Origin of the sequence: Cupriavidus sp. CuC1 (genome assembly GCF_044627735.1) — a bacterium.
Classification (GTDB): Bacteria; Pseudomonadota; Gammaproteobacteria; order Burkholderiales; family Burkholderiaceae; genus Cupriavidus; species Cupriavidus ulmosensis.
Genome location: NZ_JBIUHC010000078.1, coordinates 1 through 48,633, shown reverse-complemented (window position 1 = coordinate 48,633; position 48,633 = coordinate 1). Strand labels below are relative to the sequence as shown.

Genomic DNA, 48,633 nt, shown 5'->3' with positions numbered 1-48,633 from the left:
TTCTTTGCCGCGCAAAGAAGAGTGACCGGCAGCCCCCGCAGGGGGATGTCGTATGGCCCTTGGGTGCAAAAACCAACACCGCCCAAAGAAGCAGCAAAAGACCCGCGCATGGAGGCACGTGGGCCCAAAAACCAACACCGCAAACATCACATTCCAATCCCACGTCAAGAGCCAATTGTTTGCCGCCCCCAGCACCCCACCCCCTAACCGCGTAAAATCTCCAATTAGCCGTGCGCCCGCAGCCATACCTAAAAATCCCCCGGACCCCGCAAGGCCCACCGGATGCCAACATGGCTGCAAAAAAATTAGCACGACCGTTCACAAAATTCCGTTTCGCGGATACTATAGCCTTCGACGGGCTGGAAACATCATGAAGGTGCTCGACCTGCGCTGCGCGCAAGACCATCGTTTCGAGGGCTGGTTTGCTTCGGAGGACGACGCGCAATCGCAGATTTCGCAAAATCTCGTCCAATGTCCGGTCTGCGAAGACCATGCCATCACCCGGTTGCCCAGCGCGCCGCGCCTGAATCTCTCGGGAGCGGCCGCCGCGCCGGCGGGCAAGCCGGCCGGGGCGAAGGCCCCTGCGGCGCCGGCAACACTGCAGTCGCTTTACCTGAAGGCGGTAAAGCAGGTGCTGGCGCAGACCGAGGACGTGGGCGAACGCTTTGCCGAAGAGGCCAGGCGCATGCATTACGACGAAGCGCCGGAACGCGGGATCCGCGGAACGGCTTCGCCGGATGAAGTGCAGGCGCTTGCCGACGAAGGCATCGATACTTTCCAGCTCGTGGTGCCGGATGCGCTCAAGCAGACGGCTCACTGAATAGCGTCCTGTGCCCAAGGCAGTGTTCTTGCCGGCGCATGACGCGCTAGCTAGAACAATTTGCCGGTCTCACACCGGCATCACTGGAGACGGGCATGGATCTCAACTATTCGGCGTCCGACGATGCCTTCCGCGCCGAAGTGCGCGGCTGGCTGGAGGCCAACCTGCCGGCGGAAATCAGCAGCAAGATTCTGAACCACCGCCGCCCCAACCGCGACGACCTGGTGCGCTGGCACAAGCTGCTGGCGGGCCGCGGCTGGTCCGCGCCGCACTGGCCGGTGCAGTACGGCGGCACGGGCTGGAACGCCACGCAGCGCCATATCTGGGACGAGGAAAATGCCCGCGTCGGCGCGCCCGGCGTGCTGCCCTTCGGCGTGGCCATGGTCGCGCCCGTGATCATGAAGTACGGCAGCGAAGCGCAGAAGGACTACTACCTGCCGCGCATCCTGGATTGCACCGACTGGTGGTGCCAGGGTTACTCCGAGCCGGGCTCGGGTTCCGACCTGGCGTCGCTGAAGACCCGCGCTGAACTCACCTCCGACGGCAAGCACTACATTGTCAACGGCCAGAAGACCTGGACCACGCTCGGCCAGCACGCCGACATGATCTTCTGCCTGGTCCGCACCGATCCCGAAGCCAAGAAGCAGGAGGGCATCTCCTTCCTGCTGATCGACATGAAGACCCCGGGCATCACCGTGCGCCCCATCATCATGCTCGATGAAGAGCACGAAGTGAATGAAGTGTTCTTCGACAACGTCGAGGTGCCGGTGGAGAACCGCGTGGGCGAGGAAAACCGCGGCTGGACCTACGCCAAGTACCTGCTTGGCCATGAGCGCACCGGCATTGCCCGCGTGGGCAACTCCAAGCGCGAACTGGGCTTCCTCAAGCGCGTTGCCAAGCAACAGCAAAAGAACGGCCGCCCGCTGCTGGAAGATCCGCTGTTCGGCGCCAAGGTTGCTGCGCTGGAAATCGAGTTGATGGCACTGGAACTGACCGTGCTGCGCGTGGTGTCGAGCGAGAGCGCCGGCAAGGGCCCCGGCCCCGAGGCTTCGATGCTCAAGATCAAGGGCACCGAGATCCAGCAGATGCTGACCGAGCTGATGGTGGAGGCTGTCGGCCCCTACGCGCAGCCGTTCGACACCGCCTACCTGGAGTGCGAACACGAGCACGCGGTGACCGGCTACGACGATGCCGCGCCGCTGGCCGCTTACTACTTCAACTATCGCAAGACCTCCATCTACGGCGGGTCCAACGAAATTCAGAAGAACATCATCAGCCAGATGATCCTGGGGCTGTGAGGAGACACGCGATATGAACTTCAATCTCAGCGACGAACAGAAGCAACTGGCTGACGCCGTCCACCGCTTCATCGATAAAGACTACGATTTCGAAACCCGCAAGAAGGGCATCAAGGCCGAAGCCGGCCATAGCGATGCCGCCTGGGGCGCGCTGGTCGAGCTCGGCCTGACCGCGCTGCCGGTGCCGGAAGCGCAGGGCGGTTTCTCGGGCACGCCCGTCGACATGATGGTGGTGATGCAGGAACTGGGCCGCGGCCTGGTGGTCGAGCCGTACTTCGCCACCGTGATAGCCGCCTACGCGCTCAAGCTGGCCGGCGGCCAGGACGCGCTGCTGGAGCAGGTTGCTGGTGGCGAGCTGATGCTGGCCACCGCCTTCAACGAGCCGCATGCCCGCTATGCGCTCAACGACGTGCGCGTGACCGCCAAGGGCGGCAAGCTCAACGGCCGCAAGGTCGTGACCATCCACGGCGCGCAAGCCGGCAAGCTGGTTGTGTCGGCCCGCACCAGCGGCGCAGATGCCGATACCAATGGCATTTCGCTGTTCCTGGTGGACCCGAAGGCGGCCGGCGTCGGCATCACCGACTACCGCACCATCGATAACCTGCGCGCTGCCGATATCACCTTCAAGGATGCACAGGGCGAGTTGCTGGGCACCGAGGGCGCGGCGTTTGCGCTGATCGAGCAGGTGGCTGACTACGCCGCCGTGCTGCTGTGCGCTGAAGCCGTTGGCGTGATGGACACGCTCAACGCCGCCACGCTGGAGTACGCCAAGACCCGCCAGCAGTTCGGCGTGCCGATCGCGCGCTTCCAGGCGCTGCAGCACCGCATGGTGGAGATGTTCATCCACGCCGAGCAGTCGCGTTCCATCACGCTGCTGGCCGCCGCCAAGTTCGACGAGGCCAGCCCGGAAGAACGCCGTCGCTTTGCCTCCGCGGCCAAGGCACGCGTGGGCCAGGCGGCTCGCTCGGTCGGCCAGGAAGCCGTGCAGATCCACGGTGGCATGGGCGTCACCGATGAACTGCCGGCGGCGCACATGTTCAAGCGCCTGACGCTGATCAACACCACCTTCGGGGATGTCGATCATCACCTGTCGCGCTTTGCGGCGCAACCTGGCTTCCTGGAAACGGTCTGATCCAGGTGGCATCAAAGAACCGCGCCGGTTGTTCCAGGCGCGGTTTTTTGTTATGTATGGATCTCGTGTTTTGCAGTGCGTTTCGCGTGTCCCGTATTCACTGATTCCCCGTTGACGGAGCGATTCATGTCCACCCTGTATTTCGAAGACTTCGCCGTCGGCAGCAAGCGCGACCTCGGGTCCCACCTGGTGACGGAGGAGGAGATCCTGGCCTTCGCCCGCCAGTACGATCCCCAGCCTTTCCACGTCGACAAGGAAGCCGCGCAAAAAAGCATCTACAAGAATCTCATCTCCAGCGGCTGGATGACCTGCTCGATCATGATGCGCCTGCTGGTGGATAACATGACCTCCAAGGCGGCCAGCATGGGCTCGCCCGGCGTGGACGAAATCCGTTGGCTCAAGCCGGTTTATGCGGGCGATACGCTGAGCGTGTCGCTGGTGGTGCTGGATGCGCGCGCATCCTCGTCCAAGCCGGACCGCGGCGTGGTGCACACCCAGTGGGAGGCCACCAACCAGCGCGGCGAACTGGTCTGCACCGTCAAGGGCATGGGCATGTACGGACGGCGGCCTGCCTGATGCGCCAAAGCCGCTTGATATAACGGTGGTGTTTACTCCCTCCCCCAGCCCCTCCCGCACGCGGGAGAGGGGAGCAAGGCATCACCCCCGACTGAACCCCGGCCATCCCGGCCAGCACAACAACAAGGAGACACCATGCGTACCATCGCTTCGCTCGAAGAACTGGAAAGCCTGCAGGGCCAGGAAGTGGCCATCAGCGACTGGATCGAGATCACCCAGCAGCAGGTCAACCAGTTCGCCGAAGCCACCGGCGATCATCAATGGATCCACGTCGACGTGGAGCGCGCCCGCCGCGAATCGCCGTTCGGCGGGCCGGTGGCGCATGGCTTCCTGACCTTGTCGCTGCTGCCGGCGTTCATGCACAACGCGATCGACATGCCCGGCGTGAAGATGGGCGTCAACTATGGCCTGAACCGCGTGCGCTTTACCGCGCCGGTGCCGGTCGGCAGCCGCTTGCGTGCGCGCGTGAAGCTGCTATCGGTGGAGCGCCTGGAGCCGCTGCCGAACGCGCCCGCGCTGGTCGGCGCCCAGTCCAACTGGGAAGTCACGGTGGAGCGCGAGGGCAGCGAGCGCCCGGTATGCGTGGCGGAATCCATCAGCCGCCGCTACTCGTAATGCAGGCGGGCCGCCGCCACACCAGGGTGCGCGGCGGCCCGCGCCGTTTCTTTATCGGCGCTGGTCATGCGGGCGCCATTTCAAGGTGACCTACATGCCCGGCAGCGCAACCGATCTCGGCGATCTCGGCAAGTCCATGCTCAAGGCGGGCTCGCTCTATCTCTGGGAGATCGTGCGCTGCTGCATTGCCGGGCTGGTCCTCAGCCTGATCGCATTCACGCTGGTGGCCAAGGGCAGCGCAGGCATGGGCTGGCCGCTCGCGGCGGCTGCGGCGGTGTTATTGATCGGTTTTCCCATAGCTTATTTCGTGGTTGGCCAGCAGCGCGCGCTCGACCGTGTGCTCGGTACGCTGGCGAACGCGCATGGCGAGCGCTTCTACGACGCCACGCTGGGGCGCTTCGTCGACTCGCTGCAAGCGCAGCAACCCGGCGCCCTGGCCAGCCTGCTTGCCAAGCCGCAAGCATTGACGGCCCGCTTGCGCGATTTTCTCGAGGACAGCGAGCGCATGCCCCGGCTGGCGCGCCGCGTGGCGCTGCATCTCTCGGACAAGGTGATCGCGGCGGTGCCGTTTGCCGGGCTGGCCGCGCAGGACGCGCCGGCGGCTATGCGCACGGCTGCCGTCAACGCGCTGCAGGACCAGTTCGACGCGTCGTGGCAGCCGTTCCTGATCGTTGCTGCGGGCCAGGCCGCCGCAGCCGGCGCGGCCTGGTGGTGGCTGTCCCGCTAGGCGCAGCTCAGGCCGGCGAGCGCGCGGCCGCCATGTCTTGTGGCGAGGCCGCCAGCGCCTTTGCGGAACGCTCGGGATTGAGCCAGCACAGGCCAATCACACCGCTGGCCAGCAGTAGCAAAGCGTTGATCGTGAAGCCCACTTCGAAGCCCCCGTTCATGCCATGGCGCTGCACCAGTTGCCCCACCACCGCCGGTGCCAGGATGCCGGCCAGCGTGGTCAGCGCCGTGTGGATGGACAACACGCTGCCGCGCTGGCCCTCCGGCACGATCTGCGCGAGCATGGCTGGCGTCAGTGCGAACGCCACGGGTGGCAGGCATGCCGCCACGGCAATCAGCAAGGTCTTGGGCACCGGCGCCAGCGTGATCGACGCGATCGCCAGGTACACGCCGCCGCCTGCCAGCGCGGCCACCGAGATGACCGCGCCACGCGCGAGCCGCGACGATGCGCCCGCGCGCAGCATGCGCTGCGACAACCAGCTAAGGATCAGCGTGACGGGCATGGCCGAGGCCACGATGGCCGCATACCAGCGCCCGGTGGTGACCGGGTCGAAGCCCAGGCCCTTTTCCAGGTAGGCGGGCAGCCAGGTCAGCCCCAGCGCCAGCGCCCAGTACGCGCAGAAGCCAACGGCCAGGCAGGCCAGCACGGTCGGGTCGCGGAAGATGCGGCGATAGGGCAGGCGCACGGGCGTGGCCGCGGTGCCGGCGCGTGGCGCGCTTGCCTGCGCCAGCGGTCCCTCGCGCCCCACGCAGAGCCACATCGCGCTCCACGCCATGCCAATGCCGGCCAGGATCATGAAATTGGCGCGCCAGCCCCATCGTATCGTCACCAGCGGGATCAGCAGTCCCGCCAGCAGCAGGCCCACGGTGGCCCCCTGGTTGATCATCGCCACCGGCAGGTTGCGCTTGTGGTCCGGAAACCATTTGAATAGCGCATGCACGGAGATCGGGAAGGCCGGCCCCTCGGCCGCGCCAAGCAGCATGCGGCACAGCAGGATGGTCGTGGCCGATCCCGCCAGCGCCAGCGGGACCTGCAGCACGGCCCACGACAGGCCCATCGCCAGCAGCAGCCAGCGCGTGGCCACGCGATTGGACAGAAAGCCGACCAGCACGGTGGATAGCGAGAACAGCCAGAAGAAGCTGCTGGCGATCAGGCCGAACTCGGCCGGCGCAAGCTTCAGGTCCGCCATCAGCGGCACCGCGACCATGCCAAGCACGATCTTGTCGAGGAAGTTGATCAGCGAAAGCCAGGTCAGCATCGAGGCCATGGCCCAGGCGCTGCGTGGCTGGTAGGTCGGAAGTGTATTCATCGGTCAGCCTCAGGATCGGTCAACGTGTCTGCTTGGTGTGCGCTTGTCCTTGTGATCGCTCAGTCCAGGTGCTGCTCGATCAGTGCGAGCAGGCGCTCGGGTTGCTCCAGCATCACCAGGTGCCCGCTGTCGATCTCCGCGTAGCTGGCGTCGCCAAGCGCCTCGGCAAGCGCGCGGCAATGCGCCGGCGGCACCATCTGGTCGTGGCGCATGCCGATCACCAGCGTGGCGGCGCGGATGCGCGCCAGCAGCGGTGTGATGTCGATGGTGGCGTCGAGCGCGGCCTGGCGGTCGCTGCCGGGCGCCAGGCCTGCGCCGAAACGCCGCAGGATGCCCTCGACGGTGGCGTCGTCCATGCACGCGATGAAGCGCTCCGATACGCCGTTGAGCAGGATCATGCGCGCCAGTTGCTTGCGGTCCGACTGCGCCAGCGACTGCCACAGCGCAAACAGCAGGCGCATGCGGCTATCGGTGCGCGCCCAGGCGCCGAACACCACCAGGCGCCGCACGCGCTCCGGCATCAGCGCAGCCGCGGCGGCGGCCACCACCCCGCCAAGCGAATAGCCGACCAGGTCCACGGGCGCATCGCCCGCAAGCGCCATGCAGGCGCGCACCTGTCCCACCAGCGCATCGAGCGTCAGCGGCCCGCCGTCGTCGCGGGTTTCGCCGGAGCCGGCAAGGTCCAGCGCCAGGCAGCGCCTGCGCTGCGCGAGCCCGGGCAGCAGCGCGGCCCAGTTGGTTTCCGCGCTGGAACTGGTGCCGTGCACAAGCAGGGTGGGGCGGCCGGTGCCGGCCTCGATCAGGCTGGTCTGGATGGGTTCCGACGCGATGGCCAGACGTTGCATGGCGAACTCCATAGGCTTCTCCTGGCGGGCTGGTTTGGCGAAATGACGCGGCAGGCTTACTGGGCAGTGATGCCGCCATCGACGGTGAACTGCGAGCCCGTGATGTAGCGGCCCTCGTCGCTGGCGGGGCAACGCTACGACGGCTTGCCGGCGTGGCGCAGCACAAAGTGCCCCCAGTCCGGCTTGCGCGTCTTCCACCAATAGGCGGTGGCATGGCTCGACCAGTTGTTGATGACCCTGCCGCTCGCCGACTTGTACCAACTGCTGCACGAGCCGGCCCACGCGGTCTGGCCGATGGCCGCCTGCAATGCCCGGTTGAAGCGCGTCACCACCTCCGGGCGCACTTCCATGGAGGCGAAGCGTGCTGAGCGGCAGGCCTGGATGCACTGCAGGACATAGCGCGCCTGGCACTCGAGCATGAAGATGATGGAGTTGTGGCCCAGGTTGGTATTGGGGCCGTACAGCACGAACAGGTTGGGAAATCCCGGCGCCGTCATGCCCAGATAGGCCTCGGGATCCTCGCGCCACTGATCGGCCAGGGTGCGTCCATGGCGGCCGTGGATGCGGATCGGCGCGAGGAAGGAGCGGGCGTCGAAGCCGGTGGCGAAGATGATGGCGTCGGCCGGATGCCTGGCGCCGTCGGCGGTGACCACGGCGTCGGCGTCGACGCGGGCGATGCGGGTGGTCTCGACCTGGACGTTAGGCCGCTTGAGCGCTTGGTAGAAATCGTCGGAGATCAGGATGCGCTTGCAGCCGATCGGGTAGTCCGGCGTGAGCTTGGCGCGCAGCGCGGGGTCGGCAATCATGTGCGCCAGGTAGCGGCGCGCCAGCGTTTCCAGTTCCCGGTTGCGCCCGCTGTCCCGTTGCATGCGCCCGAAGCGCAGCTCACACTGCAGGTAGAGGTGCCAGCGATGCAGCCGCGCCGTCCACGGGTGACGCCCGAAGCGCGCCTGTTGCTCGGCGGTATAGGCCTCGCCGTTGCGCGGCAGCACCCAGTTGGCGCTGCGCTGGAACACCGTCAGCTTGCCTGCTTCCGGCGCGATGCGTGGAATGAACTGCAGCGCGCTGGCACCGTTGCCGATCACCGCGACCTGCTTGCAGCGCAGGTCGGCGTCATGCCGCCAGCGCGCGCAATGGAAGGCCGCGCCGGCAAAGCTGTCCAGCCCCGGGATGTCCGGCGCCAGCGGACGGTTGAGCTGCCCGGTGCCGCTGACAAGGATGCGCGCGGCGATGGTGTCGCCGTTACCTGTGCTCACCTGCCACAGGCAGGCGCCTTCGTCGTAGCGTGCCTCGGTGACCTCGATGCCGAAGCGGATATGCCCGAGCAGCCCGAAGCGCTCGGCGCAATGCTGCAGGTAGCGGTGTATCTCCGGCTGGGGCGAGTACGCGCTGGACCAGTCCGGCTTGGGCGCGAACGAAAAGCTGTAGAGATGGGAGGGGATGTCGCAGCCGCAGCCCGGGTAGGTGTTGTCCCGCCAGGTGCCGCCTACCGTGCCGGCCTTCTCCAGGATGACAAAGTCATCGATGCCGGCCTGCTTGAGCCGGATGCCCATGCACATGCCGGCCACGCCGGCGCCGATGATGACGATCTGGTCCGCGCCGGGCGTCGTTGACGCTTTCAATGGGCTGTCTCCGTCGTGCTTTTACTTGGTAGTTGCGGCTCATCCGGCAACGCCGTGGCGCGCAATCGAGAGGCCACCATAGAGCCGATTCCGGATTCGGGCAAGTCACGGCGCAACATACGCATCGCCATGTGCCCCAATCTGAGTCAGCCGGCGGCGGCGCACAGGCTTGGTGCGTGACGCTTGCGCACTATCGTGGTGCGATGTGCGGCATTGCGACCGCTGAAGGCTCGCCAGGCCGTGTGCACAGCCATGTATACAAGCTTGTATGCCATGGCATGCTAGTTGCAGAAGGTGTACCCGGGGTGCGTTGTTCCTTTATCCAACACGACAATCTGGGAGCTGCAATGAAAAGACGTGACATGCTGAAGCTGTCGGCGGTAGCCGCCGCGGCCTTGTTTGCAACGGCAGGCGTGAGCCCGCTGGTAATGGCGCAGTCCAAGGAACCGATCAAGATCGGTATCCTGCATTCGCTGTCCGGCACCATGGCCATTTCCGAGACTTCGCTCAAGGACGTGGCGCTGATGACCATCGACGAGATCAACAAGAGCGGCGGCGTGCTTGGCCGCAAGCTTGAGCCGGTCGTGGTCGATCCCGCTTCCAACTGGCCGCTGTTTGCCGAGAAGGCGCGCCAGCTGATCACCAAGGACAAGGTCGCCGTCACGTTCGGCTGCTGGACCTCGGTTTCCCGCAAGTCGGTGCTGCCCGTTTATGAAGAGCTGAACTCGCTGCTGTTCTATCCGGTGCAGTACGAGGGCGAGGAGATGTCCAAGAACGTCTTCTACACCGGCGCGGCGCCCAACCAGCAGGCCATTCCCGCGGTGGAATACCTGATGAGCAAGGAAGGCGGCGGCGCCAAGCGTTTCTTCCTGCTCGGCACCGACTACGTCTACCCGCGCACCACCAACAAGATCCTGCGTGCCTTCCTGAAGAGCAAGGGCGTGGCGGACAAGGATATCGAAGAGGTCTACACGCCGTTCGGCCACAGCGACTACCAGACCATCGTCGCCAACATCAAGAAGTTCTCGCAGGGTGGCAAGACCGCGGTGATCTCCACCATCAACGGCGACTCCAACGTGCCCTTCTACAAGGAGCTGGGTAACGCCGGCCTGAAGGCCAAGGACGTGCCGGTGGTGGCGTTCTCGGTGGGCGAGGAAGAACTGCGCGGCATCGACACCAAGCCGCTGGTGGGCCACCTGGCCGCATGGAACTACTTCATGTCAGTCAAGAACCCGGAAAACGAAGCCTTCAAGAAGCAATGGGCGGCGTGGGTCAAGGCCAACAACCTGCCGGGCGGCGACAAGCGCGTGACCAACGACCCGATGGAAGCCACCTACGTGGGCATCCATATGTGGGCGCAAGCCGTGAAGAAGGCCGGCACCACCGACACCGACAAGGTCCGCGCCGCCATGTACGGCCAGACCTTCAAGGCCCCGGACGGCTTCACCCTGACCATGGGCGAGAACCATCACCTGTACAAGCCGGTGATGATCGGCGAGGTCAAGGGCGATGGCCAGTTCACGGTGGTGTGGAAGACCCCGAAGGCCGTGCGTGCGCAGCCGTGGAGCCCGTTCATCGCCGGTAACGAAGGCAAGCCGGACAAGGTGATGTAAGCAAGGGCTCTCGCTCAGCGCTCTCTTCCTCTCTCTTGCCTCGTGGCTGGTGCGGGAGGGGAGGGAGCCTGGCAGTGTCTTTGCCGCTTCCCATGCTGTCCGCCGCTTCGGCGCGGTGGGCGGAAAATCATCACGCCGATCAAGGTGACGCGCGTGCTTCGTCGCGCACGACTCTGCAAACCTTATGCACCGACCCTTATCGATCTCTCTCGCTTCACGGTTGCGCGCCATGCTGGCCGCGCTGCTCCTGCTGGCCGCGTGCCCGCTGTGGGCCGCGGCGCTGACGCAGGCCGACCTGAAGCCGTTGGCCGAAGACGACTTCGATGCCAAGACCGCCGCGATCACCGCGCTGACCAAGGCACCGGTGGCGCAGGCCGGCCCCATTCTCAAGGCGTTGCAGGACGATACGCTGCAATACGCGCCCGGCGTCGGCATGGTGCGCCAGGACGCAGACAAGCTGGTGGATGCGATCAGCGGCAAGCCGGTCACGGTCAAGCCCGACGTGCTCGAAGCGCTCACCCTGAACAACAGCCTGCGCGCGATGGTGGACAGTGCCGCCAGCAGCACGCTGCTGCAATCGCCCGACGCGGCGGTGCGCACGCAGGCCGTCAATACGCTGCTGGACCAGCCGGGCAGCGCTTCGCGCCCGGTGGTCGAAGCCGCGCGCAAGGCCGAGGCCGATGCCGGGCTGCGCGCGAAGCTCGATGTGATCTGGGCCAATATCGTGCTGGCCGATGGCAACCGCGACGATCGCCTCGAAGCCATCCGCATCCTCGGGCGCGACAGCAATCCGCAGAGCCGCCAGAAACTGCAGCCGTTGCTGGAAAAAGATGCCGCCGGCAACTATCGCGAGCCTGACGCCGAACTGCGCGGCGCCGCGCAGCAGGCGCTCGATGCCCTGCGCGGCGACCAGCGCCGCGCCGAGCTGATCGGCAACCTCTTCGCCGGCCTGAGCCTGGGCAGCGTGCTGCTGCTCGCCGCGCTGGGGCTGGCTATCACTTACGGCCTGATCGGCGTCATCAACATGGCGCACGGCGAATTCCTGATGATCGGCGCGTACGCCACGTACATGGTGCAGGGCGTGTTCCGCGCGCACTTCGCCAGCGCGTTCGACTGGTACCTGCTGTTCGCGTTGCCGGCATCGTTCCTCGCCTCCGCCGTGGTCGGCTTCGTGCTGGAGCGGCTGGTGCTGCGCCATCTCTACGGCCGTCCGCTGGAGACGCTGCTGGCCACCTTCGGCGTGAGCCTGCTGCTGATGCAGACGGTGCGCACCCTGTTTGGCGCGCAGAACGTGGAAGTGGCCAATCCGTCCTGGATGAGCGGCGGCATCGAATGGCTGCCTGGCATGGTGCTGCCGTACAACCGCATGGTCATCATCGTGTTTGCGCTGGCGGTGGTAGCAGTGGCCTGGGCTGTGCTCAACCGCACCCGCCTTGGCCTGTTCGTGCGCGCCACCACGCAGAACCGCACCATGGCGGCCTGCGTCGGCGTGCGCACCTGGAAGGTGGACAGCTACGCCTTTGCCTTCGGCGCGGGCATTGCCGGCCTGGGCGGCTGCGCGCTGTCGCAGATCGGCAATGTCGGCCCCGACCTCGGGCAGGCCTACATCATCGACTCCTTCATGGTGGTGGTGCTGGGCGGCGTGGGGCAGCTCGCAGGCACCATCATCGGCGCCTTTGGGCTGGGCCTGATCAACAAGTTCATCGAGCCGTTCTATGGCGCGGTGCTGGCCAAGATCTTTGTCCTGGTGCTGATCGTGCTCTTCATCCAGAAGCGCCCGCAGGGACTGTTCGCGCTCAAAGGGCGCAGCGCGGAGGCATGATGAAGACTTCACCCTCGAACCATTACGCGGCGGGTTTCCGGCTGGCCGTGCCTGAGCGCCAGCCGCTGTTCTCCGGACGCAGCTGGATGGCGTTGGCTCTGATCGCGCTGGTGGTAGGCATCGGCGTGCCGGTGTGCGCGCTGCTGGTGCCCGAAGGCCATCCCATGCATCTGTCGGCCTACGCGCTGACGCTGATCGGCAAGATCATGTGCTTCGCGCTGGCGGCGATCGCGCTGGACCTGGTATGGGGCTACTGCGGCATTCTCAGCCTCGGCCACGGCTTGTTCTTCGCGCTCGGAGGCTATGCCATGGGCATGTACCTGATGCGTAGCATTGGCCGCGAAGGCGTCTACAAGAGCGACCTGCCCGACTTCATGGTGTTCCTCGACTGGAAGGAGATGCCGTGGTTCTGGCACGGCACCGAGCATCTTGGCTACGCAATGCTGCTGGTGGTGCTGGTGCCGGGCGTGCTGGCATGGCTGTTCGGCTTCTTCGCCTTTCGCTCGCGCATCAAGGGCGTGTACCTGTCCATCATCACGCAGGCCATGACGTACGCGGCCATGCTGCTGTTCTTCCGTAACGAGACCGGCTTTGGCGGCAACAACGGCTTCACCGATTTCAAGCGCATCGCCGGCTTTGCCGTGGCCGCGCCGCAGACCCGCACCGCGCTGTTCGTGCTGACGTTCTTCGCCTTGCTGGCCGGCTTCATCGCCTGCCGCTATATCGTGACGTCCAAGCTCGGCCGCGTCGTGACCGCGATCCGCGATGCCGAGATGCGCGTGATGTTTTCGGGCTATAACCCGCTTGGCTACAAGCTGTTCGTGTGGACGTTCTCGGCCGTGCTGTGCGGCATCGCCGGCGCGCTCTACGTGCCGCAGGTGGGCATCATCAACCCGGGCGAGATGTCGCCGGCCAACTCCATCGAGATGGCGGTATGGGTGGCGGTGGGCGGACGGGGCACGCTGATCGGCCCGATCATCGGCGCTTTCATCGTCAATGGCGCCAAGACCATGTTCACGGCGTACTTCGCGGAGTACTGGCTGTTCCTGCTGGGCGCGATGTTCGTGCTGGTGACGCTGTATATGCCGGACGGCGTGATCGGACTGCTCAAGCGCCTGCGCGGCCTGCGCGCAAGCCCGCAGGCCGCGCAGGGCAACGGCGCGAATGCGCCGGCGGCCGCCACCCGCAGCGGAGGTGAAGCATGAACGCAGCACTGGGAGCACAACAGGCGGAAAGCGGTGGCACCACCGGCCTGGGCCGCATCATGGAGCCGGGCGTCATCGACGTCTCGCACGGCCCCATCCTTTACCTGGAAGACGTGACCGTGCAGTTCGATGGCTTTCGCGCGCTGAACAAGCTCACGCTGTCGATCGACCACGGCGAACTGCGCTGCGTGATCGGGCCCAATGGCGCGGGCAAGACCACCATGATGGATGTGATCACCGGCAAGACCGGGCCGCGCAACGCCAATGTGAGCGGGCGCGTGTTCCTGGGCCAGACCATCGACCTGATGCGCATGACCGAGCCCAGGATCGCGCAGACCGGCATCGGCCGCAAGTTCCAGAAGCCCACCGTGTTCGAGCAGCACGAAGTGTGGGAGAACCTCGAGCTGGCGATGAAAGGCGACAAGCGCTGGTTCACTTCATTGCGCGCGCGCCTGGGCGCCGAAGGGCATCGCCGCATCGAGCAAACGCTGGCGCTGACGGGGTTGGAGGATGAGGCCTATCGCCCGGCCGGCTTGCTGTCGCACGGCCAGAAGCAGCGGCTGGAAATCGGCATGCTGCTGATGCAGCAGCCGCAATTGCTGCTGCTCGACGAGCCGGTGGCGGGCATGACCGATGAAGAAACCATGCAGCTGGCCAAGCTGCTCAACAGCCTGCGCGGCACCTGCTCGATGATGGTGGTGGAGCACGACATGGAGTTCGTCGCGGCGCTGGCCGGCGATGCGGGCAAGGTGACCGTGCTGGCCGAGGGCAGCGTGCTGGCCGAAGGCACGCTCGACGCCGTCAAGCGCGAGGAGCGCGTGATCGAATCCTATCTCGGCCGCTAGGCGCTGCGCACCGGATAGAAAAAAAGGGAACGAGACTATGTTGCAGGTCAATGCACTCAACCAGTTCTACGGCGGCAGCCACATCCTGCGCAACGTCACCTTCGAGGTGCCGCAAGGCAAGCTGACGACCTTGCTCGGCCGCAACGGCGTGGGCAAGAGCACCTTGCTCAAATGCCTGATGGGCGTGGTGCCGACCAAGAGCGGCAGCATCAGCTGGGCGGGGCAGGCACTGGAGAAAAAGCCGCCGTACGAGCGCGTGGCCTCGGGCCTGGCCTACGTGCCGCAGGGCCGCGAGATCTTCCCGCGCCTGACGGTGGAGGAGAACCTGCTGATCGGCGCCGCCAGCCTCAAGAGCCCGCCGGGCGTGCCGGACCGCATCTACCAGTTGTTCCCGGTGTTGCGCAGCATGCGCCAGCGCCGCGGCGGCGATCTCTCCGGCGGCCAGCAGCAGCAACTGGCGATCGGCCGCGCGCTGATGAGCGAGCCCGAACTGCTGATCCTGGACGAGCCGACCGAAGGCATCCAGCCTTCGATCATCCAGGACATCGGGCGGGCGCTGCGCCTGCTGGTGGATGAGTTTGGCATGACGGTGCTGCTGGTGGAACAGTATTACGAATTCGCCCGGCACCTGGCGGATCACTACGTGGTGATGAGCCGCGGCGAAGTGGTGGCGAGAGGCGAGGGCGCGAAGATGGAAGAGGAGGGCGTGCGGGAGCTCATCGCGGTGTGACGTGACACGCGGTGCCGCATGATCGTAGTGCTGGTGTGTTCCCCCTCTCCCGCGGCGCGGGAGAGGGGGAACACCTGGCGGGCGCCGATTGCGTGTCGTCCCGAAGCCCGCCTCGAATACCACTTCCAGTGCCTCCGGCTGCGCGCTATGATGCCCGCATCCAGCGCACGATGCATTGCCGGCCGCCTCCGCCATTCCAACATTCATGCGTCATCCAGACTTTCCTTCGACCCTCGCCGTGCCGCCCGCATGGGAGGCCAGCCTGCGCCTGCGGTTTGCCGCGCGCGGGGAGCGCAGCGCGTTGGTCGAGCGTCGCCACCAAGGGCCGTTGCTGGTGCAAAAGCCACTCTATCCGGAGGGGTCTATCTGCCATGTGGTGATCCTGCATCCGCCCGCGGGCGTGGCCGGCGGCGACAGCCTGGACATCGACGTGACGGTGGGCGCGCTCGCCCATGCGGTGCTGACGACGCCCGGCGCCACCAAGTGGTACAAGTCGCTCGGCCGCGAGGCCGCGCAGCGCGTCACGCTGACGCTGGAAGCCGGCGCGCGGGTGGACTGGCTGCCGCAGGAGAACATCGTCTTTGACGACGCGCACGCGCGCCTTGCCACCACCGTGACGGTGGCTCCCGGGGCCAGCGCGATCGGCTGGGATGCCATCGTGCTGGGCCGGCAGGCCAGCGGCGAGACCTGGAGCCGCGGCACGCTGGGCATGGAGACCCGGGTGCAGGGCGGCGGCAAGCGCGCGCTGTGGATCGAGCGCGCGCAACTTGACGCGGCTTGTGCGCTGCGCCATGCGGTGGCCGGGCTGGACGGGCTCAATGTCATGGGCACGCTGTGGGCGGTGGGCGATGGCGCGACGCAGGCACTCGCGGAAATGCTGGCCGGGCAGCTGCCTTATCGGGCCGACCTGCGCGCTGGCGTGACGCGGCTCGAGCAAGACGGCCAGTCGATGTTGCTGCTGCGCGTGCTGGGCGCGCAGATGGAAGCGGTCAGGCAGTTGATGGTGATGGCGTGGAGCGCGCTGCGCGAACCGATCCACGGTGTGCCTGCAAGGCCCCTGAGGCTGTGGGCGACGTAGGCGCGGACTTTGGGATTTGCCACCGCGCATCGCACGGACAAAACAAGAAACAACGGGAATACCAGGATGGAACTCACTCCGCGAGAAAAGGACAAGCTGTTGATCTTCACCGCCGCGCTGCTGGCCGAGCGCCGCCGCGCGCGCGGGCTCAAGCTCAACTATCCCGAGGCGGTGGCCTTGATCACCGCCGCCATCATGGAAGGCGCGCGCGATGGCCGCTCCGTGGCGGAGTTGATGCATGAGGGCACCACCGTGCTCGCGCGCGAGGACGTGATGGATGGGGTGGCCGAGATGATCCCCGATATCCAGGTGGAAGCCACGTTCCCCGATGGCACCAAGCTGGTCACGGTGCACCATCCGATCATCTGACGCCAAGGCGCATGGCACGCCGGACGTGAAGCACGCCGGTTGCATCGAAATCCCAGAACCAGGACACGAGGTCAAGACATGAACCACTCCAACCGCTCGCGCGCCGTGAGGCTCGCCACCGTGGGCGCCTCGCTGGCGCTTGCCAGCGCCGCTGCCGTCGCGCATCCGGGTCATGATGCCGCCACTGCCGGCGCCAGCCTGTGGGCCGGCTTGCTGCATCCCTTTACCGGCATGGATCACTTGCTCGCCATGGTGGGCGTGGGCGTATGGAGCGCGCTGGGTGCGCGCTCGCCGCGCGAAGCCTTGCGCATGCCCTTTGTCTTCGTGGCTTTGATGCTGGCTGGCGCGGTGCTCGGCCTTACCGGCATGAGCCTGCCGCTGGTGGAGCCGATGATTGCCGCGTCGCTGCTGGTGATCGGCCTGCTGGTTGCGCTGCGCGCCAGGCTGCCGGCATGGGCGGGGATGGCCATTGTGGGCGGCTTCGCCGTCTTCCACGGCTATGCCCACGGATCCGAGTTGCCGGCCACGGCCGGCGCATTGCCCGCGGTGGCGGCCTATGTGGGCGGCTTTTGCGTGGCCACGATGGTGCTGCACGCGGCCGGCATCGGCCTGGGCGGCGCGCTGCGCCGCCACGCCGGCTGGCTGGCACGGCTGGCGGGCGCGGGCGTGGCGCTGTATGGCGTCGGCCTGATGGTCGCTTGAGCGCACCGAGCGCACCGAGCGCACCGACCGCAACAAGGAACCCATCATGATCCCCGGTGAACTGATGCCCGCAGAGGGCGAGATCGAACTGAACGCCGGCCGCCCCACGGTCAGCGTGGCGGTGGCCAACACGGGCGACCGCCCGGTCCAGGTCGGCTCGCACTTTCATTTCTACGAGACCAACCCCGCGCTGGATTTCGACCGCGAGGCCACGCGCGGCTTCCGCCTGAACATCGCCGCCGGCACCGCCGTGCGCTTCGAGCCGGGCCAAAGCCGCACGGTGGAACTGGTGGCGCTGTCCGGCGCGCGCATCGTCTACGGCTTCAACGGCAAGATCATGGGAGCGCTGTGATGAGCGTGAAAATCTCCAGGCAGGCTTATGCCGAGATGTTCGGCCCCACCACCGGCGACCGCCTGCGGCTCGCCGACACCGGGCTCGTCATCGAGGTGGAGAAGGACTTCACCGTCTACGGCGAGGAAGTGAAATTCGGCGGCGGCAAGGTCATCCGCGACGGCATGGGGCAGAGCCAGCGCATGGCCAAGGACTGTGTCGACACCGTCATCACCAATGCGCTGATCGTCGACCACTGGGGCATCGTCAAGGCCGACATCGGCCTCAAGGACGGCCGCATTGCCGCCATCGGCAAGGCCGGCAATCCGGACATCCAGCCCGGCGTGACCATCGTCGTCGGGCCGGGCACCGAGGTGATCGCGGGCGAGGGCATGATCGTCACCGCCGGCGGCATCGACAGCCACATCCACTTCATCTGCCCGCAGCAGATCGAAGAGGCGCTGATGAGCGGCGTCACCACCATGATCGGCGGCGGCACCGGGCCGGCCACCGGCACCTTCGCCACCACCGTCACGCCCGGCCCCTGGTTCATGGAACGCATGCTGCAGGCGGTGGAAGCCTACCCGATGAACATCGGCCTGCTCGGCAAGGGCAACGCCAGCCTCCCGGGGCCGCTGATGGAGCAGGTCGAGGCCGGCGCCATCGGGCTCAAGCTGCACGAAGACTGGGGCACCACGCCCGCGGCCATCGACAACTGCCTGAGCGTGGCGGATGCCACCGACACGCAGGTGGCAATCCACACCGATACGCTCAACGAGGCCGGCTTCGTCGAAGCCACCGTGGCTGCGTTCAAGGGCCGCACCATCCATACGTATCACACCGAAGGCGCGGGCGGCGGCCATGCGCCCGACATCATCAAGGTCTGCGGCGAGCCCAACGTGCTGCCGTCGTCGACCAACCCGACGCGGCCATACACCGTCAACACGCTCGACGAACACCTCGACATGCTGATGGTCTGCCACCACCTGGACCCGTCGATCGCCGAGGACATCGCCTTCGCCGAGAGCCGCATCCGGCGCGAGACCATCGCCGCCGAAGACATCCTGCACGACCTCGGCGCGTTCTCGATGATCTCCAGCGATTCGCAGGCCATGGGCCGCGTGGGCGAGGTCATCATCCGCACCTGGCAGACCGCGCACAAGATGGCCGCGCAGCGCGGCAAGCTGCCCGGCGACCCCAACGACGCGCGCGGCGGGCATGACAATTTCCGCGTCAAGCGCTATATCGCCAAGTACACGATCAACCCCGCGCTCACGCATGGCATCGCGCACGAGGTGGGCTCGATCGCGGTCGGAAAATGGGCCGACCTGGTGCTGTGGAAGCCGGCCTTCTTCGGCGTCAAGCCGAGCCTGATCCTCAAGGGCGGGATGATTGCCGCTGCTGCCATGGGCGACCCCAACGCATCGATCCCCACGCCGCAGCCGGTGCACTACCGGCCGATGTTCGCCGCCGCCGGACGGGCATTGGACAAGTCGTCGCTGACCTTTGTCTCGCAAGCTGCGCTGGCCGCCGATGTGGGCGGGCGCTATGGCCTGAACAAGGTGCTGTCGGCGGTACAAGGCACGCGCACCGTGGGCAAGCGCGACATGGTGCACAATGACTGGCAGCCGAACGTCACTGTGGATCCCGAGACCTACCAGGTGGTGGCCGACGGCCAGTTGCTGATCTGCGAACCGGCGACCGTACTGCCGATGGCGCAGCGCTATTTCCTGTTTTGATGTCCATGATGTCCGTGATGTCCATAAGGCCCGCTTTGCAGAAGATCGACAAACACCTCGCCGCCCCGCACGGCATCGCCGCCGTGCTGGTGCGCCGCGCGCCCAAGCTGGTGCTGCCTTTCGCCGAGCGCAGCAAGAGCCGCCTGCGCGCCACGCTCGACAATGGCGAAGAAGTGGCGGTGTTCCTTGCGCGCGGCACCGTGCTGCGCGGCGGCGACCTGCTGGTCACCGAGGGCGGCCTCTTTGTCGAAGTGCAGGCGGCGCCGGAGTCCGTGCTGCAAGTCGGCGCCAGCGATCCGCAGGCACTGATGCGCGCGGCCTACCACCTCGGCAATCGCCACACGCCGGTGGAAGTGGGCCGCGACTACCTGCGCCTGGAATTCGACCCGGTGCTCGCGGACATGCTGGCCCGCCTCGGCGTGCAGGCCGAACGCGCGGAACTGCCGTTCGAGCCGGAAGCCGGCGCCTACGGCGGCGGGCACAAGCATGGGCACGATGCGACGTTTGCGGAGGACTATGCCGCGGCGCAGGCGGTGTTCCATGAGCATCATGGGCACGATCACGATCACGATCATGGCCATGCGCACGACCACGACCATGCGCCACACGACCATGCGCCACATGTGCATGACGAGAACTGCGGGCACAAGCACTGAGGCTTGGCCCCCTATGCATGAGCAAGCCACCGCACGCCCAACCTCCGATGACCGAACTCCCCTCTCCCGCGCGGCGGGAGGGGAGGGGGGAGAGGGCGAGCGCGTGCCGAAGCCTCAGTTCGCCAAATCGCTCCGTGCCAGCCAGACAGACGCCGAGCAGCGGGCTCTGGTATCGCCTGCGCGCCCATCGCTTCATGGGCCTTAAGTTCAAACGCCAGAAACAGATTGGCCCTTTCATTGCCGACTTCGTGTGCATGGAATTGAAATTGGTGATCGAGGCTGACGGCGGGCAGCATGCCGATGCGGCCGATGTCGCGCGCGACGCGTGGTTCAAGCGCAGTGGCTATACGCTCTTGCGCTTCTGGAATCACGAAGTGCTAGCGCAAACCGATGCCGTGCTGGAACGAGTGCGAGAGGTCGTTTTGATGCTGGGGCGCTCGCCGAAGCCTGCGGCCTCTGAGCCCCCGGGCGATGAAAAGCAGAGCCACATCCGGAAGCGCCCATGACCCAGCTCTCCCAACTCATCTCCCTGCTGCACCTGGCATCGCCGGCGCTGCCGATCGGTGGCTTCAGCTATTCGCAAGGGCTGGAGGCTGCCATCGAGTGCGGCATGGTGCACGATGCCGGCAGTGCGGAGCAGTGGGTGCGCAGCAATCTGCTGGACGTGCAGGCGCAGTGCGAAGCGCCAGTCTGGCTGCTGCTGTTTCGCCATTGGCGCACGCTGGATGCCGCGCGCCTGGCCGAATGGAACGACTGGTTCCATGCCACGCGCGAGAGTGCCGAGCTGCGCCTGGAGACGGAGCAGATGGGCTGGTCGCTGGCGCGGCTGGTGGCGCAGATGGAGTGGGGCGATGCCGCGCTGCGCGCGCAGCTCGAGGCGTTGTCGCCGGTGTGCCTGCCTACCGCTTTTGCCGCGGCTTGCGTGGCGCTGGATGTGACTGAGCGTGACGGGCTGGCGGCCTATTGCTTCGGCTGGGCGGAGAACCAGGTGGCCGCGGCGCTCAAGGCGGTGCCGCTGGGGCAGGTGGCCGGGCAGCACATCCTGCGCCGGCTGCATCCCGCGGTGCTGAAGACCGTCGATGAGGCAGTGCGCCGCGCCGATGCCGAGCCGCCGCTGCTGTCTACTTTTTCCCCGATGCTGGGGCTGCTGTGCGCGCGCCATGAGACGCAGTACTCGCGGCTGTTCCGTTCCTGACGCGTGCGCCGGCGGCATTCAAACGATTCCCCAAGACAAGATGTCCATCATGACCCAGGCTCGTACCAAGAAGAACCCCCCGTTGCGCGTCGGCGTGGGCGGCCCCGTCGGTTCCGGCAAGACCACCTTGCTGGAGATGCTGTGCAAGGCCATGCGCGAGCGCTATGACCTGGTCGCCATCACCAACGATATCTATACCAAGGAAGACCAGCGCCTGCTGACCATCTCCGGCGCGTTGCCTGCCGAACGCATCATGGGCGTGGAAACCGGCGGCTGCCCGCACACTGCGATCCGCGAGGATGCCTCCATCAACCTGGAAGCGGTCGACCGCATGCTGGGCAAGTTTCCCGATGCCGACATCGTCTTCATCGAGTCCGGCGGCGACAACCTGGCGGCCACCTTCAGCCCGGAGCTGTCGGACCTGACCATCTACGTGATCGATGTGGCCGGCGGCGAGAAAATCCCGCGCAAGGGCGGGCCGGGCATCACCAAGTCGGACCTGCTGGTGATCAACAAGACCGACCTGGCCCCTTATGTGGGGGCCAACCTGGAGGTGATGGAAAGCGATGCACGCAAGATGCGCGGCACGCGTCCGTTCGTGATGGGCAGCGTGAAGTCGGGGCAGGGGCTGGATGAGGTGATCGCGTTCATCGAGCGGCAGGGCATGCTGGGCGTGTAAGCGATGGCGCCCCTCGCCATCAGCGGCGGCGTGCGCGCACGCACAGGAAGCAGGGCGCGCGCGACAGCCAGGCGTGCAGTTCATGCAAAGGGATTGACTGCGGCCGATCCCCTCGCATTCTACGCATGCCGCCACAACGCCGCGGCTTGTGGCATACTTGGCGATCCATGACGTTCCATTCGCTCGCCCCTTCTTCGCTGTGCCGCACCACCGATACCGGTGGCGCCGCTGCATGCGCGGGTGCCGGGCTGCCGGTGGGCCTTGCCTCCACGTCCGGCCTGTCGTCGCGTACCGTCTCGATTTCCTTCTCGTTCTCCATTATTCGAATTATCCGGGGTCGCTGAGCTGCGGCTTTGGCTGGTGCTCGGTGGCCCGTGGTCCCTCCTTGCCGTGCACGGCCATAGGGGCCTGCACGCGACCCACCGATTCGATGGAGAACACCCGATGTCCGATCTTTCCGACCTGCGTGCGCATGCACGCTATCCCTTGCTGCCCGAAATCCGGGACACCGCGCGGCGCCTGCAAGGCAAGGTGCTGGAGACGCCCGTGTGGCGCTGGCAGACCGGTGCGGCCCAGCAACTCGATGCCGGCACGGAAGTCTGGCTCAAGCTGGAGCTGTTCCAGATCACCGGCACCTTCAAGGTGCGTGGCGCGCTCAACAGCATCGAGCGCATGGATGCATCCGCGCGGGCGCGCGGCGTGGTAGCGGCCAGCGCCGGCAACCATGCCATGGCGGTGGCCTACGCGGCCAAGGTGGCCGGCGTCGGCGCCAAGCTGGCCATGCCGGCCACCGCCAGCCCGGCACGCGTGGCGGCCTGCCGTGAGGCGGGTGCCGAGGTGCTGTTGCTGCCGGATGTCCATGCTGCTTTTGACCACGCGCTGCAACTGGTGGCCGACGAGGGCCGCACCATGGTGCACCCGTACGACGGCCCGCTGATCGCGCAGGGCACGGCAACGGTCGGGCTTGAGCTGATGCGCCAGGTGGCCGGGCTGGATGCGGTGGTGGTGCCGGTGGGCGGTGGCGGCCTGTGCGGCGGCATCGCCGCGGCGGTCAAGCAGATCAATCCGGCTTGCCGGGTCTATGGGGTCGAGCCGGAGGGCGCCGACGCCATGAACCGCAGCTTCGAGGCCGGGCGGCCGCAAACGCTGGAGCGCGTCACGACAGTTGCCGACAGCCTGGGCGCGCCTTATGCGCTGGACTACAGCTACGGCGTGTGCCGCCAGTTTGTCGACGGCATGGTGCGCGTATCCGACGAGGCGATCCGCGCAGCCATGCGCATCCTCTATCGCGATATGAAGCTGGCCACGGAGCCGGCCACCGCGGTGTCCACCGCGGCGCTGCTGGGGCCCCTGCGCCAGACGCTGGCGGGCAAGAAGGTCGCGCTGATCGTGTGCGGGTCCAACCTAGACTCCGCGCGCTTTGCCGAACTGCTGGCCGTGGACGAGCCCGCCAGCGCCAGCTGAATCCGGCGCCGCCCGGCGCGGCTGATCGGCCCGGCGCCGTCAGGCCTGTATGGCCCTGACGGCGATCGTGCGCGCCACCGATGCGATCACGTCCTGCTCTGTATCGGTCATCAAGGCCATATGGCGCACGGTGACGCGCTGTGCCGGGGTGATGTTGAACTCGGCGCAGCGTTGCTCCAGCACGAGCGCGCCGCCGCCGCTGTCGGCCTCGCTGAAGTTGAGCATCTCGCTGGCGTCCACGCCAAGCGTGCCGGCCAGCGCGCAGATATTGATCAAGGAAACATTGCGCACGCCGCGCTCGATACCGCTGAGGTAGGAGCGCGCCATGCCGCTTTCGAGAGCGAGCTTTTCCTGCGACCAGCCACGCTGTTTGCGCAGCTCGGCAAGGTGCAGCCCGAAGAGCTTGAGAGGATCGGCGACCATGGCGCTATACGTGATTGAGAACGGATCGAGGCTAAGGGTTTGACCTCTTTGTAGCGACGCCTTATAGTAGCACGTACTATAGGTGGCAGTTTTTGTATGTATGACATATATGGCATACGTGATGTTTATGGCAAAAATGTTTATGGCAAAAATCGGCAGTAGGGCGGTGCCCACAACCTGCTGATGATGCCCGCCGGCGAAGGGCTAGAACTTGTCCAAATGATACGAATGGGGTCCGCGGCCACAAGCCAGAGGCGAGCCGCCTCGGCATCCTGTTAAGGCGGCAAGGCACCAGGCCAAAAGGACCACGACCTCGGCATAGAGGCACTCCAATCCCCCGGGAAGCGCGGCGCTGTTTTTTCCATTACGCGGAGAGTGGGGTGCTATGCGTATTTTTTCGTTGTTCGACGCGCAGATGCGCGGCGAGATCCTGGCCGGTGGTACCGCGTCGCAGTTGCGCGTGGGCCTGCAGGTGAGGGTGGTGCCAGAGGCCGCCGGCCTGGGCAGCAGTGGTGACTACATCTTTTTGCCGCAAGGCGCGATGCAGTCCGGCATTGTCACGACGCGTGCCGAGTGGTGGGCTTGCCTGTGCGGCACGATCAAGCTGACGCCGTTGGGCGGCGAGCCGGTGCTGGTGTCCGCGGGTGGCGTGTATGCGCTGCGCCAGGCCGAGCGCCTGCATCTGGCGGTGCTGCAGGATACGGTATTGATCCGTGCGATCCTGGATCCGAATGCCGTCGGGCTGGTGGGTGCGGGCGCGACCAATAGCTACGATGCCTTTGCCGTGGGCCAGGCGGATCTCTGGCAGGCCGATGGCCCGGAACGCGGCGCGCATGGCGTGCCGCGCGCCAACGCGGCCTTTGTCTCGCTGGCCGAGGGCGAGCCGGAATGGGCGCTGCGCTTGCGCGCGGGCGGGCTGAACTGGGCGGCTTGCCATGCGGGCACGCTATGCCTGCAGTGGCATTCGCCCTGGCCGCACGTCGAGCGGCAGGTGGCGTACCTGCAGCCCGGCATGGTCTTCGCACCGGATCCCGATGAAGCGTACCGGATCGATGCGCTGTATCCCGTGGCGAGCCTGCTGTGCTGCCTGCAGGCGCCGGCGCGCGTGGCCGGCGCGGGCGAGTGGCAGGCGATTTCCCTGCATTGATCGCCGGGCGCCGTGGGCACCCTGGCCGGCTGCTCAGCGGCGCTGGTATTGCGTGGCGCCGAACAGGATTTCCCGTTCCTTGTCGCCGCTCAGCGGCTTGCGTTCCTGCGCCAGCACGGCGACGCCGCGCTTCACGGCGGGCCGCTCGGCGATCTCAAGGAACCAGCGCTTCAAGTGCGGATAGTCGTCCAGCTCCACGCCCTGGTTCTGCCAGCTACGCAGCCACGGGAAGGTCGCGATGTCGGCCACGGAGTATTCGCTGCCGGCCAGCCAGGCATGTTCCGACAATTGCTTGTCGATGACGCCGTACAAGCGCTTGGCCTCGTTGGTGTAGCGGTTGATGGCGTACTCGATCTGCTCTGGCGCATACATGCGGAAATGGTGCGCCTGGCCGAGCATCGGACCCACGCCGCCCATCTGGAACATCAGCCATTGCAGCGCGTCGTACTTGCCGCGCACATCCTCGGGCAGGAACTTGCCGGTCTTGCCGGCGAGGTACAGCAGGATGGCGCCGGACTCGAACAGCGAGATGGGCTCGCCGTCCGGGCCGTCGGGGTCGACGATGGCCGGGATCTTGTTGTTCGGGCTGATCTTGAGGAATGCTTCGCCGAACTGGTCGCCGGCGCCGATATTGATGGGGTGGACCTTGTACGCTAGGCCGCACTCCTCGAGCATGATGTGGATTTTGTGGCCGTTGGGCGTGGGCCAGCTGTAGACGTCGATCATCGGGAAAGGCTCCTGGCTGCGATCGTGCAAACGGTGAACCGCCACATCAACCACTGACGTGGCGAACCGCGCGATTTAAGCACAGAAGAAAAAAACGCGCAGGCAGGCTGCGCGTTTTCCATGTAGCCTGCAGGGCCGGCGGTGGGACTGAATGCGGCTTAGAAGCCGCGTGCCACCGGCATGCTGATGTCGTCCGGGCTCACGCCCATGTGCTTGGCCAGTTCCAGCTTGGCGATGGCGTTGCGGTGCACCTCGTCCGGGCCGTCGGCCAGGCGCAGGGTACGTTGATGCGCCCACCACGTGGCCAGCGGGAAATCGTCCGAGACGCCGGCGGCGCCGTGGACCTGGATGGCCCAGTCGATGACCTTCAGGGCCATGTTCGGGGCAACGACCTTGATCATGGCGATCTCGGCCTTGGCCACCTTGTTGCCCGCGGTGTCCATCATGTAGGCGGCCTTGAGCGTCAGCAGGCGCGCCATTTCGATTTCGCAGCGGGCTTCGGCGATGCGCTCGCGCGTCACGCCCTGGGCGGCCACCGGCTTGCCGAAGGCGACGCGCGACAGGGCGCGCTTGCACAGCAGTTCCAGCGCGCGCTCGGCCACGCCGATGCTGCGCATGCAGTGGTGGATGCGGCCCGGGCCGAGGCGGCCCTGGGCGATCTCGAAGCCGCGGCCTTCGCCCAGCAGGATGTTGGCTGCCGGCACGCGCACGTCCTTCAGCTCGATCTCCATGTGGCCGTGCGGCGCGTCGTCGTAGCCGAACACCGGCAGGTAGCGCTTGATGGTGATGCCTGCGGTATCGGCCGGCACCACGATCATCGATTGCTGCTCATGACGGCCCGCTTCCGGATCGGTCTTGCCCATCACGATATAGACCTGGCAACGGGGGTCGCCCGCGCCCGACGACCACCACTTGGTGCCGTTGATCACGTATTCGTCGCCATCGCGGCGGATGCTGCAGCGGATATTGGTGGCGTCCGACGAAGCCACGTCCGGCTCGGTCATCAGGAAGGCCGAGCGGATCTCGCCGCGCAGCAGCGGTTCCAGCCACTTGTCCTTGAGTTCTTCCGACGCGTAGCGCTCCAGCGTTTCCATGTTGCCGGTATCGGGCGCGGCGCAGTTGAAGACTTCAGCCGACCAGGGCACCCGGCCCATGATTTCGCACAGCGGTGCGTATTCCAGGTTGGACAGGCCTTCCGGAGCACGCTTGGAATGGGGCAGGAACAGGTTCCACAGGCCGGCTTCGCGGGCCAGCGGCTTGAGTTCCTCGATCACCTTGGTCGGGACCCAGGCGTTGCCGGCCTGGCGATTGGCCTGGATCTCGGCGTAGAAGCGCTTCTCGTTCGGATAGATGTGCTTGTCGAAGAACGCCAGCAGGCGAGCCTGCATTTCCTTGACCTTGGGGGTGTACTCGAATTGCATGTTGTCTCCTCCACCTCTGAATGAGGCCGGTATCGATTGGGCCGCCGCGGATTGCGGTGGGCCGTTCCCGGCACCGGCGGACGCGGTTTGCGCCGACTGGAGAGGACTGTACCGCAATCCAGGTAATTAGAAAAATGAATTTTCTGGATTTGCCAGTATCAATACGGTGCATTCCATGCCAGAATGCCCGTCATGCAGCTATCCCGCATCGACCTGAATCTCTTCGTGGTGTTCGACGCTATCTATAGCGAAGGCAGCATCACGGCCGCCGCCCGCCAGCTTAACCTGACCCAGCCCGCGGTCAGCCACGCGCTGGGGCGCATGCGCACCTTGTTTGACGACCCCTTGTTCGAGCGGCGGGGGCAGGGCATGGCGCCCACGCCGCTGGCGCGCTCGCTGGCCGCCGAAGTGCGCACAGCGCTGCAATCCTTCGCCCGCACCTTGCAGGACACGCCGCATTTCGATCCGGCGGCCACGGTGCGCCGGTTCACCATCGGCATGCGCGATGCACTGGAGTCCACCTTGTTGCCGCCCCTGATGGCGCGCGTGACCACGGTGGCGCCGCAGGTGGAGATCGCGGCGATCCGCTTCGACCGGCGCGAGATGGAGTCGGAGCTGCTGGCGGGCACGCTCGATGCCGCCATCGATATCCTGCTGCCGGTGTCGCCGGCCATCCATCACACGCCCTTCATGGCCGACCCGATGGTGGTGCTGGCCCGGCGCGACCATCCGCTGATGAAGAAGGAGCTGACGCTGGAGCGCTACCTGGCCGCCGAGCATGTGCATGTGTCTTCGCGCCGGCGCGGGGCCGGGCTGGAAGACCAGGCGCTGCACCGCATGGGCCTGACGCGCCGGGTGCGGTTGCGCTGCCAGCATTACGCCGCGGCCTGCCGCGTGGTGAGCTGCACCGACCTGCTGGCCACGCTGCCGCTGCGCTATGCGCGCATCGCTAATGAGCCCTATGCCAACCGCCTGCTCTCGCTGCCCTTCAAGGTGCCCACGCTGGAGCTGCACCTTTACTGGCACGCCGGCGGCGAGAACGACGGCGCCAATCGCTGGCTGCGCGAGCAGTTGCTGGCGGTGATCAACGCGCTGGGCGGTAGCGTAGGCGAGGTGGCACAGGGCTGAGCGCGTCCGGCTTGCCCTGCGCCACCTTTCACGGTGCGCTGTCGGGCTGGCGCTCGATGCGCACGGTGGCTGGCGGCAACGTGCTGTCGGCCTGCACCGCATAGGGCAGCGGCGGCCGGTGTTCGGGTGGGACTGCCTGCCATAGCCGTTCGACCCAGGCCCTGACCTCGGGGCTTGCCGGCGCCGACGCCGTGATGCGCAGCGCGAGCTGCGCCCCGGCGGCGGGCTCTGCGCCCGCTGGGGCGGACAGCAAGCGCTCCACGGCCAGCTGAGGCTCTTCCCGCAAGCTCATCGTCAATGTTCCCACCCTTTGCACGCGTGCAGCAGGCGCGGGTGCGCGTGCCGCATCGGCCTGCTGTGACGGGCTGGCGCGCAGCGCGAACCTGGGCGGCTCCATGGTGGGCGCTGGCGCCGGTGGGGCGATGGGTGCGATCGGGGCTGGCGGCGCGATCGGCGCCATGGGAGCCATGGGAGCCGGCGCACGTACCGCAGCTGCGGCTGCGGCGGCGGGTGGCGCTCCGGCAGAGAGCGCGCCAGTCGTGCCTGCTGCGCTTTCCTTGGGTTCAGATGCACGCTGTTCCGCTAGCCGGCCGGGTAGGCGCTGCGCGGCCTTGGCCTGTGCCTCGGCGGGCGGCGCGCGATGGGTTTGTGCGTTGGCCGTGGCAGGCGGGCTGGCCTGTGCAGGCGCAGGCTGTGCGGGTTGCACGGGGGGCGCAGGCACTGGCGCATCCGCGCGCGGCGATGCCGGCTGTCCAGCGGATTCTGCTTGCGGAGCCGGAGCCGGAGCCGGAGCCGGAGCCGGAGCCGGAGCCGGAGCCGGCTGCGCTGCCGGCTGCACTGCCGCCTGCGCAACCGGCTTGGCGGCATCCGCCTGCTTTGCCGCCTTGTTTGCCGCCGTGTCCGCTGCGGGAGCCGGGGCTTGGGCCGGCAACGTGATTTCGCCATCGCGCAGGTCCAACTGGCGCATGACGATCTGCAGCGACAAGACGCCCACGCCGAGGGTGGCGGCGAGCACGCCCAGCACGGGCCACCAGCGCCGGGCCGGGCGCGCACGGGCCGGCTTGCCAGCTGCCTGCTCGCCTGCGGCTGGCTGCGCGGGGTGCGCCTGTTCACGCAGCCACGCCTGCGCAGCCTCGCTGACCGGCGCGCCTAGCACGCGCTGAGGCGCGTCGCCGCGCCGGACTTCCTCCAGCACCGCATTGCGGCGCGTGGCCTGCGCCGCCTGCATGCGCGCGGCTTGCGCCATGACCGACGCCTGCAATCCGGCCGGCGGCGTGAAATCCAGTTCGGCATCGTCGGCGGGGGCTTCGGCCTGTTCGGCGTAAGCCCGGATCTTGGCCGGCAGCGGGGCAGGCGGCAGCGGCGCGGGCGCGTTGCGCGCTGCCTGCTCCGCACGCGCCGCGGCCATCACCGAGGCCTCCAGCGAGGCGGGCGGCACAAAGGCGGGCAGCTCGCGCAGCAATGCCGCGAGCCGGTCCTCGCCGGCGATGAAGCGTTCGTCCGCGCTCATGGCAGCCGCTCCTGCGACGCCGTGGCCGCCAGGCTCTCGCGCAGCCGCGCAAAGGCGTAGCGCAGCCGGCTCTTGATGGTCTCGAACTTCTCGCCCAGCGTCAGGGCGATGTCCTCCACGCTCATCTCGCTGAAGAAGCGCAGCACGATCACCTCGCGCTGCGCCGCCGGCAGCGCCAGCAGCGCTTGCCGCACGCCTTGCAGGTTCTGCCGCAACTGCGCCTCGGCCTCGGGGCTGAGGTCGTCTGCCGGCATGGCGAGGTGCGTCTCGTCGAGCGTGTCGCGCTGGCGCTCGTAGGCGCCGCGCAACTGGTCCAGCCAGGTATTGCGCGCGATCTGGAACAGGAAGGTGCGCAGGGCCGCGCTGGGCTGGTAGTCTGCGCAGCGGGTCATCAGCTTGACCCAGGTCTTCTGGGTCACGTCCTCGGCCTCGCCGGTGTTGCCCTGGCATAGCCAGGCCACGTAGTTGTACAGCGCCGCGTTGTGGCGGCGGAACAGCTCGGCCACCGGCTGCTCGATCAGGCCGTTGGCGACCAGCAGCATCAGGTCGGTGTCCGGCAGCGCGGACAGTCCGGCAGCGGGTTGGGATGGCGAGGCGCCAGGCGGGGAGGCATGCATGCGCGGGAGTATATGACAGCCCCCGCGGCTGTGCGGGGCTGTCCGTGCCGGGCGCTTGCGCGCGAGCAGCCCGGCCGATGGTGGGGATGGTGGCCTCAGCGTGGCGGCTCCCCGGCATCCCCGCCTTGCGCCAGCGGCGCGCGCGTCGACAAGGCCTGCGCCAGGTCGACCAGCCTGATGAATTCGCCGCGGTAGCCGAAGCGGTCGGTGCCGCGCGCGCCTAGCGCCAGGGTGCGCGCATCGGCGTAGGTCCAGCTGCCGACGTGATTGCCTCCGCGCAGCAGCTGGCCAAAGCCGGCGACCGCCGTGGCGAAACGCAAAGCGTCGTCGGCCTGCGCCAGCGGCCGCACCGAGGCGGCCTGCACCGGCAGGTCGATCAGCTCGCTGGTTTGCGCCTGCGGCAGCTTGTAGCGCAACTTGATGTGGGCCAGCTCGCCGGCGATGCCGTTGCCCGGCCGGGCGGCGGGGCTGGCCGGCTGGTAGCGCAACGGGTCGATCAGGCCTGGCTGGCCCGCCAGCGTTAGCTCATACAGCGCCGTCACGGTGTGGCCGGCACCGATATCGCCGGCATCGACCTGGTCGTTGTTGAAGTCCTCGCGCTTGAGCGCGCGGTTCTCATAGCCGATCAGGCGGTACTCCTTGACCGTGGCGGGGTTGAACTCGACCTGGATCTTGACGTCGCGCGCCACCGTGGCCAGCGTGGAGCTGAACTCTTCCACCAGCACCTTCTGGCCTTCCATCAGGTTGTCGATATAGGAGTAGGCGCCGTCGCCCGCGTCGGCCAGCTGCTCCATCAGCTGGTCGTTGTAGTTGCCGGTGCCAAAGCCCAGCGTGGACAGCGAAACGCCCGACTTGCGCTTCTCCGCGACCAGGGCCTTGAGCTGGCGGAAGTCGGTGATGCCGACATTGAAATCGCCATCGGTTGCCAGCAACACGCGATTGATGCCGCCCGCGATAAAGCTCTGCTGCGCGGCCTGGTAGGCCAGCGCGATGCCGCTCGCGCCGGCGGTCGAGCCGCCTGCCACCAGGGAGTCGATGGCCGACGAGATGGCGGCCTTGTCGCTGCCCGGCGTCGGCGGCAGCACCACGCGCGTGCCGCTGGCGTAGGTCACCAGCGTGATGCGGTCCTGCGCGCGCAGCGCGTTGGTCAGCAGCTTGAGCGAGGACTTCAACAGCGGCAGCTTGTCGGGCGAATACATCGACCCCGACACATCGACCAGGAACACTAGGTTGGCCGCCGGCAGGCTGTCGCGCGCCGCGTCGGCCGCCTTGATGCCGATGCGCAGCAGCACGTTATGCGCTTGCCATGGCGCGGGCGCGGCGTCGGCGTGCACGGCAAAGGGACGGCCGTCGCGCGGCTGCGCGTAGTCGTAGGGGAAGTAGTTGATCATCTCCTCCACGCGCACCGCGTCGGCCGGCGGCAGGCGGCCGGCGTTGAGCAGGCGGCGCACATTGCTGTAGCTGCCGGTGTCGACGTCGATGCTGAAAGTGGAGACGGGAGCTTGGGCTACCTGCTGCACGCCGTTCTCGTCAATGGCGCCATAGCGCTCGCGGTCTGGCCCGGGCTGCGGCTGCGGGTAGGGCATGGGGCGAACCATCAGCGCCAAGGGCGCCGCGGGCTGGGCGTGCATGGCGGGTGCGCGCGCATCCGCAACGGCCCCGGCGGCCGCCTCCCTGGCGGGGGACGCCGCGTCGCGGGCTTTTGCCGCGGGCACGCTTTGCATTGGGGTGGCTGGGGCAACCGGGGGCGGCGCGACCGGCTGCGTGGCCGGTGCTGCGTTGTCGGCTCGCGCGGGCGAAGCCGGCAGGGTAGGGGCGGTGGTGGAATGACCACCGCAGGCGGCCACCGCGAAGGCAATGGCCAAGGCTCCCAAGCGCTTAAGCATGTTCTTTTCTCCTGAAGGGCCGCGCCGGCGATGCCGGCGGCAGGGCGCTGTCAGTGAAACGAGGCAGCCTGGCGCAAGGGGTTAAGCGCGATCAAAAAAAAAGCAAGAACTGGCCAAGACCCGGCGCGCTGGTCAGTCCAGCCGGATGTCGGCCTGCTTCACCACGGTCGCCCAGCGTGCGCGCTCGGCGGCGAAGAACTTGTTGGTTTCCGGCGGCGTCATGGTCACCACTTCCGCGCCCTGGCCGGCGAGCTGCGCGCGCACGTCCGGCGAGCGGATGATGCGGATCAGCTCGCTGCTGATGCGCGCCACCAGCGCATCGGGCATGCCGGCCGGCGCCATCACGCCCTGCCAGGTGCCAGATTCGAAGCCCGGCACGCCTTGCTCGGCAATGGTCGGGACTTGCCCCACCAGCGGCATGCGTGTTTTCTTGGAAACGGCGATCACCTTCAGCTTGCCCGCCTGCACCTGGGGCAGCGTAGCCAGCATGCCGTTCATCAGCACCTGGGCCGTGCCGCCCACGGTATCGGCCACCGCCTGCGCGCCGCCCTTGTAAGGCACGTACTGCCATTTCGCGCCGGTGGCTTGCGCCACCGCCACGCCAGCCAGGTGCGGCGCGCTGCCGATGGCGGTCACGGCGAAGTTGAGCTGGGTGCGCTTGGACAGATCCACCAGCTCCTTGAGGTTGCTGACCTGCACCGAGGGATGGACCACCAGCAAATGCGGCGAATACGCCAGCATGGAAACGCCCTTGAGGTCCTTGCCCGGATCGAAGGTGAGCTTGGTATAGACGGAAGGGCTGATGGCCAGCGCGCCGACATCGCACAGCAGCAGCGTGTGATTGTCGGTGCTGGCCTGCGCAACCATGGCGGCGCCGATATTGCCGTTGGCGCCCGGGCGGTTATCTACCACGATGGGCTGGCCGAGGGCTTCGCCGAGCTGGCGGCTGATCAGGCGGGCGATGATGTCGGAGGAGCCGCCGGCGGGGTAAGGGACGACCAGCCGGATCGGGCGGGTGGGCCAATCGGCGGCTTTGGCCGGGGACGAGAGCAGGGTGCCGGCTGCGCCGAGGCTGCCCAGCGTGGCGGTGGCGCCCAGGGTCGAGAGTTGGGTCAGGAAGGTGCGGCGGTTGCTTGGCATCGGCTTTGTCTCCAGATTTGTATTAGTTGTATGTTGTCGTATCTGTTGGATCATAGCCGGAAGTCCCGGGCGGGTCCAGGGCATTTTCCTGGCAGGGTTTTCGGCGTGGCGGATGGCGAACCTGGGCGGCGGGGCGATGGGTTTGATGCAGAAAACCAGGCGGCACATCATCTGATACGATAACTTGCCCAGTAAAAAAGCCTCTTCCCGCAGTGTGAGGGAAGAGGCTTCCTGATGATCCCGGCGAAGCGCCAGATTGTTATTGCTTTGCCTTCCTTGCGTACTCCCAGCCCATTTCCGCCATCGGCCGGGCACGCTTTCCGGCATCCGCGGCCTGCGCGGACGAAGCCGTCCCGTCCACCACGCGCTTCATGATCCCCTGCAGGATGCCGGCAATGCGGAACATGCTGAAGGCCAGGTAGAAATTCCAGTCGCCCGTGATGGGCCGGCCGGTGCGTTGCTCGTAGGTGCGCCGGTAGCTTGCCTCGTCAGGGATGCCGAGCCCGGCATGGTCCAGGCCGGCGATGCCGCGGAACTGGCCTGGGGCAATGTGCCAGCTCATGCAGTGGTAGCCGAAGTCGGCCATCGGATGCCCCAGCGTGGACAGTTCCCAGTCGAGCACGGCCAGCACGCGCGGCTCGGTGGGGTGGAACATGAGGTTGTCCAGCCGGTAGTCGCCATGCACGATGGACGTGAGATCGGCGTCTTCCTGCGGGATATGCTCGGGCAGCCAGGCTATCAGGGAGTCCATGGCGGGGATGCTCTCGGTCTCGGACAGCTTGTACTGCTTGGTCCAGCGCTCGATCTGGCGCGAGAAGTAGTTGCCCGGCTTGCCGTAGTCGCCCAGGCCGATGGCCTTGTAGTCGACGGTGTGCAGCGCGGAGATGACGCGGTTCATCTCGTCGTAGATGGCGCCGCGCTCGGCCGGCGTCATGTCGGGCAGGGACTGGTCCCACAGCACGCGGCCGGCGACGAATTCCATGATGTAGAAGGCGCGGCCGATCACGGTTTCGTCTTCGCACAGGGCGTACATCCTGGCGACCGGCACGTCGGTGCCGGCCAGCGCGGCCATCACGCGGTATTCGCGTTCGATGGCGTGGGCCGAGGGCAGCAGCTTGGACTTGGGGCCGGGCTTGGCGCGCATCACGTAGGTCTGGCCCGGCGTGACCAGCTTGAAGGTGGGGTTGGACTGGCCGCCCTTGAACTGCTCGATGGAGAGCGGACCGGCAAAGCCGGCCACATGCTCGCGCATCCAGGCTTCCAGTGCGGCCATGTCGAAGCGTTGCTGCTCGGCTACCTCGCGGGTGCCTTCGAAATTCGAAACGTTGGTGCTCATGCTGTCTCCGTGTTTTCGTTATGTTCCGGGTTTTCCGAGATTCGAATCTGTCTGTTTTTTCCGTCTGCGGCGTGGCTAGCTGGCCGGCCCGCGCAGGCCGCGAAAGCGCAGGTACTGATGCAGCAGCACTTCCATGGTGGTGTGGCGCGTACCGCTGTGCACCGGTGTGGGCGGTGAGTAATTCATCATGCGTACCACCCAGTCCAGCGGCTCGTCGCCCACGTCCAGCACGTTGATGCAACCGGCGGTTTGCATCAGGCTGCCGTAGAACACGCGGCGCCCGCAGGTAATGGCGTGAGAGAGGATGGCGCGGTTGGTGCCGCCATGCAGGACCAGCAGGGCGGTGTCCCAGTTCGGGTCGTCGCGCAGGCGGCGCAGCGCGGGCAGCACGCGGTCGAGGAATTCGCCCACGCTCTCGCCATCGAGGAAGCGCTTGTCTTCCGGCACTTCGCCTTCAAAGGCGCCGATAAACGCATCGCGCAGCTTGTCGTCACTGATGCCTTGCAGCTTGCCGCCGCGGATTTCCTGCAGCTCGGGCCAGGTTTCCATCGCGGCGTCGGCCATGCCGGGCAGTTCCGCCAGCACGCGCTCGGCGGTTTCCACCGTGCGCGGCAGGCCGCTGACGATGATGCGGTCGAAGCGGATGTTCTCGGCGGCAAAGGCGCGGCCAGCCGCGCTGGCCTGTTCGCGCCCGGTCTCGTTGAGCGGCACCAGTTCGGGCAGCGCCGGGCGCCCGGTCTCGTCGAAGTAGGTCACCGCGCCATGGCGCATCAGGTAGACGCGGCGGCGGGGCGAGGGCGGCAGTTCCATGCAGGTCTCCGGTGCTTGTGCTTTTGTGCCCGTCTGCGCGGGCATCGTTGGCGTGGCATTGCGAGGCCGGGTGCGCGCATGGGCGAACCCGGCGCAAAGGCTCAGCGGTAGTTCGGCTTGCGCTTTTCCAGGAAGGCGCTGATGCCTTCGCCGCCGTCCTTGTGATGCAGCGCGGCCACGAAGCTGTCGCGCTCTTGCGCCAGGTGCTCGGTCAGGCTGGCGGTGGCGGCGTGGTTGATCAGGCCTTTGATGCGGCCCATGGCATGCGGCGAGCGCGCGGCCAGCGATTCGCCCAGGCGCAGCGCTTCGGTCAGCGCCTGGCCGGGCGGCACCACGCGGTTCACCAGGCCGAAATGGGCCAGGCGCGCCGCATCCACGGGCTTGCCTTCCATCATCAGTTCGGAGGCGAGCTGGCGGGGCAGCGCGCGGGCCAGCTCGTACGAGCCGCCGCCGTCAGGCGTCAGGCCAACGTTGACGTAGGCCATCACGAACTTGGCGTCGCTGGCGGCCAACACGAAGTCGCAGGCGAGCACCAGCGAGAAGCCGGCGCCAGCAGCGGGGCCTTCCACGGCCGCGATGATCGGCTTGGGGAAGGCATGCAGCGTTTCGATCCAGTGGTTCAGGACTTCGATGCTCTCGGCCTGCACCTCGTGCGGCTTGGCGCGGTTGCCGAGCAGGCGGTTGAGGTTGCCGCCGGCGCAGAACACGCCGTTGGCGCCGGTGATCACCACCGCGCGGATTTCGTCGTCGCGCGAGGCCAGCTCAAGCGCTTCCTGCGAGGCCGCGTAGATGTCCGGATGCAGCGCGTTGCGTGCTTCGGGGTTCGAGATGGTCAGCACCAGGGTGGTGTCGACGCGTTCGGTGAGCAGCTGTGCGGTCATGGTGGCCTGTACGGATGAGCGAATGCAACGATGCAAATGCGGTGTCGGATACAAAACGACCGCAGGCCCAAAACAAGCCTGCGGTCGCGGTTCTTACTGCTCTTCGGCCAGCAGCGACAGGCCTAGGCCGGCGCGGCGCCACAGCCACGGGCTGGGGCGGTAGCGCATGTCGCCGGTCAGGCGCTCCAGGTTGCGCAGCACGGTCAGCACCAGGTGCGGGCCGATGACATCGCCCAGCGCCAGCGGGCCCTTGGGGTAGCCCAGGCCGAGGTTGACGGCGAGGTCGATGTCGACTGGCGTGGCAATGCGCTGCTGCGCGATGTCGCTGGCGATGTTCACGATGCAGCTGATGATGCGCTGGGCCACGAAGCCGGCCGAGTCGCGGATCACGGTCACGGGCACGCCGTCGCTGCCGAACAGGCCGTGCGCGGCCTCGCGCATGGCGGCTGACGTGGCCGGCGTGGTCATCAGGGTGCGGCGCTTGGTGGCTTCAAACGGCAGCAGCGTGTCGATGGCGACCACGCGGGTGGGGTCCAGGCCCTCATGCAGGGCACAGGTGGTGGCGTCCAGGCCCAGCGGCGTCACCACGATCAGGGCGTCGTCCGAGGGCCGGTTGCCGGCTTCGGGCGTGATGCCCAGCGAGAGCAGCAGCTTGACGGCCATGCCATGGCCGCGTTCGTCGTTCAGGCTGACCCAGACGCTGGCCGGGCGCGCGCTGGGCACGACGGCGGTGGCGGGCAGCTGCTTCTGGGCGTCCACGTAGCGGTAGAAACCGGCGCCGGCCTTACGGCCGATCAGCCCGCCCACCGAGCGGATCGCGGTGATGGGCGACGGACGGTAGCGCGGTTCCTGGTAGAACTGGTTGTAGATGGATTCCATCACCGGGTGCGAGACGTCCAGCCCGGTCAGGTCCATCAGCTCGAAGGGGCCCATGCGGAAACCCGCCTGCTCGCGCATGATGGCGTCGATGTCGGCAAACTCGGCCACGCCTTCCTGCGCGACCTTCAGGCCTTCGATGTTCATGCCGCGGCCGGCATGGTTGACGATGAAACCGGGCATGTCCTTGCAGCGCACCGGGGTATGGCCCAGGCGGCGCGACAGCGCCATCAGCGCGTCCCCCACGGCGGGGTCGCCGGACAGGCCGTCGATCACCTCGACCACCTTCATCAGCGGCACCGGGTTGAAGAAGTGATAGCCGGCGATGCGGCCCGGCTGCTTCGCGCCGACCGCGATCGCGGTGATCGACAGCGACGACGTGTTGGAGGCGATCACGGCATCCGGACGCAGGATGGCTTCAAGCTTGGCCACCAGGTCACGCTTGACTTCCAGCTTCTCGACGATGGCTTCGAGCACCATGTCGCAGCCGGCCAGGTCTTCCAGCGCATTGCAGGGCAGCACGCGGGCCAGCGCGGCGGCGCTGTCCTCGGCGCTCATCTTGCCCTTCTCGGCCAGCTTGGCGAAGGTATCCTGCAGGTATTGCCGGGCAGCCGCCACGGCTTGCGGGTTGGTGTCGTACAGGCTGACGGTCAGCCCGGCCTGCGCGGCAATCTGCGCAATGCCCCGGCCCATGGCGCCGGTGCCGACGATGCCCAGCGAGTCAATGGTGAAAGTGCTCATAGTGCGTCCAGAGAAGTGTGGTTAAATTAGCACGATCGTACGTTTTCTGCATCATCTGCGACATTGGGGCGATGCAGGCGGCGTGCGCTGATCGGCCAACGCGGACCGCCAGAGTCTGTCATGGCACACAATGCCTGCTTGTCAATGTGCGGGCAGGGCACCTTAGCCCCTGATTTCATCGCGATCCACCTGGTGGGTTGCCAATCACGCAATAACGAGGAGAGAGAGAGACGACATGCTGAAGCTCTGTGGTTTTGCCGCCAGCAACTACTACAACAAGGTCAAGCTGGCCTTGCTGGAAAAGAACCTGCCGTTCGAGGAGGAGTTGGCCTGGATCGGCAAGACCGATCTCGAAGCCTCGCCCCTGGGCAAGGTGCCCTACATGATCACCGATCACGGCCCGCTATGCGAGTCCGAAGTACTGGACGCGTATATCGAGTCGACCTACCCGCAAGCGCCGCTGCTGCCGGCCAGCCCCTACGAGGCTGCCAAGGTGCGCGAACTGGTGACCTTCCTGGAGCTGTACCTGGAGTTGACCGCGCGCGAGCTTTACCCCGAAGCGTTCTTCGGCGGCAAGGTCAGCGACGGCGTCAAGGAACGCCAGAAGAAGCTGCTGGAGCGATATATCCCCGCCTTCGGCAAGCTGGCGAAGTTCTCGCCCTACCTGGCCGGCGACACCTTCACGCTGGCGGACTGCGCCGCCGTGGTGCACTTCCCGCTGATCTCGTCGTGCACCAAGATCATCTACGGTACGGACATGCTGGCTGACTTGCCAGTCAAGGAGTACCTGAAGCGGATGGGCGAGCGGCCCACCGTGCAGAAGATGAACGCGGATCGCAAGGTGAATACCGAGCTGATGCTGAGCGGCCGCAAGTAAGCCAGGGATTGCACCAGGCAAAACGCCCGCGATCCGCGGGCGTTTTGCATTGATGAGTTAGCGGGGTTTGGGTGGTAGCGGCTCCGTTCAGCGCCCGCCCTCTCCCCCAACCTCTCTCCAGCAAGCGGGAGAGGGGAGCTAAGCCTGCGAGAGAGTGAGGCCGCGCGCTTGCGGATCGCTCGGTTTGCTCCCCTCTCCCACGCAGTGGGAGAGGGGCCGGGGGAGAGGGCGGGCGCTCGCAGGACCGATACTGATTAAATAACCAGCGCCGAACGCAGGCCCACAGGCGCTTACAGCGCCTTCAACCGCTCCAGCGCCAGCGCCAGCGTCTCTTCCCTCTTGGCAAAGCAAAAGCGCACCACGCCAGACTCGCGCGGCTGCGAGTAGAAGGCCGAGACGGGAATCGCGGCCACGCCGATCTCGCGCGTCAGCCACATCGAGAAATCCGCCTCGCTCATGTCCGAGATGGCGGAGTAGTCCACGCACTGGAAGTAGGTGCCGTCCGACGGCAGCAGCTTGAAGCGCGTGGTGGCCAGCCCGCTGCGGAAGAAGTCGCGCTTGGCCTGGTAGAAGGCCGCCAGGTCCAGGTAGGGCGCCGGATCCGCCATGTAGTCGGCCAGCCCATGCTGCACGGGCGTGTTCACCGTGAACACATTGAACTGGTGCACCTTGCGGAATTCGGCCGAGAGCGCGGCCGGCGCGGCCACATAGCCCACCTTCCAGCCGGTCACGTGATAGGTCTTGCCGAAGCTCGACACCACGAAGCTGCGGCGTGCCAGCTCAGGGTGACGCGACACCGACTGGTGCGGCTGGCCGTCGAACACCATGTGCTCGTACACCTCGTCGGACAGCAACAGGATGTCGGTGCCTGCCAGCAAGTCGGCCAGGCGGTCCATGTCGCCGGCGCGCCAGATGGTGCCGGTGGGGTTGTGCGGCGTGTTGATCAGCAGCATCCGCGTGCGCGGCGTGATGGCGGCGGCGAGCCGGTCGAAGGGGATGCGGAAGTGCGGCGCGTCCAGCGCCACCGACACCACCTTGCCGCCGGCCAGCTCGATCGCGGGGATGTAGCTGTCGTAGCAGGGTTCCAGCACGATCACTTCATCGCCCGGGTGCACGGCGCACAGGATGGTGGTCAGGATGCCTTGCGTCGCGCCGGCCGTGACCGTGATCTCGCTGTCCCAGTCGTAGGCATGGCCGTACAGCTTGCCGATCTTGTCGGCGATGGCCTGGCGCAGCTTGGGCACGCCCGCCATCGGCGGGTATTGGTTCAGGCCCGAGCGCATCGCATGCGCGACGGCATCGACGATCTTCGGGTCGCAGTCGAAATCCGGGAAGCCCTGGCCGAGGTTGACGGCATTGCGCTCGGCGGCCAGCGCCGACATCACGGTGAAGATGGTGGTGCCGACCTTGGGCAGGCGCGAAATCGGCGGCGTGAAGGGAGCAAGGGTGCCGGGCTGGGCGGAGAGGTTCGTGGGCATGGGAAGCTGCGTCAGGCTAGGCGGTCGGGATGGGCGGAAAACGATGCTGGCATTCTAGCGGGGATCGGCCGGCGCCTGCGCCGTGGCCTCCTCACGCGCTGCCAGCCAGCTGGCGAAGGCCTGGGGCAGCATGATTTCCACGCCACTCTGGCGGCGCAGGCGGCCCTTGAGCTTGAGCACGGCCTTGTCCTTGGAGACCAGGCAGGCGGCGTGGGCAAAGTGCGCCAGCTCGATGAACTTCTGGTCGTCCGTGTCGCGGCAGCGCGGCAGGCGGGCGGCCAGCGTGTCGGCTTCGTCCGGGATGGCGATGGCGGTGGTCAACCGGTCGACCGTGGCCATGGCGGCAGGAATATCGACGCCAAAATGGGCAAATTGCGGATAAGCCAGCACTCGGCGCAGCTCCTCGCGGCAATCGGCGCGGATCACCGCAGCAATGGCGCCGGCGTCCAGCGCGGCCCGGATGGGCTCGACATGCGGATCCACAAAGACCAGCAGGTCGACCCAGATGTTGGAGTCGAGCACGACCCGCGGCGCCAGCAGGCCGGGAACGGGGCCGGGGCCGGGAATGGCCTGCGGGGGCGGCGGGGAATTGACGGGTACTGCGGTGGAGTCGGGGTGCATTCGTTACAATCTGGCCTTTGTGTTTGCCGCGATTTTGCCATGCTCATCGTCCTGTCCCCTGCCAAGTCGCTCGACTACGAGACGCCCGCGCGTCTGAAGACCCATACGCTGCCCCGTTTTATCGACCGCTCGGCGGTGTTGATCGAGCGGCTGCGCAAGCTCGCGCCACAGGATATCGGGGCGCTGATGGACATCTCGGACAAGCTCGCGGTACTCAATGCCACCCGCTATGGCGACTGGTCGCCGGCGTTCACCGCGGCCAACAGCAAGCAGGCCGTGCTCGCCTTCAATGGCGATGTGTACGAGGGGTTCGACGCGTCCAGCCTGTCGGCCGACGAGCTTGGCTTCGCGCAAAAACATGTGCGCATCCTGTCCGGCCTGTACGGCGTGCTGCGCCCGCTCGACTGGATGCAGCCCTACCGGCTGGAGATGGGCACGCGCCTGGACAACGTGGCGGGCAAGGATCTCTATGCGTTCTGGGGCGATGACGTCACGCAGTTGCTCAACGATGACTTCAAGGCACAGAAGGGGGAAGGCAGCCCGACCCTGGTCAACCTGGCCTCCGAGGAATATTTCAAGGTGGTGCGTCCCAAGGTGCTCGGCGCCAGGATTGTCACGCCGGTGTTCGAGGACTGGAAGGGCGGCCGCTACAAGATCATTTCGTTCCATGCCAAGCGGGCGCGCGGCTTCATGGCCCGCTACGCGGTGACGCATCGCATCACCGAGCCGGCCAAGCTCAAGCGCTTTGCCGAGCACGGCTACGTCTTTGACGCCGCGGCTTCCGACGATGCCCGCTGGGTCTTCCGCCGCCGCCTGGAAGACTGACACGCGCTCCGGCTACGGCCTATCGCCCCCGAACCCAGCGCCAGGGATGGCCCACAGGCTTCCCGGCACGCACCCTCCGAGACGCCATACCATGAGTTCAGCCCTGCATATTTCCGCCAGTTTCGACGCGGGCGCCATCGAAGTCGAATCGCTTGCGCAAGCTAGCGACATCCGCCTGCGCATCCGCGCCGACTCGCACGCCGAGTTCCGCCAGTGGTTCCATTTCCGCCTGCAGGGCGCGGGTGGCCAGTCTTGCCGCCTGCAGTTCCTCAATGCCGGCGACTGTACCTACCCCGACGGCTGGCGCGGCTACCAGGCCGTGGCCTCCTATGACCGCGCGCACTGGTTCCGCGTGCCGACCAGCTTCGATGGCAGCACCATGACGGTGGCCTTCACGCCCGAGCACGACAGCGTCTGGCTGGCCTACTTCGAGCCGTACTCCGAAGACCGCCACCTGTCCCTGCTGGCCACCTGCCAGCGTTCGCCGCTGGCGCGGCTGTCGCACCTGGGCAGCACGGTAGACGGACGCGACATGACCGCGATCACGGTCGGCACGCCCGGCGACGGCAAGAAGACCATCTGGATGATCGCGCGCCAGCATCCCGGCGAGACCATGGCGGAGTGGTTCTGCGAGGGCGTGCTGCAGCGCCTGACGGGCACCGGCATGTGGGCCGGCGACCCGGTGGCGCGCTGCCTGCTGGAGCGCGCCGTGTTCCATATCGTGCCGAACATGAACCCCGATGGCTCGGCGCGCGGCAACCTGCGCACCAATGCGGCCGGCGCCAACCTCAACCGCGAATGGATGGCCCCCAGCGAGCAGACCAGCCCGGAGGTGTATCACGTGCGCCGCGCCATCGAGGCCACCGGCTGCGACATGTTCTTCGACATCCATGGCGACGAGGGCCTGCCCTATAACTTCGTCGCGGGCAGCGAGATGCTGCCCGGTTTTACCGAGGCGCAGAAAGCCGAACAGCTTCGCTTCATCGACGCGTTCAAGCGCGCGACGCCGGACTTCCAGGACGTGCACGGCTACGCTGCCAGCAAGTACAACCAGGACGCGCTCAAGCTGGCCTCGAAGTACATCGGCCATACCTTTGGCTGCCTGTCGCTGACGCTGGAGATGCCGTTCAAGGACAACGCCGACCAGCCCGATCCGGTGGTGGGCTGGAACGGCGCGCGCAGCGCCTTGCTGGGCGCGGCGATGCTGCAGGCGGTGCTGGCGCAACTGGGCTGAGGATGCGCGGCCAGGCGCCAGGCCGCCCCCAAACGGGCCGCAGGCGCCTGGCCAGGCCTTAGTGCGCCTTCTTGGTGGACTTGCTCGTGGTCTTGGCGCCGCTGCTCTTGGCGGTCGATTTGCTGCTGCTCGATTTGGACGAGGTCGACTTGGTGGCCTTGCCCGAGCTGGACTTGCTGGCCTTGCTGCCTTTGTGGCCCTTGCTGCTGGTGGCCTGCCGCGTACTGCTGCTGCGCACCGCGGGCGCTGCCGCCGGCTCGCTGATGACGGTGCCGCTGCCATCGAGCAATTCATAGGCCAGCATCATGCCGTCGGCATAGCCGCAGCGTACCTTGACCGGTTCCCACTGGGCTTCGGCGCGGCGCATGTGGGCGGTCGCGGAGAATGTCACCACGGAGCTGACGGGCACCGCTTGCTTGCCTTGCGAGAAGCGGCCGTCCCATGGCTCCACGGTAGCCTGGCCGGCGCCGAGCGCGCCGGTGGGGATCTTCAATGCGTCGTAGGTGGCCGAGCGTGGCACCACCCAGCTGGCGTGCGCGGCGCAATCGGCCACATCCGCGCTGGCATTCTCGGTCTGCATCAGTTGCTCGCGCATCTGCGCACGGTACTCGGCCAGGCTCACGCGGCCTTGCGCGGGCAGGGTCACGGTCTTGGTAGGCGGTGCGGCGGTGGCGGGCGGGGTCGGCGCGGGGCGGCTGGATGCGGAGTTGGCAGCGGCTGCCTTGGCGGCCGGGGTGGCGATGCCGGGGGTCACCACGGCGTCGCGATCGTTGAGCGGGGTATCGGCGCAGCCCACCAGGGCGATCGCACCTGCCACTGCAGCAGCGAGCGCACACAGCCGGCTGCTGAGGAGGTCAGAGATTCGTCGGATCACGGGATCGTCTTGCTTTGGAGCATAAGGGGTTGGCAAAGGTCTGCCATGATAGAGGAAACCCATGCAGCAAAGTTCCGAAATCTCCCGACTTTAGGGTTCTGCCCGAAGTGAAAGCATGCGGGATGTGCAGCAGAGTGCAGCGTTCTGCCCGGCTGCACGGGCCGCCCGGGGATGGCGGCGCGAGGTGTGAGATAGGAGTGGGGTGCCAGTGAGGCCTGCCACGCATTGCGCGGCGGGCCTCCCGGTTTTCAGCGCCTTCAAACTTGAAAACGCTGAATCGCTCAGATGGTCTTGACGAAGACCTTGAGGTCGTCCAGCAGCGCGTTGAGGTCGGCCTTCAGCTTGCCGAAGCCCGCGTTGTGCACCAGGCCGACTTCGTCCATGTACAGCTTGCGGTTGATCTCGAGCTGCAGGCTGTGGCGCTTTTGCGCCGGCTGGCCCACCACGCGCACGATTTCCACGCCCTTGTAGGGGTGGTTGCGCCAGACGTCGTAGCCCATGTCCTTGAGCACGCCTTCCACGCGGTCCGTGAAGCGCGTGTCGCAGGTGGTGCCGTCGCGGTCGCCCACCACGAAGTCCGGATGCTGCAGCCCGGGATGCTCGGTGGCGTACTGCGCCGCCTCGCTGGGCATCGAGTGGCAGTTGATATGCCAGGCGCTGCCGTGCGTGGCGACGGCCTGATCGGCCAGCTTCTGCAGTTGCGCATAGTAGGGCAGGTAGTACTGCGCAATGCGCGCCTGCACCTCGGCCACGCTCAGCTTGCGGTCGTAGATGGCCTCGCCGGTATCCAGCACGCGCCACACCAGGCCCTTGCCAAGACGGGTCTTGGAGGTTTCCTGGCGCGGGCCGGGCCAGGGCGCGTCGAGCACGGCTTCGTCGATTTCCTCGATGCCGCGGTTGGCGTCGAGGTAGCTGCGCGGGAAGCCCGCGCACAGCAGCGCAATGCCGCGTGCGGGAGCGTCGGCGTACAACTCGTCGACGAACGTGTCTTCGGCCTGGCGCAGCAGCGACAGGGGCAAGCCGGCCGCCGGCCGGAAATCGGCCGGGTAGCTGGTGGCGCTATGCGGCGAATCGAGAAAGAGCGGGCTGCTCTCGCCTTGCGGCAGTTGCAGGAGGTAAGGGCTGAGCCCGGTCTTTCGGTCTGCTTCCGTCATGATGTGCGTCGTTTAATCCAGGGTGATCTTGGCTGCTGCGGCGATGCGCTTGTTCTTCGCCACTTCGGTCTTGATCTGCGCGGCGAACTGCGCCGGCGTGTTGCCAACCGGCACTGCGCCCAGCTTCTCCAGCTTAGCCTTTACTTCGGGCAGCGCCAGTACCTTGACGGTGGCGTCGTGCAGCTTGGCTTGCACGTCGGCAGGCAGGTTGGCCGGCGCGATCAGGCCGAACCAGGCGGCGTCGTTGACTTCGGGCAGGCCGAACTCGGCAAACGTCGGCACATTGGGCAGGGCCGGCACACGCTTGGGCGAGGCCACGGCCAGGGCGCGCAGCTTGCCGCCTTCGATGAACGGCAGCGAGGACGGCAGGTTGTCGAACAGCACTTGCACCTGGTTGGCCAGCGCATCGTTCAGCGCCGGGCCCACGCCCTTGTACGGCACGTGCAGCAGTTCGGTCTTGCTGCTCATCTTGAACAGCTCGCCCATCATGTGCGAGACGCTGCCGTTGCCGGCCGAGCCGTAGGCCATCTTGTTCGGCTGGGCCTTGGCCAGCGCGATGAAGGCCTTCATGTCGTTGGCCTTCACCGCCGGGTTGATGCTCATCACGTTAGGCACCGAAGCCAGGTTGGTGATGGTGGTGAAGTCCTTGGTGGCGTCATACGACAGGCGCGGGTACACGGCCGGGTTGATGCCGTGCGTGGAAGCGGTGGCGATGCCCAGGGTGTAGCCGTCCGGCGCGGCCTTGGCCAGGTAACCGGTACCAATGCTGCCGCCGGCGCCGCCGCGGTTGTCCACCACCACGGTCTGGCCCAGTTGCTGGCCGAGCTTGTCGGCCACGATGCGCGCCACGATGTCGGTGGTGCCACCTGCCGGGAACGGCACGACTAGCGAGATCGGCTTGGTCGGGTACGTGCCCTGGGCAGCGGCCGACAGCGACAGGCCGGCGGCGGCGGCACCAGTGGCGGCGGCAAGGAGGCGGAGCATGTTACGGCGTTGCATGGTTCGGTTCCTGAATGGAGGGAGGAGAGGAGGAAAGGGCTTGACGCGATGAAAGCAACTACAGCGATGAAAGCGGGGAAATGAAAGGCTCCCTGATTCTGCTTGTTCGTGCAGTCACACCGCAAACGAAATAAAATCGTGCGATCATTCCGTTTGGTAGTGAAGTAAGGGGTTATCTATGCGACGCTTATGTCCGTCGCTGACTGAATTGCAGGCTTTCGAGGCTGCCGCACGCTACAACAGCTTCACCACCGCGGCGCGGGAGCTCCACGTCACGCAGGGTGCCGTGAGCAAGCAGGTGCGCAGCCTGGAGGCCTTCCTTGGCGTGGAACTGTTCGAGCGCGTGCGCCAGCGCCTGATGCTGACCGATGCCGGCCAGCGCTACCTGGACCGCATCCGCCCCAGCCTGACCGAGATCGAGGCCGCCACGGTGGAGCTGATCGCCAAGCAAGGCCGGGGTGGCACCCTGCACATCGCCAGCATGCCCACGCTGGGCGCCAAGTGGCTGATTCCGCGCTTGCCGCAGTTCTTCGAGAAGCATCCCGACGTCAGCCTTGAATTCGTGCCGCACGCGCAGGGCTACGACTTTTCCCAGCCCGACCTCGATGCCGCCATCCGCTTCGGCGACGGCATGTGGCCTGGCAGCCTGGCCGACTACATGACCGGCCGCGAAGTCCTGCCCGTATGCCGCCCGGCCCTGCTGGCAGGGGAGCCCGAGGGCATGGCGCGCGCGCCGTCGGGGCTGCTGCGCTTCTCGCTGCTGCACCACACCACCGTGCCCGAAGCCTGGCCCGACTGGTTCGCCGAGCTTGGCGTGGCGACCCGCAAGGCGTGGAGCGGCGCACGCTTCGACCAGTTCTCGCTGCTGACCCAGGCGGCGATGTCGGGGCTCGGCATCGCGCTGATCCCGCGCTGCCTGATCGAGGAGGAGCTTGCCACCGGCGTACTGGTGGTGGCGCATCCGGCGCGGGTGCTGAGCAAGAAGGGCTATTACCTTTGCTATCCCGAGCAGAAACAGCATCTGCCGGCGCTGCAGACCTTTCGCCAATGGGTGATGGAAGGCGTCGACGTGGTGGCGTGAGCCGCGCGTCCCCGCTGTAATCAAAACTTACGCTTTTCCGCGACGGATTTTTCCGCCCGCCTGCGTTTAAGAGACATGACAGACATGACAGACATGACAGACATGACAAGCCTGCGCGCGAAGTGGCGCCAGGCTGTGGATTGTGGACTGGAGGCTCTCATGCGCAGGTCAATTGCCCTCTCATCTAGCCTGGCCCGCCTGGGCGTTGCCATGACGGCGGCGTTCGCGCTGGCGCCGGCATTCGCGCAAACCATCGTGATCGCGCCCTCGGCGCCCCCGCCGATGCGCCAGGAGGTCCTGCCGCCCGCGCGTGGCGGCTACGTCTGGGATCCGGGCCACTGGCAATGGCGCAATGGCGCCTACGTCTGGCTGCGCGGCCATTGGCGGCCTGCCCGGGCGGGCTACCGCTGGGTGCCGGGGCACTGGGTGGCGCGCGGCCCGCAATGGCGCTGGGTCGAAGGGCATTGGGCGCCGTGACCGGCATGACATGGGTCAAGCGCGATGGCAGTAACCACAGCAAGGGGAAATCGATGAAAAGCCTTCTGATCGCGGCGCTGGTCGCCGTCACGTTGTCTGGCTGCGTGATCGTGCCGGCCCGGCCTGCCTACTATCACTATCGCGCGCCGGTTTTTGTCTACTGACGGGGGAAGCCGCGCCTGCCCCGGGGCGGGCGCGGCGTGCGAGAAGGATGAACCGGCAACGCGGAACCACACCCATTGAGCGACATAGATCCGGACGATGCGCTGCTGGCGCGGGTCGGCAAGCATGACGCAGCCGCGGTGCGCGAGGTGGTCTCGCGCAAGCTGCCGCGCGTGCTGGCGCTGGCCACGCGCATGCTGGGAGACCGCGGCGAAGCGGAAGACGTGGCGCAGGAAGTCTTCATGCGCTTGTGGAAGCAGGCCGCGCGCTGGCAACCCGGCCGGGCGCGCTTTGACACCTGGCTGCATCGGGTGGCGCTGAACCTTTGCTACGACCGCTTGCGCGGCACGCACGAGCAGGCCATGGATTCCTTGCCGGAACCCGCGGCGTCCGGGGCGGGGCCCGAGGACGGGCTGGATGCAGCGGCGCAAGGCGCGCGCGTGGGCGCGGCGCTGGCCAAGCTGCCCCCGCGCCAGCGCGAGGCGCTGGTGCTGCAGTACTACCAGGAGTTGCCCAATGGCGAGGCCGCCGCGCTGATGGGCATCAGCATCGAGGCGCTGGAAAGCTTGCTCGCGCGCGCACGCCGCAACCTGCGCGACTTGCTCATGCAGGACGGCCATCACGAGGACTTGCGATGACACCTGAGAGATTTCACGCACTGACCGAGAGCTATGGTGCCAACCCGGCACGCTGGCCCGAAGGGGAGCGGGCCGAGGGCCAGGCCATGGCCGCCGCTCCCGGGCAGCTTGGCGCGTTGGCCGAAGCTGCCGCGCTCGACCGTTTGCTGGCCGCGCATGAGGTGGCGGCCCCGGATGCGGCGTTGCAGCGCCGCATCGC

The 48,633-nt window shown here is 66.8% G+C and carries 49 protein-coding genes and 1 pseudogene; 31 read left to right on the top strand and 19 right to left on the bottom strand.

All coding sequences use genetic code 11. The annotated features are described in order from the left end of the window. Window positions 1-370: 370 nt before the first annotated feature. The 6 genes from ACGLHR_RS29225 (at window position 371) to ACGLHR_RS29200 (ending at window position 5,168) form a co-directional block, all read left to right on the top strand. Window positions 371-820, top strand: a complete 450-nt coding sequence (locus ACGLHR_RS29225) for a DUF1178 family protein (RefSeq protein WP_318236048.1) — start codon at window positions 371-373, stop codon at window positions 818-820. A gap of 95 nt (window positions 821-915) precedes the next feature. Beyond that, window positions 916-2,118, top strand: coding sequence for an acyl-CoA dehydrogenase family protein (locus tag ACGLHR_RS29220; RefSeq protein ID WP_267606010.1), 1,203 nt, complete (start codon window positions 916-918; stop codon window positions 2,116-2,118). Between the two features lie 13 nt (window positions 2,119-2,131). Further along, a complete protein-coding gene (locus tag ACGLHR_RS29215) occupies window positions 2,132-3,250 on the top strand; it encodes an acyl-CoA dehydrogenase family protein (protein WP_400097910.1) in 1,119 nt (372 codons plus the stop codon). A 126-nt stretch (window positions 3,251-3,376) separates the two neighbouring features. After that, window positions 3,377-3,826: a MaoC family dehydratase gene (locus ACGLHR_RS29210; protein ID WP_318236050.1), complete on the top strand. Its 450-nt coding sequence runs from the start codon at window positions 3,377-3,379 to the stop codon at window positions 3,824-3,826. Between the two features lie 135 nt (window positions 3,827-3,961). Continuing rightward, window positions 3,962-4,441 carry a MaoC family dehydratase gene (locus tag ACGLHR_RS29205; RefSeq protein WP_267606012.1) on the top strand — a complete coding sequence of 160 codons (480 nt, stop codon included), beginning with the start codon at window positions 3,962-3,964 and terminating at the stop codon, window positions 4,439-4,441. A 94-nt stretch (window positions 4,442-4,535) separates the two neighbouring features. Further along, a complete protein-coding gene (locus tag ACGLHR_RS29200) occupies window positions 4,536-5,168 on the top strand; it encodes a hypothetical protein (RefSeq protein ID WP_400097908.1) in 633 nt (210 codons plus the stop codon). A gap of 7 nt (window positions 5,169-5,175) precedes the next feature. On the opposite strand, the gene ACGLHR_RS29195 is transcribed toward ACGLHR_RS29200, so the two are convergent. From ACGLHR_RS29195 to ACGLHR_RS29185, 3 genes are all read right to left on the bottom strand, one after another. Beyond that, window positions 5,176-6,477 (bottom strand): MFS transporter, encoded by a 1,302-nt coding sequence (locus ACGLHR_RS29195; RefSeq protein ID WP_400097906.1) that lies wholly within the window; start codon window positions 6,475-6,477, stop codon window positions 5,176-5,178. Between the two features lie 59 nt (window positions 6,478-6,536). Further along, window positions 6,537-7,322: an alpha/beta fold hydrolase gene (locus ACGLHR_RS29190; RefSeq protein ID WP_400097904.1), complete on the bottom strand. Its 786-nt coding sequence runs from the start codon at window positions 7,320-7,322 to the stop codon at window positions 6,537-6,539. Window positions 7,323-7,456: 134 nt separating this feature from the next. Further along, entirely contained in the window at window positions 7,457-8,944 is a 1,488-nt protein-coding gene (locus tag ACGLHR_RS29185; protein WP_400097902.1) for a flavin-containing monooxygenase, read from the bottom strand. Window positions 8,945-9,291: 347 nt separating this feature from the next. Between ACGLHR_RS29185 and urtA the strand changes: the two genes are divergently transcribed. The 16 genes from urtA to ACGLHR_RS29105 all read left to right on the top strand — a co-directional run bounded on the left by urtA (window position 9,292) and on the right by ACGLHR_RS29105 (window position 23,372). Then, window positions 9,292-10,557 (top strand): urea ABC transporter substrate-binding protein, encoded by a 1,266-nt coding sequence (gene urtA / locus ACGLHR_RS29180; protein WP_267606018.1) that lies wholly within the window; start codon window positions 9,292-9,294, stop codon window positions 10,555-10,557. Window positions 10,558-10,741: 184 nt separating this feature from the next. Next, window positions 10,742-12,379 carry an urea ABC transporter permease subunit UrtB gene (gene urtB / locus ACGLHR_RS29175; protein ID WP_400097900.1) on the top strand — a complete coding sequence of 546 codons (1,638 nt, stop codon included), beginning with the start codon at window positions 10,742-10,744 and terminating at the stop codon, window positions 12,377-12,379. Then, window positions 12,379-13,584, top strand: a complete 1,206-nt coding sequence (gene urtC / locus ACGLHR_RS29170; protein WP_400097914.1) for an urea ABC transporter permease subunit UrtC — start codon at window positions 12,379-12,381, stop codon at window positions 13,582-13,584. The genes urtB and urtC overlap by 1 nt, the downstream gene beginning before the upstream one ends. Next, window positions 13,581-14,429 carry an urea ABC transporter ATP-binding protein UrtD gene (gene urtD, locus ACGLHR_RS29165; RefSeq protein ID WP_267606021.1) on the top strand — a complete coding sequence of 283 codons (849 nt, stop codon included), beginning with the start codon at window positions 13,581-13,583 and terminating at the stop codon, window positions 14,427-14,429. The genes urtC and urtD overlap by 4 nt, the downstream gene beginning before the upstream one ends. Window positions 14,430-14,466: 37 nt before the next feature. Next, window positions 14,467-15,159 carry an urea ABC transporter ATP-binding subunit UrtE gene (gene urtE, locus ACGLHR_RS29160; protein WP_318236057.1) on the top strand — a complete coding sequence of 231 codons (693 nt, stop codon included), beginning with the start codon at window positions 14,467-14,469 and terminating at the stop codon, window positions 15,157-15,159. A 205-nt stretch (window positions 15,160-15,364) separates the two neighbouring features. Then, window positions 15,365-16,237 (top strand): urease accessory protein UreD, encoded by an 873-nt coding sequence (locus ACGLHR_RS29155; protein ID WP_400097898.1) that lies wholly within the window; start codon window positions 15,365-15,367, stop codon window positions 16,235-16,237. A 66-nt stretch (window positions 16,238-16,303) separates the two neighbouring features. Continuing rightward, entirely contained in the window at window positions 16,304-16,606 is a 303-nt protein-coding gene (locus ACGLHR_RS29150; RefSeq protein WP_318236059.1) for an urease subunit gamma, read from the top strand. Between the two features lie 78 nt (window positions 16,607-16,684). After that, on the top strand, window positions 16,685-17,308 hold the full coding sequence (locus ACGLHR_RS29145) for a HupE/UreJ family protein (RefSeq protein WP_400097896.1): 624 nt from the start codon (window positions 16,685-16,687) through the stop codon (window positions 17,306-17,308). Between the two features lie 46 nt (window positions 17,309-17,354). Then, the gene (locus tag ACGLHR_RS29140; RefSeq protein ID WP_267606026.1) at window positions 17,355-17,660 is read left to right on the top strand and encodes an urease subunit beta; all 306 of its coding nucleotides are present in this window, start codon (window positions 17,355-17,357) and stop codon (window positions 17,658-17,660) included. Next, window positions 17,660-19,378, top strand: a complete 1,719-nt coding sequence (gene ureC, locus ACGLHR_RS29135) for an urease subunit alpha (RefSeq protein WP_400097893.1) — start codon at window positions 17,660-17,662, stop codon at window positions 19,376-19,378. The genes ACGLHR_RS29140 and ureC overlap by 1 nt, the downstream gene beginning before the upstream one ends. A 35-nt stretch (window positions 19,379-19,413) precedes the next feature. Continuing rightward, on the top strand, window positions 19,414-20,034 hold the full coding sequence (gene ureE / locus ACGLHR_RS29130; protein WP_400097912.1) for an urease accessory protein UreE: 621 nt from the start codon (window positions 19,414-19,416) through the stop codon (window positions 20,032-20,034). Between the two features lie 134 nt (window positions 20,035-20,168). After that, complete coding sequence (locus tag ACGLHR_RS29125; protein ID WP_400097892.1) at window positions 20,169-20,540, top strand: endonuclease domain-containing protein; 372 nt, start codon at window positions 20,169-20,171, stop codon at window positions 20,538-20,540. After that, a complete protein-coding gene (locus ACGLHR_RS29120; RefSeq protein WP_400097890.1) occupies window positions 20,537-21,229 on the top strand; it encodes an urease accessory protein UreF in 693 nt (230 codons plus the stop codon). Before ACGLHR_RS29125 ends, ACGLHR_RS29120 begins: the two co-directional genes overlap by 4 nt. 49 nt (window positions 21,230-21,278) lie before the next feature. Further along, window positions 21,279-21,908: an urease accessory protein UreG gene (ureG, locus tag ACGLHR_RS29115; RefSeq protein ID WP_318236062.1), complete on the top strand. Its 630-nt coding sequence runs from the start codon at window positions 21,279-21,281 to the stop codon at window positions 21,906-21,908. Between the two features lie 167 nt (window positions 21,909-22,075). Next, complete coding sequence (locus tag ACGLHR_RS29110) at window positions 22,076-22,252, top strand: hypothetical protein (protein ID WP_400097888.1); 177 nt, start codon at window positions 22,076-22,078, stop codon at window positions 22,250-22,252. A 100-nt stretch (window positions 22,253-22,352) separates the two neighbouring features. After that, entirely contained in the window at window positions 22,353-23,372 is a 1,020-nt protein-coding gene (locus ACGLHR_RS29105; protein ID WP_400097886.1) for a threonine/serine dehydratase, read from the top strand. A gap of 39 nt (window positions 23,373-23,411) precedes the next feature. Here ACGLHR_RS29105 and ACGLHR_RS29100 read toward each other — a convergent pair whose 3' ends face one another. Further along, window positions 23,412-23,795 carry a helix-turn-helix domain-containing protein gene (locus tag ACGLHR_RS29100; RefSeq protein WP_400097884.1) on the bottom strand — a complete coding sequence of 128 codons (384 nt, stop codon included), beginning with the start codon at window positions 23,793-23,795 and terminating at the stop codon, window positions 23,412-23,414. 385 nt (window positions 23,796-24,180) lie between these two features. On the opposite strand from ACGLHR_RS29100, the gene ACGLHR_RS29095 reads away from it, so the two are divergent. Then, window positions 24,181-24,942 carry a hypothetical protein gene (locus ACGLHR_RS29095; protein WP_400097882.1) on the top strand — a complete coding sequence of 254 codons (762 nt, stop codon included), beginning with the start codon at window positions 24,181-24,183 and terminating at the stop codon, window positions 24,940-24,942. 33 nt (window positions 24,943-24,975) lie between these two features. Here the strand turns inward: ACGLHR_RS29095 and ACGLHR_RS29090 are convergent, their stop codons facing one another. Beyond that, entirely contained in the window at window positions 24,976-25,668 is a 693-nt protein-coding gene (locus ACGLHR_RS29090; protein ID WP_267606037.1) for a glutathione binding-like protein, read from the bottom strand. Between the two features lie 158 nt (window positions 25,669-25,826). Next, window positions 25,827-27,089 (bottom strand): acyl-CoA dehydrogenase family protein, encoded by a 1,263-nt coding sequence (locus tag ACGLHR_RS29085; RefSeq protein WP_267606038.1) that lies wholly within the window; start codon window positions 27,087-27,089, stop codon window positions 25,827-25,829. A 192-nt stretch (window positions 27,090-27,281) separates the two neighbouring features. On the opposite strand from ACGLHR_RS29085, the gene ACGLHR_RS29080 reads away from it, so the two are divergent. After that, window positions 27,282-28,217 carry a LysR family transcriptional regulator gene (locus tag ACGLHR_RS29080; protein ID WP_400097880.1) on the top strand — a complete coding sequence of 312 codons (936 nt, stop codon included), beginning with the start codon at window positions 27,282-27,284 and terminating at the stop codon, window positions 28,215-28,217. 28 nt (window positions 28,218-28,245) lie between these two features. On the opposite strand, the gene ACGLHR_RS29075 is transcribed toward ACGLHR_RS29080, so the two are convergent. The 8 genes from ACGLHR_RS29075 to ACGLHR_RS29040 form a co-directional block, all read right to left on the bottom strand. After that, on the bottom strand, window positions 28,246-29,727 hold the full coding sequence (locus tag ACGLHR_RS29075) for a hypothetical protein (protein ID WP_400097878.1): 1,482 nt from the start codon (window positions 29,725-29,727) through the stop codon (window positions 28,246-28,248). Further along, window positions 29,724-30,344 carry an RNA polymerase sigma factor gene (locus ACGLHR_RS29070; RefSeq protein ID WP_267606041.1) on the bottom strand — a complete coding sequence of 207 codons (621 nt, stop codon included), beginning with the start codon at window positions 30,342-30,344 and terminating at the stop codon, window positions 29,724-29,726. The genes ACGLHR_RS29075 and ACGLHR_RS29070 overlap by 4 nt, the downstream gene beginning before the upstream one ends. Before the next feature lie 95 nt (window positions 30,345-30,439). Then, window positions 30,440-32,230, bottom strand: a complete 1,791-nt coding sequence (locus ACGLHR_RS29065) for a von Willebrand factor type A domain-containing protein (RefSeq protein ID WP_400097876.1) — start codon at window positions 32,228-32,230, stop codon at window positions 30,440-30,442. Between the two features lie 132 nt (window positions 32,231-32,362). Then, window positions 32,363-33,370, bottom strand: coding sequence for a Bug family tripartite tricarboxylate transporter substrate binding protein (locus ACGLHR_RS29060; RefSeq protein ID WP_400097874.1), 1,008 nt, complete (start codon window positions 33,368-33,370; stop codon window positions 32,363-32,365). A gap of 259 nt (window positions 33,371-33,629) precedes the next feature. Further along, window positions 33,630-34,706, bottom strand: a complete 1,077-nt coding sequence (locus tag ACGLHR_RS29055) for a phosphotransferase (RefSeq protein WP_400097873.1) — start codon at window positions 34,704-34,706, stop codon at window positions 33,630-33,632. 75 nt (window positions 34,707-34,781) lie between these two features. Continuing rightward, a complete protein-coding gene (locus ACGLHR_RS29050) occupies window positions 34,782-35,516 on the bottom strand; it encodes a histidine phosphatase family protein (RefSeq protein ID WP_267606045.1) in 735 nt (244 codons plus the stop codon). A gap of 101 nt (window positions 35,517-35,617) precedes the next feature. Further along, on the bottom strand, window positions 35,618-36,397 hold the full coding sequence (locus tag ACGLHR_RS29045; protein WP_400097871.1) for an oxepin-CoA hydrolase, alternative type: 780 nt from the start codon (window positions 36,395-36,397) through the stop codon (window positions 35,618-35,620). A gap of 93 nt (window positions 36,398-36,490) precedes the next feature. Beyond that, window positions 36,491-38,014, bottom strand: a complete 1,524-nt coding sequence (locus ACGLHR_RS29040; RefSeq protein WP_400097869.1) for a 3-hydroxyacyl-CoA dehydrogenase — start codon at window positions 38,012-38,014, stop codon at window positions 36,491-36,493. 235 nt (window positions 38,015-38,249) lie between these two features. Here ACGLHR_RS29040 and ACGLHR_RS29035 point away from each other — a divergent pair, with 235 nt between their 5' ends. Then, window positions 38,250-38,891: a glutathione S-transferase gene (locus ACGLHR_RS29035; protein WP_318236071.1), complete on the top strand. Its 642-nt coding sequence runs from the start codon at window positions 38,250-38,252 to the stop codon at window positions 38,889-38,891. A 290-nt stretch (window positions 38,892-39,181) separates the two neighbouring features. Here the strand turns inward: ACGLHR_RS29035 and ACGLHR_RS29030 are convergent, their stop codons facing one another. Beyond that, window positions 39,182-40,369: a pyridoxal phosphate-dependent aminotransferase gene (locus ACGLHR_RS29030; protein WP_400097867.1), complete on the bottom strand. Its 1,188-nt coding sequence runs from the start codon at window positions 40,367-40,369 to the stop codon at window positions 39,182-39,184. 54 nt (window positions 40,370-40,423) lie between these two features. Beyond that, complete coding sequence (locus tag ACGLHR_RS29025; RefSeq protein WP_400097865.1) at window positions 40,424-40,990, bottom strand: putative toxin-antitoxin system toxin component, PIN family; 567 nt, start codon at window positions 40,988-40,990, stop codon at window positions 40,424-40,426. A gap of 39 nt (window positions 40,991-41,029) precedes the next feature. Here ACGLHR_RS29025 and yaaA point away from each other — a divergent pair, with 39 nt between their 5' ends. Then, on the top strand, window positions 41,030-41,815 hold the full coding sequence (gene yaaA / locus ACGLHR_RS29020) for a peroxide stress protein YaaA (protein ID WP_400097863.1): 786 nt from the start codon (window positions 41,030-41,032) through the stop codon (window positions 41,813-41,815). 91 nt (window positions 41,816-41,906) lie between these two features. Next, entirely contained in the window at window positions 41,907-43,049 is a 1,143-nt protein-coding gene (locus ACGLHR_RS29015) for a M14-type cytosolic carboxypeptidase (RefSeq protein ID WP_318238196.1), read from the top strand. A gap of 58 nt (window positions 43,050-43,107) precedes the next feature. On the opposite strand, the gene ACGLHR_RS29010 is transcribed toward ACGLHR_RS29015, so the two are convergent. The 3 genes from ACGLHR_RS29010 to ACGLHR_RS29000 all read right to left on the bottom strand — a co-directional run bounded on the left by ACGLHR_RS29010 (window position 43,108) and on the right by ACGLHR_RS29000 (window position 46,076). Next, window positions 43,108-43,923 carry a BspC domain-containing protein gene (locus ACGLHR_RS29010; RefSeq protein WP_400097861.1) on the bottom strand — a complete coding sequence of 272 codons (816 nt, stop codon included), beginning with the start codon at window positions 43,921-43,923 and terminating at the stop codon, window positions 43,108-43,110. 281 nt (window positions 43,924-44,204) lie between these two features. Further along, complete coding sequence (locus tag ACGLHR_RS29005) at window positions 44,205-45,077, bottom strand: N-formylglutamate amidohydrolase (RefSeq protein WP_318238195.1); 873 nt, start codon at window positions 45,075-45,077, stop codon at window positions 44,205-44,207. Window positions 45,078-45,089: 12 nt separating this feature from the next. Further along, a complete protein-coding gene (locus tag ACGLHR_RS29000; protein WP_400097859.1) occupies window positions 45,090-46,076 on the bottom strand; it encodes a tripartite tricarboxylate transporter substrate binding protein BugE in 987 nt (328 codons plus the stop codon). Between the two features lie 178 nt (window positions 46,077-46,254). On the opposite strand from ACGLHR_RS29000, the gene gcvA reads away from it, so the two are divergent. From gcvA to ACGLHR_RS28980, 4 genes and pseudogenes are all read left to right on the top strand, one after another. After that, on the top strand, window positions 46,255-47,157 hold the full coding sequence (gene gcvA / locus ACGLHR_RS28995) for a transcriptional regulator GcvA (RefSeq protein WP_267606055.1): 903 nt from the start codon (window positions 46,255-46,257) through the stop codon (window positions 47,155-47,157). A gap of 159 nt (window positions 47,158-47,316) precedes the next feature. Then, on the top strand, window positions 47,317-47,634 hold the full coding sequence (locus tag ACGLHR_RS28990; protein ID WP_400097857.1) for a hypothetical protein: 318 nt from the start codon (window positions 47,317-47,319) through the stop codon (window positions 47,632-47,634). A 239-nt stretch (window positions 47,635-47,873) separates the two neighbouring features. After that, window positions 47,874-48,434: an RNA polymerase sigma factor gene (locus tag ACGLHR_RS28985; protein WP_400097855.1), complete on the top strand. Its 561-nt coding sequence runs from the start codon at window positions 47,874-47,876 to the stop codon at window positions 48,432-48,434. Continuing rightward, window positions 48,431-48,633, top strand: a pseudogene (locus ACGLHR_RS28980) (hypothetical protein); the annotation flags it as partial. The gene ACGLHR_RS28985 and the pseudogene ACGLHR_RS28980, both read left to right, overlap by 4 nt.

Coding starts and splice junctions, on each gene's coding strand:
- ACGLHR_RS29225 (WP_318236048.1), top strand. CDS start 371: ATGAAGGTGCTCGACCTGCGCTGCGCGCAAGACCATCGTTTCGAGGGC.
- ACGLHR_RS29220 (WP_267606010.1), top strand. CDS start 916: ATGGATCTCAACTATTCGGCGTCCGACGATGCCTTCCGCGCCGAAGTG.
- ACGLHR_RS29215 (WP_400097910.1), top strand. CDS start 2,132: ATGAACTTCAATCTCAGCGACGAACAGAAGCAACTGGCTGACGCCGTC.
- ACGLHR_RS29210 (WP_318236050.1), top strand. CDS start 3,377: ATGTCCACCCTGTATTTCGAAGACTTCGCCGTCGGCAGCAAGCGCGAC.
- ACGLHR_RS29205 (WP_267606012.1), top strand. CDS start 3,962: ATGCGTACCATCGCTTCGCTCGAAGAACTGGAAAGCCTGCAGGGCCAG.
- ACGLHR_RS29200 (WP_400097908.1), top strand. CDS start 4,536: ATGCCCGGCAGCGCAACCGATCTCGGCGATCTCGGCAAGTCCATGCTC.
- ACGLHR_RS29195 (WP_400097906.1), bottom strand. CDS start 6,477: ATGAATACACTTCCGACCTACCAGCCACGCAGCGCCTGGGCCATGGCC.
- ACGLHR_RS29190 (WP_400097904.1), bottom strand. CDS start 7,322: ATGCAACGTCTGGCCATCGCGTCGGAACCCATCCAGACCAGCCTGATC.
- urtA (WP_267606018.1), top strand. CDS start 9,292: ATGAAAAGACGTGACATGCTGAAGCTGTCGGCGGTAGCCGCCGCGGCC.
- urtB (WP_400097900.1), top strand. CDS start 10,742: ATGCACCGACCCTTATCGATCTCTCTCGCTTCACGGTTGCGCGCCATG.
- urtC (WP_400097914.1), top strand. CDS start 12,379: ATGAAGACTTCACCCTCGAACCATTACGCGGCGGGTTTCCGGCTGGCC.
- urtD (WP_267606021.1), top strand. CDS start 13,581: ATGAACGCAGCACTGGGAGCACAACAGGCGGAAAGCGGTGGCACCACC.
- urtE (WP_318236057.1), top strand. CDS start 14,467: ATGTTGCAGGTCAATGCACTCAACCAGTTCTACGGCGGCAGCCACATC.
- ACGLHR_RS29155 (WP_400097898.1), top strand. CDS start 15,365: ATGCGTCATCCAGACTTTCCTTCGACCCTCGCCGTGCCGCCCGCATGG.
- ACGLHR_RS29150 (WP_318236059.1), top strand. CDS start 16,304: ATGGAACTCACTCCGCGAGAAAAGGACAAGCTGTTGATCTTCACCGCC.
- ACGLHR_RS29145 (WP_400097896.1), top strand. CDS start 16,685: ATGAACCACTCCAACCGCTCGCGCGCCGTGAGGCTCGCCACCGTGGGC.
- ACGLHR_RS29140 (WP_267606026.1), top strand. CDS start 17,355: ATGATCCCCGGTGAACTGATGCCCGCAGAGGGCGAGATCGAACTGAAC.
- ureC (WP_400097893.1), top strand. CDS start 17,660: ATGAGCGTGAAAATCTCCAGGCAGGCTTATGCCGAGATGTTCGGCCCC.
- ACGLHR_RS29120 (WP_400097890.1), top strand. CDS start 20,537: ATGACCCAGCTCTCCCAACTCATCTCCCTGCTGCACCTGGCATCGCCG.
- ureG (WP_318236062.1), top strand. CDS start 21,279: ATGACCCAGGCTCGTACCAAGAAGAACCCCCCGTTGCGCGTCGGCGTG.
- ACGLHR_RS29110 (WP_400097888.1), top strand. CDS start 22,076: ATGACGTTCCATTCGCTCGCCCCTTCTTCGCTGTGCCGCACCACCGAT.
- ACGLHR_RS29105 (WP_400097886.1), top strand. CDS start 22,353: ATGTCCGATCTTTCCGACCTGCGTGCGCATGCACGCTATCCCTTGCTG.
- ACGLHR_RS29100 (WP_400097884.1), bottom strand. CDS start 23,795: ATGGTCGCCGATCCTCTCAAGCTCTTCGGGCTGCACCTTGCCGAGCTG.
- ACGLHR_RS29095 (WP_400097882.1), top strand. CDS start 24,181: ATGCGTATTTTTTCGTTGTTCGACGCGCAGATGCGCGGCGAGATCCTG.
- ACGLHR_RS29090 (WP_267606037.1), bottom strand. CDS start 25,668: ATGATCGACGTCTACAGCTGGCCCACGCCCAACGGCCACAAAATCCAC.
- ACGLHR_RS29085 (WP_267606038.1), bottom strand. CDS start 27,089: ATGCAATTCGAGTACACCCCCAAGGTCAAGGAAATGCAGGCTCGCCTG.
- ACGLHR_RS29080 (WP_400097880.1), top strand. CDS start 27,282: ATGCAGCTATCCCGCATCGACCTGAATCTCTTCGTGGTGTTCGACGCT.
- ACGLHR_RS29075 (WP_400097878.1), bottom strand. CDS start 29,727: ATGAGCGCGGACGAACGCTTCATCGCCGGCGAGGACCGGCTCGCGGCA.
- ACGLHR_RS29070 (WP_267606041.1), bottom strand. CDS start 30,344: ATGCATGCCTCCCCGCCTGGCGCCTCGCCATCCCAACCCGCTGCCGGA.
- ACGLHR_RS29065 (WP_400097876.1), bottom strand. CDS start 32,230: ATGCTTAAGCGCTTGGGAGCCTTGGCCATTGCCTTCGCGGTGGCCGCC.
- ACGLHR_RS29060 (WP_400097874.1), bottom strand. CDS start 33,370: ATGCCAAGCAACCGCCGCACCTTCCTGACCCAACTCTCGACCCTGGGC.
- ACGLHR_RS29055 (WP_400097873.1), bottom strand. CDS start 34,706: ATGAGCACCAACGTTTCGAATTTCGAAGGCACCCGCGAGGTAGCCGAG.
- ACGLHR_RS29050 (WP_267606045.1), bottom strand. CDS start 35,516: ATGGAACTGCCGCCCTCGCCCCGCCGCCGCGTCTACCTGATGCGCCAT.
- ACGLHR_RS29045 (WP_400097871.1), bottom strand. CDS start 36,397: ATGACCGCACAGCTGCTCACCGAACGCGTCGACACCACCCTGGTGCTG.
- ACGLHR_RS29040 (WP_400097869.1), bottom strand. CDS start 38,014: ATGAGCACTTTCACCATTGACTCGCTGGGCATCGTCGGCACCGGCGCC.
- ACGLHR_RS29035 (WP_318236071.1), top strand. CDS start 38,250: ATGCTGAAGCTCTGTGGTTTTGCCGCCAGCAACTACTACAACAAGGTC.
- ACGLHR_RS29030 (WP_400097867.1), bottom strand. CDS start 40,369: ATGCCCACGAACCTCTCCGCCCAGCCCGGCACCCTTGCTCCCTTCACG.
- ACGLHR_RS29025 (WP_400097865.1), bottom strand. CDS start 40,990: ATGCACCCCGACTCCACCGCAGTACCCGTCAATTCCCCGCCGCCCCCG.
- yaaA (WP_400097863.1), top strand. CDS start 41,030: ATGCTCATCGTCCTGTCCCCTGCCAAGTCGCTCGACTACGAGACGCCC.
- ACGLHR_RS29015 (WP_318238196.1), top strand. CDS start 41,907: ATGAGTTCAGCCCTGCATATTTCCGCCAGTTTCGACGCGGGCGCCATC.
- ACGLHR_RS29005 (WP_318238195.1), bottom strand. CDS start 45,077: ATGACGGAAGCAGACCGAAAGACCGGGCTCAGCCCTTACCTCCTGCAA.
- ACGLHR_RS29000 (WP_400097859.1), bottom strand. CDS start 46,076: ATGCAACGCCGTAACATGCTCCGCCTCCTTGCCGCCGCCACTGGTGCC.
- gcvA (WP_267606055.1), top strand. CDS start 46,255: ATGCGACGCTTATGTCCGTCGCTGACTGAATTGCAGGCTTTCGAGGCT.
- ACGLHR_RS28990 (WP_400097857.1), top strand. CDS start 47,317: ATGCGCAGGTCAATTGCCCTCTCATCTAGCCTGGCCCGCCTGGGCGTT.